Annotated in this window: 54 protein-coding genes (1 of these 54 cut by a window edge); 26 read left to right on the forward strand and 28 right to left on the reverse strand. The window is 68.5% G+C overall.

Translation table 11 applies throughout. From position 1 onward, the window contains the following. The first annotated feature begins 5 nt into the window (after positions 1–5). The gene (locus IU449_RS02545) at positions 6–671 is read left to right on the forward strand and encodes a class I SAM-dependent methyltransferase (RefSeq protein WP_195000347.1); all 666 of its coding nucleotides are present in this window, start codon (positions 6–8) and stop codon (positions 669–671) included. A gap of 121 nt (positions 672–792) precedes the next feature. Here IU449_RS02545 and IU449_RS02550 read toward each other — a convergent pair whose 3' ends face one another. The 6 genes from IU449_RS02550 to IU449_RS02575 all read right to left on the reverse strand — a co-directional run bounded on the left by IU449_RS02550 (position 793) and on the right by IU449_RS02575 (position 6,877). Beyond that, positions 793–1,836 carry a prenyltransferase gene (locus IU449_RS02550; RefSeq protein WP_195000348.1) on the reverse strand — a complete coding sequence of 348 codons (1,044 nt, stop codon included), beginning with the start codon at positions 1,834–1,836 and terminating at the stop codon, positions 793–795. Beyond that, positions 1,823–2,554 carry a class I SAM-dependent methyltransferase gene (locus IU449_RS02555; protein ID WP_195000349.1) on the reverse strand — a complete coding sequence of 244 codons (732 nt, stop codon included), beginning with the start codon at positions 2,552–2,554 and terminating at the stop codon, positions 1,823–1,825. Before IU449_RS02555 ends, IU449_RS02550 begins: the two co-directional genes overlap by 14 nt. Beyond that, positions 2,541–3,848 (reverse strand): glycosyltransferase family 4 protein, encoded by a 1,308-nt coding sequence (locus IU449_RS02560; protein WP_195000350.1) that lies wholly within the window; start codon positions 3,846–3,848, stop codon positions 2,541–2,543. The genes IU449_RS02555 and IU449_RS02560 overlap by 14 nt, the downstream gene beginning before the upstream one ends. Before the next feature lie 3 nt (positions 3,849–3,851). Beyond that, entirely contained in the window at positions 3,852–4,712 is an 861-nt protein-coding gene (locus tag IU449_RS02565) for a TIGR03619 family F420-dependent LLM class oxidoreductase (protein ID WP_195000351.1), read from the reverse strand. A gap of 86 nt (positions 4,713–4,798) precedes the next feature. Next, entirely contained in the window at positions 4,799–5,173 is a 375-nt protein-coding gene (locus IU449_RS02570) for a carboxymuconolactone decarboxylase family protein (RefSeq protein WP_195000352.1), read from the reverse strand. A gap of 240 nt (positions 5,174–5,413) precedes the next feature. Beyond that, positions 5,414–6,877: a dihydrolipoyl dehydrogenase family protein gene (locus IU449_RS02575; protein ID WP_195000353.1), complete on the reverse strand. Its 1,464-nt coding sequence runs from the start codon at positions 6,875–6,877 to the stop codon at positions 5,414–5,416. A 376-nt stretch (positions 6,878–7,253) separates the two neighbouring features. On the opposite strand from IU449_RS02575, the gene IU449_RS02580 reads away from it, so the two are divergent. From IU449_RS02580 to IU449_RS02605, 6 genes are read left to right on the forward strand one after another with little or no spacing between them, the layout of a single operon-like run. Continuing rightward, positions 7,254–8,459, forward strand: coding sequence for a cytochrome P450 (locus tag IU449_RS02580; RefSeq protein ID WP_195000354.1), 1,206 nt, complete (start codon positions 7,254–7,256; stop codon positions 8,457–8,459). Beyond that, positions 8,460–9,263 (forward strand): SDR family oxidoreductase, encoded by an 804-nt coding sequence (locus tag IU449_RS02585; protein ID WP_195000355.1) that lies wholly within the window; start codon positions 8,460–8,462, stop codon positions 9,261–9,263. Beyond that, positions 9,260–9,484 (forward strand): ferredoxin, encoded by a 225-nt coding sequence (locus IU449_RS02590; protein ID WP_195000356.1) that lies wholly within the window; start codon positions 9,260–9,262, stop codon positions 9,482–9,484. The genes IU449_RS02585 and IU449_RS02590 overlap by 4 nt, the downstream gene beginning before the upstream one ends. Next, complete coding sequence (locus IU449_RS02595; protein ID WP_324188055.1) at positions 9,481–10,716, forward strand: hypothetical protein; 1,236 nt, start codon at positions 9,481–9,483, stop codon at positions 10,714–10,716. Before IU449_RS02590 ends, IU449_RS02595 begins: the two co-directional genes overlap by 4 nt. Positions 10,717–10,750: 34 nt before the next feature. Next, positions 10,751–11,857 (forward strand): dihydrodipicolinate reductase, encoded by a 1,107-nt coding sequence (locus IU449_RS02600; protein WP_195000357.1) that lies wholly within the window; start codon positions 10,751–10,753, stop codon positions 11,855–11,857. An 11-nt stretch (positions 11,858–11,868) separates the two neighbouring features. Next, the gene (locus IU449_RS02605) at positions 11,869–13,095 is read left to right on the forward strand and encodes a cytochrome P450 (protein ID WP_195002260.1); all 1,227 of its coding nucleotides are present in this window, start codon (positions 11,869–11,871) and stop codon (positions 13,093–13,095) included. Positions 13,096–13,448: 353 nt separating this feature from the next. Here IU449_RS02605 and IU449_RS02610 read toward each other — a convergent pair whose 3' ends face one another. Then, positions 13,449–14,807, reverse strand: coding sequence for a cytochrome P450 (locus tag IU449_RS02610; protein WP_195000358.1), 1,359 nt, complete (start codon positions 14,805–14,807; stop codon positions 13,449–13,451). A gap of 172 nt (positions 14,808–14,979) precedes the next feature. Here IU449_RS02610 and IU449_RS02615 point away from each other — a divergent pair, with 172 nt between their 5' ends. Continuing rightward, complete coding sequence (locus IU449_RS02615) at positions 14,980–16,158, forward strand: MCE family protein (protein ID WP_195002261.1); 1,179 nt, start codon at positions 14,980–14,982, stop codon at positions 16,156–16,158. 133 nt (positions 16,159–16,291) lie between these two features. On the opposite strand, the gene IU449_RS02620 is transcribed toward IU449_RS02615, so the two are convergent. Both IU449_RS02620 and IU449_RS02625 read right to left on the reverse strand, forming a co-directional pair. Then, the gene (locus IU449_RS02620) at positions 16,292–18,079 is read right to left on the reverse strand and encodes a hydroxysqualene dehydroxylase (protein ID WP_195000359.1); all 1,788 of its coding nucleotides are present in this window, start codon (positions 18,077–18,079) and stop codon (positions 16,292–16,294) included. Between the two features lie 37 nt (positions 18,080–18,116). After that, positions 18,117–19,523, reverse strand: a complete 1,407-nt coding sequence (locus tag IU449_RS02625; RefSeq protein WP_324188057.1) for an NAD(P)/FAD-dependent oxidoreductase — start codon at positions 19,521–19,523, stop codon at positions 18,117–18,119. 141 nt (positions 19,524–19,664) lie between these two features. Between IU449_RS02625 and IU449_RS02630 the strand changes: the two genes are divergently transcribed. Further along, on the forward strand, positions 19,665–20,309 hold the full coding sequence (locus IU449_RS02630; protein WP_195000360.1) for a TetR/AcrR family transcriptional regulator: 645 nt from the start codon (positions 19,665–19,667) through the stop codon (positions 20,307–20,309). Between the two features lie 45 nt (positions 20,310–20,354). On the opposite strand, the gene IU449_RS02635 is transcribed toward IU449_RS02630, so the two are convergent. Continuing rightward, the gene (locus IU449_RS02635; RefSeq protein ID WP_195000361.1) at positions 20,355–20,918 is read right to left on the reverse strand and encodes a TetR family transcriptional regulator; all 564 of its coding nucleotides are present in this window, start codon (positions 20,916–20,918) and stop codon (positions 20,355–20,357) included. Positions 20,919–21,043: 125 nt separating this feature from the next. Between IU449_RS02635 and IU449_RS02640 the strand changes: the two genes are divergently transcribed. Next, a complete protein-coding gene (locus tag IU449_RS02640) occupies positions 21,044–21,532 on the forward strand; it encodes a DUF4334 domain-containing protein (RefSeq protein ID WP_195000362.1) in 489 nt (162 codons plus the stop codon). Next, complete coding sequence (locus IU449_RS02645) at positions 21,529–22,623, forward strand: NAD(P)-dependent alcohol dehydrogenase (protein ID WP_195000363.1); 1,095 nt, start codon at positions 21,529–21,531, stop codon at positions 22,621–22,623. Before IU449_RS02640 ends, IU449_RS02645 begins: the two co-directional genes overlap by 4 nt. 52 nt (positions 22,624–22,675) lie before the next feature. On the opposite strand, the gene IU449_RS02650 is transcribed toward IU449_RS02645, so the two are convergent. Together IU449_RS02650 and IU449_RS02655 are read right to left on the reverse strand one after the other, a co-directional pair. Further along, the gene (locus IU449_RS02650) at positions 22,676–22,939 is read right to left on the reverse strand and encodes a hypothetical protein (RefSeq protein WP_195002576.1); all 264 of its coding nucleotides are present in this window, start codon (positions 22,937–22,939) and stop codon (positions 22,676–22,678) included. Positions 22,940–23,189: 250 nt separating this feature from the next. Continuing rightward, on the reverse strand, positions 23,190–23,987 hold the full coding sequence (locus IU449_RS02655; RefSeq protein WP_195000364.1) for an SAM-dependent methyltransferase: 798 nt from the start codon (positions 23,985–23,987) through the stop codon (positions 23,190–23,192). Between the two features lie 376 nt (positions 23,988–24,363). On the opposite strand from IU449_RS02655, the gene IU449_RS02660 reads away from it, so the two are divergent. Together IU449_RS02660 and IU449_RS02665 are read left to right on the forward strand one after the other, a co-directional pair. After that, complete coding sequence (locus IU449_RS02660; RefSeq protein ID WP_067860704.1) at positions 24,364–24,588, forward strand: DUF397 domain-containing protein; 225 nt, start codon at positions 24,364–24,366, stop codon at positions 24,586–24,588. Between the two features lie 146 nt (positions 24,589–24,734). Beyond that, positions 24,735–25,634, forward strand: a complete 900-nt coding sequence (locus IU449_RS02665) for a helix-turn-helix domain-containing protein (protein ID WP_195000365.1) — start codon at positions 24,735–24,737, stop codon at positions 25,632–25,634. 60 nt (positions 25,635–25,694) lie between these two features. On the opposite strand, the gene IU449_RS02670 is transcribed toward IU449_RS02665, so the two are convergent. From IU449_RS02670 to IU449_RS02680, 3 genes are all read right to left on the reverse strand, one after another. Next, a complete protein-coding gene (locus tag IU449_RS02670; RefSeq protein ID WP_228803652.1) occupies positions 25,695–25,922 on the reverse strand; it encodes a hypothetical protein in 228 nt (75 codons plus the stop codon). Positions 25,923–26,596: 674 nt separating this feature from the next. Then, entirely contained in the window at positions 26,597–27,256 is a 660-nt protein-coding gene (locus IU449_RS02675) for an NAD(P)H-binding protein (RefSeq protein ID WP_195000367.1), read from the reverse strand. Between the two features lie 62 nt (positions 27,257–27,318). Further along, positions 27,319–27,837 (reverse strand): DUF2599 domain-containing protein, encoded by a 519-nt coding sequence (locus tag IU449_RS02680; RefSeq protein ID WP_228803653.1) that lies wholly within the window; start codon positions 27,835–27,837, stop codon positions 27,319–27,321. 271 nt (positions 27,838–28,108) lie between these two features. Here IU449_RS02680 and IU449_RS02685 point away from each other — a divergent pair, with 271 nt between their 5' ends. Then, the gene (locus tag IU449_RS02685; protein WP_195002264.1) at positions 28,109–28,963 is read left to right on the forward strand and encodes a helix-turn-helix domain-containing protein; all 855 of its coding nucleotides are present in this window, start codon (positions 28,109–28,111) and stop codon (positions 28,961–28,963) included. Positions 28,964–28,980: 17 nt separating this feature from the next. Here IU449_RS02685 and IU449_RS02690 read toward each other — a convergent pair whose 3' ends face one another. Continuing rightward, the gene (locus IU449_RS02690; RefSeq protein WP_324188058.1) at positions 28,981–31,083 is read right to left on the reverse strand and encodes an AMP-binding protein; all 2,103 of its coding nucleotides are present in this window, start codon (positions 31,081–31,083) and stop codon (positions 28,981–28,983) included. Between the two features lie 309 nt (positions 31,084–31,392). After that, positions 31,393–32,943, reverse strand: a complete 1,551-nt coding sequence (locus tag IU449_RS02695) for an acyl-CoA carboxylase subunit beta (protein WP_195000368.1) — start codon at positions 32,941–32,943, stop codon at positions 31,393–31,395. Between the two features lie 252 nt (positions 32,944–33,195). On the opposite strand from IU449_RS02695, the gene IU449_RS02700 reads away from it, so the two are divergent. Next, positions 33,196–33,672 carry an HAD-IIIC family phosphatase gene (locus tag IU449_RS02700; RefSeq protein WP_195000369.1) on the forward strand — a complete coding sequence of 159 codons (477 nt, stop codon included), beginning with the start codon at positions 33,196–33,198 and terminating at the stop codon, positions 33,670–33,672. Positions 33,673–33,727: 55 nt separating this feature from the next. Here the strand turns inward: IU449_RS02700 and IU449_RS02705 are convergent, their stop codons facing one another. Continuing rightward, entirely contained in the window at positions 33,728–35,299 is a 1,572-nt protein-coding gene (locus tag IU449_RS02705) for a GMC family oxidoreductase (protein ID WP_195002266.1), read from the reverse strand. Positions 35,300–35,418: 119 nt separating this feature from the next. After that, a complete protein-coding gene (locus IU449_RS02710; RefSeq protein WP_195000370.1) occupies positions 35,419–37,152 on the reverse strand; it encodes a GMC family oxidoreductase in 1,734 nt (577 codons plus the stop codon). Positions 37,153–37,238: 86 nt separating this feature from the next. Between IU449_RS02710 and IU449_RS02715 the strand changes: the two genes are divergently transcribed. Beyond that, positions 37,239–37,934, forward strand: a complete 696-nt coding sequence (locus IU449_RS02715; RefSeq protein ID WP_195000371.1) for a MerR family transcriptional regulator — start codon at positions 37,239–37,241, stop codon at positions 37,932–37,934. Between the two features lie 396 nt (positions 37,935–38,330). Further along, complete coding sequence (locus IU449_RS02720; RefSeq protein ID WP_195000372.1) at positions 38,331–39,320, forward strand: AurF N-oxygenase family protein; 990 nt, start codon at positions 38,331–38,333, stop codon at positions 39,318–39,320. A 15-nt stretch (positions 39,321–39,335) separates the two neighbouring features. Here IU449_RS02720 and IU449_RS02725 read toward each other — a convergent pair whose 3' ends face one another. Then, a complete protein-coding gene (locus IU449_RS02725) occupies positions 39,336–40,067 on the reverse strand; it encodes a TetR/AcrR family transcriptional regulator (RefSeq protein WP_195000373.1) in 732 nt (243 codons plus the stop codon). Positions 40,068–40,229: 162 nt separating this feature from the next. Between IU449_RS02725 and IU449_RS02730 the strand changes: the two genes are divergently transcribed. Next, entirely contained in the window at positions 40,230–41,507 is a 1,278-nt protein-coding gene (locus IU449_RS02730; protein WP_195000374.1) for a PucR family transcriptional regulator, read from the forward strand. 15 nt (positions 41,508–41,522) lie between these two features. On the opposite strand, the gene IU449_RS02735 is transcribed toward IU449_RS02730, so the two are convergent. Together IU449_RS02735 and IU449_RS02740 are read right to left on the reverse strand one after the other, a co-directional pair. Continuing rightward, positions 41,523–42,842 (reverse strand): family 1 glycosylhydrolase, encoded by a 1,320-nt coding sequence (locus IU449_RS02735; protein WP_195000375.1) that lies wholly within the window; start codon positions 42,840–42,842, stop codon positions 41,523–41,525. A gap of 400 nt (positions 42,843–43,242) precedes the next feature. Beyond that, positions 43,243–43,965, reverse strand: coding sequence for an endonuclease/exonuclease/phosphatase family protein (locus tag IU449_RS02740; RefSeq protein WP_195000376.1), 723 nt, complete (start codon positions 43,963–43,965; stop codon positions 43,243–43,245). Between the two features lie 144 nt (positions 43,966–44,109). Here IU449_RS02740 and IU449_RS02745 point away from each other — a divergent pair, with 144 nt between their 5' ends. Both IU449_RS02745 and IU449_RS29765 read left to right on the forward strand, forming a co-directional pair. After that, positions 44,110–44,538: a nitroreductase family deazaflavin-dependent oxidoreductase gene (locus IU449_RS02745; protein WP_195000377.1), complete on the forward strand. Its 429-nt coding sequence runs from the start codon at positions 44,110–44,112 to the stop codon at positions 44,536–44,538. A gap of 211 nt (positions 44,539–44,749) precedes the next feature. Next, positions 44,750–44,896 (forward strand): phosphotransferase, encoded by a 147-nt coding sequence (locus IU449_RS29765; RefSeq protein ID WP_416382148.1) that lies wholly within the window; start codon positions 44,750–44,752, stop codon positions 44,894–44,896. Between the two features lie 154 nt (positions 44,897–45,050). Here the strand turns inward: IU449_RS29765 and IU449_RS02755 are convergent, their stop codons facing one another. The 3 genes from IU449_RS02755 to aac(3) form a co-directional block, all read right to left on the reverse strand. Beyond that, on the reverse strand, positions 45,051–46,256 hold the full coding sequence (locus tag IU449_RS02755) for a site-specific integrase (protein ID WP_324188059.1): 1,206 nt from the start codon (positions 46,254–46,256) through the stop codon (positions 45,051–45,053). A 104-nt stretch (positions 46,257–46,360) separates the two neighbouring features. Continuing rightward, entirely contained in the window at positions 46,361–47,272 is a 912-nt protein-coding gene (locus IU449_RS02760) for an LLM class F420-dependent oxidoreductase (RefSeq protein ID WP_195000378.1), read from the reverse strand. A 126-nt stretch (positions 47,273–47,398) separates the two neighbouring features. Next, positions 47,399–48,241 (reverse strand): aminoglycoside 3-N-acetyltransferase, encoded by an 843-nt coding sequence (gene aac(3), locus IU449_RS02765; RefSeq protein ID WP_195002268.1) that lies wholly within the window; start codon positions 48,239–48,241, stop codon positions 47,399–47,401. A gap of 518 nt (positions 48,242–48,759) precedes the next feature. On the opposite strand from aac(3), the gene IU449_RS02770 reads away from it, so the two are divergent. Then, positions 48,760–49,716 (forward strand): hypothetical protein, encoded by a 957-nt coding sequence (locus IU449_RS02770; protein ID WP_195000379.1) that lies wholly within the window; start codon positions 48,760–48,762, stop codon positions 49,714–49,716. Positions 49,717–49,812: 96 nt separating this feature from the next. On the opposite strand, the gene IU449_RS02775 is transcribed toward IU449_RS02770, so the two are convergent. Both IU449_RS02775 and IU449_RS02780 read right to left on the reverse strand, forming a co-directional pair. After that, positions 49,813–50,730, reverse strand: coding sequence for an NADP-dependent oxidoreductase (locus IU449_RS02775; RefSeq protein WP_195000380.1), 918 nt, complete (start codon positions 50,728–50,730; stop codon positions 49,813–49,815). Positions 50,731–50,953: 223 nt separating this feature from the next. Beyond that, the gene (locus tag IU449_RS02780) at positions 50,954–51,523 is read right to left on the reverse strand and encodes a GNAT family N-acetyltransferase (RefSeq protein ID WP_195000381.1); all 570 of its coding nucleotides are present in this window, start codon (positions 51,521–51,523) and stop codon (positions 50,954–50,956) included. Positions 51,524–51,676: 153 nt separating this feature from the next. Between IU449_RS02780 and IU449_RS02785 the strand changes: the two genes are divergently transcribed. After that, positions 51,677–52,291: an HdeD family acid-resistance protein gene (locus tag IU449_RS02785; RefSeq protein WP_195000382.1), complete on the forward strand. Its 615-nt coding sequence runs from the start codon at positions 51,677–51,679 to the stop codon at positions 52,289–52,291. Positions 52,292–52,308: 17 nt separating this feature from the next. Here IU449_RS02785 and IU449_RS02790 read toward each other — a convergent pair whose 3' ends face one another. After that, complete coding sequence (locus IU449_RS02790; protein ID WP_195000383.1) at positions 52,309–53,805, reverse strand: sugar transferase; 1,497 nt, start codon at positions 53,803–53,805, stop codon at positions 52,309–52,311. A gap of 452 nt (positions 53,806–54,257) precedes the next feature. Here IU449_RS02790 and IU449_RS02795 point away from each other — a divergent pair, with 452 nt between their 5' ends. The 4 genes in view from IU449_RS02795 to IU449_RS02810 are tightly spaced (at most 4 nt apart) and all read left to right on the forward strand, a layout consistent with a single transcriptional unit that may run on beyond the window. Next, positions 54,258–55,499, forward strand: coding sequence for a class I SAM-dependent methyltransferase (locus IU449_RS02795; RefSeq protein ID WP_195002269.1), 1,242 nt, complete (start codon positions 54,258–54,260; stop codon positions 55,497–55,499). Beyond that, positions 55,496–56,278 carry a glucose-1-phosphate cytidylyltransferase gene (locus IU449_RS02800; RefSeq protein WP_195000384.1) on the forward strand — a complete coding sequence of 261 codons (783 nt, stop codon included), beginning with the start codon at positions 55,496–55,498 and terminating at the stop codon, positions 56,276–56,278. The genes IU449_RS02795 and IU449_RS02800 overlap by 4 nt, the downstream gene beginning before the upstream one ends. Further along, positions 56,275–56,925: a PIG-L deacetylase family protein gene (locus IU449_RS02805; protein WP_324188060.1), complete on the forward strand. Its 651-nt coding sequence runs from the start codon at positions 56,275–56,277 to the stop codon at positions 56,923–56,925. The genes IU449_RS02800 and IU449_RS02805 overlap by 4 nt, the downstream gene beginning before the upstream one ends. A 4-nt stretch (positions 56,926–56,929) precedes the next feature. Then, positions 56,930–57,225: the start of an NAD-dependent epimerase/dehydratase family protein gene (locus IU449_RS02810; RefSeq protein ID WP_195000385.1), read on the forward strand. 733 nt of this gene lie beyond the right edge of the window; only the first 296 of its 1,029 coding nucleotides appear in the window; it begins with the start codon at positions 56,930–56,932; the stop codon falls past the right edge of the window.

Consider the following 57,225-nt stretch of genomic DNA (forward strand, 5'->3'; position numbering starts at 1 on the left):
GGTTCATGACGCAGCAGTCCCCCTCGCGGCTCGGCGCCGCGTCCGCGAAGTCGGACGAGGAATTGTTCCAGATCTCCCGCGAGGTCAAAGGATTTCTCCCCGAGGACGAGGGGCAGGAGTTGCACGACGCGATACTGCGCTATGCCTCCGGTGGTCCCGTCGTCGAAATCGGTACCTACTGCGGCAAATCCACGATTCTGGTGGGCGCGGCGGCGCGGGCCCGCGGTTCGGTCGTCTACACCGTCGATCACCACCGCGGTTCCGAAGAACACCAGCCCGGCTGGGAATACCACGACACCAGCCTCGTGGACCCGGAGACCGGCTGTTTCGACACGCTGCCGGAATTCCGCCGCGCGATACTGCGCGCCGGACTCGGCGAGACGGTCGTCGCGCTGGTCGGGTCCTCGCGGCAATTGTCCTCGGTGTGGGGCGCGCCGCTGGATGTACTGTTCATCGACGGTGGCCATACCGAAGAAGCCGCCCAGAACGATTATTCGGGCTGGGCGAAGTTCGTGGCCGTGGGCAAAGCGCTGGCCATCCACGACGTGTTCCCGGACCCGGCCGACGGCGGCAGGCCCCCGTACAACATCTATCGCCGTGCGCTCGACAGCGGAGAGTTCCGTGAGGTGGGCGCGACGGGGTCGCTGCGGATCCTCGAACGCATCCACTGAGCGATCAGCGGTCCACCGGCCGCTGTCCCCGGCCGGCCGCGCCGTCCTGCCGCTGTCCCCGGCAGGACGGCGGTCGGGGGCTCGGCCGGGATCACCGGCGGTCCGATCAGCCGGAGTCCGATCAGACTCCGACGCCGACGGGGACCGGCAGCGTGAGGGCGCGGAAGAGTCCGTTGGCGGGCGTGGTCCGGGACAGCGCGTCCGCCGCCAACACGACCGCGGCGGCCGTCCACGTGGTCCGCTCCTCAGGCCAGCGCTTCCCATCGGCGAAAACCAATCCGGTCCAGTACGATCCGTCACCCTCACGCAGATGCTGCATGGCCGCGAACAGCCGGTGCGCCCGATCGGCGTCGCCGATGGCGTCCAAAGCCAGTACCAGCTCGCAGGTTTCGGCACCGGTCACCCACGGCCGGTCCGCCACACAGCGGATGCCGATATTGCCGACCACGAACTCGTGCCAGCGCGCATCGATGCGGGCCACCGCGGCGGGACCGCGTAGCGCACCGCCGAGGACCGGGTAGTACCAGTCCATCGAGTAGCGGTCTTTCGGCGTGAAGAGTTCCGGCCGCGACCGCAGTGCCGCCCCCAGCCGGGCCTGCGCGCTCGCCCACTCCGGGCGTGGATCGTTCATCGCCTCGGCGAGCGCGACGGCGCAGCCGAGACTGTGGTGGATGCTCGCGCATCCGGTCACCAGCGCCTCGGCCATCGGACCGTTTTCGCTTCCCGCCCAGGGGATCTGACCGTCCGGGCCGCGTAGCGCGAGTACATGCTCGATGCCCGCGCGTACCGTCGGCCACATCTCGGCGGCGAAACCCAGATCGCCGGTGCACAGGGTGTGGTGCCAGACCCCTGTCGCGAGGTAGGCGCAGAAGTTGGTCTCGGAATTGGCGTCCTCGATCACCCCGTCCCGGAACTGCCGCGGCCACGACCCGTCCGGCCGCTGGGTCGAGGCCGACCACCGGTAGGCCGCCACGGCCTCGTCCCGGAACCCGGTGATCGACAGCGCCATCGCCGATTCCACGTGGTCCCACGGATCGGTGTGGCCGCCGGGAAACCAGGGGATCGCGCCCGAGGGTTCCTGTGCGGCCGCGATCGACTCCCCGGTCCGCAGACACTGTTTACGCGTCAGTGCCAGCGGGACGCTCGGGAGTTCAGACGACCGCACGTTGCACCGCCGGCTTGGCGAAGTACAGCGCGACGCTCTTGCCGATGAGCGGATCCAGCAGGGTCTCGGCCACCCGGGTCACCGCGGGCCGCGACATCATGTCCCACACCAGCATCTTGTGATAGGCCCGCACCAGCGGGTTGTTCTCGTTGTTCACTCCGACCGCGCACTTGAGCCACCAGTAGGGCGCGTGCAGCGCGTGCACGTGGCTGCTGCGGACGAAACGCAGTCCGCGCCCGGCGATCTTGTCGCGCAACTCGTCGGCACGGTAGATCCGCACGTGCCCGCCCTCGTTGCTGTGGTATTCGGTCGACAGCGCCCAGCACACCCGCTCGGGCAGCCATCGCGGCACCGTCACCACGAGATCGCCGCCCGGCTTCAGCACGCGGGCCAGCTCGGCGATGGCCTGATCATCGGCCGGGACGTGTTCGAGGATCTCCGAGGCGATGACGATGTCGAAGTGGTTGTCGGAGTATGGAAGTGCCAGCGCGTCGCCGCACACGGTGCGCGCCGTCGCGCCCGCGGGCGCCTCCCCGACCGTGGCCATCGCCTCGAACATCGTCTGCACTCCGGCCAGATCCTCGGCATTCTGATCGAAGGCGATGATGTCGGCGCCGCGCCGGTAGGCCTCGAACGAATGCCTGCCCGCACCACAACCGACGTCGATCACCCGGGTGCCCGGGGCGATGCGGAGTCGGTCGAAGTCAACGGTCAGCACGGTGATCCTCCTGTGTGCGCTGCGGTGTGATGTGGCCTGGATCTGCGATCGACGATTCCGGCGCGCCGTTCGCGCGGGCGATGGCACGCTGGTAGATCCGGGTGGTCTGCGCTGCGACCGACGCCCAGCTGAACACCGCCACCGCCCGCTCGCGCCCCGCCCGAGACATCTCCGCGCGGCGCAGCGGCGCGTCGAACAGCGCGCCGAGCGCGGCGGTCAGCTCCTCCGCGTCGCCGGGGGTGATCAGGTCGGCGCACACGCCGGGCTCGCCCACGACCTCGGGCAGCGCGCCCGCCCGGCTCACCACCAGCGGCGTCCCGCTGGCCATCGCTTCCACGGCGGGCAGCGAGAAACCCTCGTACAGCGAGGGGATGCAAACGATCTCGGCCGAGGCCAGCAGCTCGGCGAGCTCGTCGTCGCTGAGCCCGGGACGTACCGTGACGATGTCGGACAGGCCCAGTTCGGCGATCAGTTTCTCGGTCGGGCCCTCTGGATCCAGCTTGGCGACCAGCTGCAGCTCGATCCTGTGGGTCACCCGCAGGCGCGCGCAGGCGCGCAGCAGGTGCGAGACGCCCTTGAGCGGCTTGTCGGCGCTGGCGACCGCGACGATGCGGCCGGGCACCCGCGGTTGCGGACGGGGCGCGAACAGTTCGGTGTCGACGCCGAGCGGCACCACGCTCAGCTGCCGCGGATCGACATCGAAATCGGCCACGATATCGGTGGCCGAGGAACTGGAGACGGTGACCAGTTCGGGGATACGCCGTGCCACCCGCTTCTGCATGCCGAGGAAGCCGTACCAGCGGCGCACCAGCGGTTTGCGGCGCAGCGGCGCGGCCGCCAGATCGACGGCGAGGTCGCGGGTGATGGGGTGGTGCACGGTCGCCACCACCGGCAGGAACTCGGCGATGTCGAGCAGTCCGCTGCCCAGGCACTGATTGTCGTGCACCACGTCGAACTCGTTCGCGCGCTCGGCCAGCAACCGTGCGGCGCGCAGGCTGAAGGTGCGCGGTTCGGGGAAGCCCGCGGTCCACATGGTGGCGACCTCGAGCACGTCGATGCGGTCGCGGATCTCCGAGAGCCGGGGTGTGCGGAACGGGTCCGGTTCGCGGTAGAGATCGAGGCTGGGCACTTCGGTCAGCCGAACGCGCGGATCGAGGTCCTCCGGATACGGTTGTCCGGAAAAGACTTCCACCTCATGACCGAGCTCGGCCAGTCCGGCGCTGAGTTTGCGGACGTAGACGCCCTGTCCGCCGCAGTGCGTTTTGCTCCGGTAGGACAGCAGGGCGATGCGCACGGTTCAGTGTCCTTCCCCGGCCGGTACGGCCAGCTTGGCGGCGAGACGCTCGAGGTAGGCCCGTACCTGGTCCTCGGGCTTATCGGGCAAACCGTACAGTACGTCGGTCACGCCCGCAGCGGCCCAATCCGCGAGGCGCCCTGCGTCCGGCTTGATGTCGAGCGCCACGACTCTCGGCGCGCCCGGGCGACCGGCTTCGGCCCAGATCTGTTGCAGCAGTGCGAGTCTGTCGGTGATGTCGGTTTCGCCCGGTGTGGTGATCCACCCGTCGGCGGATTTCGCGATCCACCGGAAGGTCTTCTCCGTGCCGCCCGCGCCGATCAGTACCGGTACGTTCCGGTGCACCGGTTTCGGCCACGCCCAGCTCGGCCCGAAGGACAGGAACTCGCCGGTGTACTCGGCCTCGTCGTCGCGCCACAGCGCGCGCATGCCCTCCAGATACTCGCGCAGCACGGTCCGGCGCTTGCCCGCCGGCACCCCGTGATCGGTGAGTTCGTCGGTGTTCCAGCCGAATCCGGCGCCGAGCAGCACGCGCCCACCGGACAGGTGATCCAGCGACGCGATCGTCTTGGCCAGTGTGATCGGATCGCTCTCGGTGGGCAGCGCCACCGCCGTCGCGAGTTCGATCCGTTCGGTGACCGCGGCGGCCGTCGCCAGCGCCACCCAGGGATCCAGGGTGCGCATGTAGCGGTCGTCGGGCAGTGTGGCATCGCCGGTGCCCGGATGCGCGGCCTCGCGCTTGACCGGGATATGGGTGTGCTCGGGGACGTAGAAGGAGTGGAAGCCGTTGTCCTCGGCGGCCCGCGCCGCCGCGGCGGGGGTGATGCCGCGGTCGCTGGTGAAGAGAACGATGCCGTAGCGCATGATCGCTGCCTTGTCTGTGCGGTGTACCGGCCGAGCGGTGCCGGGTCGAGCGGTGCCGGGTCGAGCGGGGCCGGGGAGGGAGTGGGTCAGGCGTCGTCGAGTGCGGCGGTGACGACCGCGTCGAGCCCCTCGCCGGGCGCGGAGCCGAGATGATCACCGAGGAACCGGGCGGCCTCGCGCAACTGCTCGGCACTCAGTTCCTCGTTGTGCAGGGCGGCGCCCACCTGGATGCCCGCCACATCGAACATGTCGCCTGCCGCGAGCGCGCCGAGCAGTAGCAGCCTGCGATCGCGCAGGGTGAGCCCGGGACGCGACCAGATGCCCGCGAAGAGGTGGTCGGCGGTGATCGCGAACAGCTCGTCCTGACCGTCGGCGAAGTCGAAACCGTAGACCTCGCCCATCTTCGCCAGTCCGCGCGCCCGTGTCCGCGACTGCTGCTCGGCCGGTTGCGTCCCGCTCATGACCGTGTGTCCGGCCCGACGCCGGGGCTGGGGGAAGAACGCCGCATGCGTGGCTCCTCGAACTCGATCGTGCGAACGGTCTGCCGCGGCGGCGCGGCGGGCCCCTCCGAACTGTCTGGACAGGTGTTCGGAATATAGTCCGATTCGATCATGGATCGCAAGAACGTGTTCCTGTTTTCGGTGTTCACAGTACCGGGTCGGGCCGTCGGCCGTATGTCGAGGCGTCGAGCTCCGCCGGGGTCAGGCGCCGCCGCGGGAACGATGCTCGTCGCGATGGGTCTCCAGCAGCCGCAGCCAGATCTCGCTGATGGTCGGGAACGACGGAACCGCGTGCCAGAGCCGGTCGAGGGGGACCTCCCCCGCGATCGCGATGGTCGCCGAATGCAACAGTTCGGTGACGCCGGGTCCGGCGAAGGTCGCGCCCACGACGACGCGGCGACGCGGGTCGACCAGCATTCGGGCGGAGCCGCGGTAGGCGGGGTCGTACTGGACCGAGCCGGAGACCCGGCCGAGGTCGTAATCGACCACGTCGACCTCGAGTCCGGCGCGTGCGGCGTCAGCGGTGGTGAGGCCGACGGCGGCGATCTCCGGGTCGGTGACCACGACCTGCGGCACGGCCAGCCGGTCGGCGGTGCCGGCATGGCGTCCCCACTCGGCGGTGTCGAGCGCGTTCCCGCGCGCCCGGTCGGCGATGGCCGCGCCCGCGATACGTGCCTGGTACTTGCCCTGATGGGTGAGCAGCGCACGGTGATTGACGTCGCCCACCGCGTAGAGCCAGGCGCCCTCGACCCCGGTGGCGGTGCAGGTGTCGTCGGTCTCGATCCACTCGCCCGGGGTCAGCCCGACGGTGTCGAGGCCGATGTCGTCGGTCCGCGGTGCGCGGCCGGTCGCGAAGAGAATTTCGTCGGTGACGAGGTGGGTGCCGTCGCCGAGCGTGACATCGATGCGATCGCCTGGACCGCCCGAGCGTTCGACGGAGGTGACGGTGGCACCGAATCGCAGATCGACGCCGCGCTCTTTCAGCCGCTCGACGACCAGGTCCGCGGCGAAGGCCTCCATGCGGGGCAGCAGGCGCTCGCCGCGGACGACGACGGTGACCCGCGAACCCAGCGCCCGCCACGCGGTCGCCATCTCGGTGGCGACCACGCCACCACCGACCACGATCAATCGGCTCGGCACCCGGCGGGCGCCGGTGGCCTCCCTGCTGGTCCAGATCCGCACGCCGTCCGAGCCGGGCAGAGCGGGCACGGCCGCGCGAGAGCCGGTGCACACGGCCACCGCGTGCCGCGCGGTCAGCAGCACCTCACCCTGGGAGGTCTCGACCCGCACCTGCCGCGGCCCGGCGATCCGGCCGACGCCGCGGATGAGCGCGATGCCCGCGGATTCGAGCCAGTCGGCCTGCCCGTGGTCGTCCCAGCCGGCGACCATGGCGTCGCGGTGCGCCAGGACGGCCGGGGTGTCGAGCGGGCCGGTGACGATCGTGTCGACGCCGGGCATACGGGCGGCCTCGGCGCGCAGCAGCGCCGGGCGCAGCAGCGCTTTGCTGGGAACGCAGGCCCAGTACGAGCATTCACCGCCGATCAGTTCGGACTCCACGACGACGGTGCGGAGGCCGGCGGCCGCGGTCCGATCGGCGACGTTCTCGCCCGCCGGGCCGGCGCCGAGGACGATGACGTCATAGGTCCGAGCGTTCTCGTCTGTCATGACCGCGCTTTCGGTGACGGAGGTCAGCGGCCGGCTGTGCGCCGGGGCGTGCGGGACCGGCCGCTGCTGACGGGAAGTGCAGACAGCGAGACACACCGTAGTCCGCGTTCCTGCCGCGGTGCCGGGTGACGCGCGGTGGACCGGCCGACTGCCCTCGATCGCAGGAACGTGTTCCGGTTCGGGTGCTGGTGGCCGGTTGCCGCGAATGTCGTGCGGGCGGACCGGGCGAGGGGTTTCATGGAAGTGTTCGCGGTGCCCATTGTTATGGAATGGTGTCGATGGTACTGTCCAGACACATGTCCAGCTATCTGTCTTCGCGGTGCGTCATGGGGATGCCCGGCGGGAAGAACCTGTTATCGAAATGGGGGACGGTGCGATGACCGCGGCGTCGGTGGAACCGTTGACATTCGATCCGTACGACTACGCGTTCCACGAGAACCCGTACCCGATCTACGCCCGGCTGCGCGCCGAGGCGCCGCTGTACCACAATCCGGACCTGGACTTCTGGGCGTTGTCCCGGCACGCGGACGTCATCGCGGCCTTCCGCGACGCGGGCCGGTTCTCCAGCGCCAACGGCGTCTCGCTCGACCCCGCCGCCTGGGGCCCGCACGCGCATCGCACCATGTCGTTCCTGGCGATGGACGATCCGCGGCACATGCGCATGCGCAAGCTCGTCTACAAGGGCTTCACCCCGCGCCGCGTCGCCGAGATGGAGGCGCGGATCAGGGAGATCACCCTGGAGTACCTCGGTCCCGCCCTGGAGCGCGGCAGTCTCGACTGGATCGACGACTTCGCGGGCAAGCTGCCGATGGATGTGATCTCGGAGCTGATGGGCGTGCCCGAATCCGATCGCGCCGAGGTCCGGCGGCTGGCCGATCTGGTGGTGCACCGCGAAGACGGGGTGCTCGACGTGCCCGACGCCGCGATCGACGCCTCGCTGCGCCTGGTCGGCTACTACGCCGACATGGTGAAGGACCGGCGTGTGCGGCGCACCGACGATCTGACCTCGGCATTGCTGGACGCCGAGATCGACGGCGACTCGCTGTCCGACGACGAGATCATCGGCTTCATGTTCCTGATGGTGGTGGCCGGCAACGAGACCACCACCAAGCTGCTCGGCAACGCGGTGTACTGGGCGGGGCGCAACCCGGCCGAGTTCGCCAAGGTCGCCGCCGATCCGGAGCGGGTGCCGGACTGGGTGGAGGAGACGCTGCGCTACGACACCTCGAGCCAGATGGTGGCGCGCTGCCCGACGGTCGACATCGAGATGCACGGCGGCGTCATCCCGGCAGGCTCGAAGGTGCTGCTGCTCATCGGCTCGGCCAACCGCGATTCGGCGGCCTTCGACGACGCCGACACCTACCGGCTGGACCGGACCCACACCAGCGCCCTGGCCAGCTTCGGCGCGGGCGTGCATTTCTGCCTCGGCGCGCACCTGGCGCGACTGGAGGCCGATGTCGCGCTGCGTGAATTCCTCACGCGGGTGCGCGATTACGAAGTCGTGACCGAGGGCGTCGAGCGCGTGCACTCGACCAACGTGCGCGGCTTCGCCCATCTGCCGATCACCGTGGAGGTGCGCTGAATGCCTCGTTTCGAACCCCATCCGACGATCCGCCCCGCGGTGATCGCGGGAGCGTCCTCGGGCATCGGCGCGGCCACCGCGGTGGCCTTGGCCCGGCTCGGCCATCCGGTGGCCCTGGGTGCGCGCCGGGTGGAGCTGTGTGCGGAATTGGCCGAGAAGATCAGGGCCGACGGCGGCACCGCCATGGCGCATCGACTGGACGTGCTCGACGGCGATTCGGTCGATGCTTTCGTGACCGCCGCCGAGGCCGCTCACGGACCCACCGAGATGCTGGTCTCCGGCGCGGGCGACATCGAATTCGGTCCGGTCGGCGAAATGCCCACCGAGGACTTCCTGCGGCAGGTGCAGGTGCACCTGGTGGGCGCGCACCGGATGGTGCACCGGGTGCTGCCGGGAATGCTGGAGCGGCAGCGCGGCGACATCGTGCTCATCAGCTCCGACTGCGCCGAGCTCCCGCGCCCGCAGACCGGCGCCTACAGCGCGGCCAAGGCGGGCGTCGAGGCGATGGTGAACCAGATGCGCATGGAATTGGAGGGCACCGGAATCCGCGCGTCGCTGGTGCGTCCCGGCCCGACCCAGACCGGCATGGGACTGACCTCGCCCGCCGAACGAGTCGGGCCGATGCTCGAAGCCTGGCAGAAGTGGGGCTTCGCCCGGCATCCGTACTTCCTGCGTGCCTCGCAGCTGGCATCCGCGGTGGTCGCGGTGGTCAGTGCCCCGCGCGGGGCGCATCTGGTGCTGGTGGAGGTGCAGCCGGAAGCGCCGCTCGAGGCGCGCCCCGCCGCGACCGGGGACGCGCCGTGAGGATCGTCGTCGACCTTGATCTGTGCCAGGGCCACGCCGCCTGCCAGGCCGAAGCGCCCGGCATCTTCTCCGTGCCCAAGCGCGGTCAGGTCGAGATTCTCGATCCCAGACCCGGCCCGGACCGGCGCGAGGATGTCGCGAACGCGATCCGCTACTGCCCGACACAAGCGCTGTCGCTCGTCGACGACGAGCCCGATACCCGATCGGAGGGTGCGAAGTGACGGCCTTCCGATCGCTGTCGCGCGACACACTGGCCGCGCTGGTGCCCGAACTGTTGCTGTGCGGACACCTCATCGACCGCTGCGGTATGGCCTACACCATCGCCGCCTTCGGTCGGGAAGGCATGGCGGGCGTGGCGATCGAGGAATGGCAGACCGCCAGCCCGGTCTACACCCGCCGCATGCAGCGCGCACTGGGCTTCGTCGGCGACAGCGTCGAAACCATCTTCAAGGGCCTGCAGCTCGATATCGGCGCCCCGCCGCAGTTCATGGATTTCCGGTTCCGAATCCACGACCGCGACCACGGGGAATTCTGGCTCGACCACTGCGGTGCGCTGGCCGACGTGGAGCCGATGGGGGAGGAGTTCGTCGTGTCGATGTGCCACGACATCGAGGACCCCACCTTCGACGCCACCGCGCTGGCGACCAACCCGCGCGCGCAGGTCCGTCCGATCCACCGGCCACCTCGGATGCCCGCGGACCGGAAACCGATGTGCGCGTGGACGGTCATCATCGACGCCGCGCACGAGCCGCCGCCGATCCCGCCGAATTCCGATCTGCTGGCCGATTCCGCCGCGGCGCACGTCGTCCTCGATCCCATCGACCCGGACGACGACGGTCGGGGCGACTACTCCGGACCGCTGCTGAGCGATCTGCGCTTCGGCGACTTCTCCCACTCGGCGTTGGCGCGCATCGCGGGCGAGGTGTGCCTGCAACAGCACCTGCTGACCCTGGGCTTCCGCATCGCGGTGCGCGCCAGGACCGGGGAGGACGAGGCGCGCGATATCGTGCGCAAGCAGTTCACCGGGATCGCGGGACTGACAGCGGAGCGACTGCGGCGCTGCCTGGGAGCCGGCGACGACGGTGCGGGTCTGGCCGCGGTCCTGTCGGTCCACCCGGCGCTGAACCCGTTGTCCTACACCGGCATCGAGGTGTCCCACGAGGGCGAGGGCGTGCGTCTGCACGTACCCGCCGACAGCGGCGCCCGGACCGACGGCACCTGGCCCTCCGTGCTCGATGTGGATCATCTCGCCCCGCTGAACGCACTGGCGCGCGGCGTGAATCCGCGCTATGTCGCGAGCGCCGTCCGGGAGCCCGACGGTCTCACGGTCGAATTCACGCTGGCCGATCAGCCGTTCAGGGAGGCATCGGAGGTCGCTGTCACCCGCTTCAGCACCGGCGCCGAGTTCGCCTTCGCCGATCGCGGGAAGCCGCTGCCGCTCACCGTGCTGTGAAGCGGCAGGTCTACGAGTATCGAGGCGTGTGACCATGAAAGACAACAGGATTCGCGTCATCCAATGGGCTGCCGGGGGAGTCGGGCGGGCCGCAGTCGAGGGCGTGCTCGACCATCCCGGCCTGGAGTTGGTCGGCGTATGGGTGCACAGCGAGGACAAGAACGGTGTGGACGTCGGTGCACTGGTCGGCCGCGCCGACACCGGGGTGCGCGCCACCACCGACGCCGAGGCGCTGCTGGCCCTGGCCGCAGACTGCGTGATCTACAGCCCGCTACAGGCCGACACCACGGTCATGCGGGCGATCCTGGCCTCGGGCAAGAACCTGGTCACCCCGCTCGGCTGGTTCCATCCGCCCGGCCCGCAGCGCGCGAAGTTCGAGGCGGTGTGCCGGGACGCCGGAGTCAGTCTGCACGGCACCGGCATCCACCCCGGCGGCATGACCGACAAACTGCCGATCGTGCTCTCGGCCTTCTCCGGCTCGATCACCGAGGTCCACGCGCACGAGTACTCCGACATCCGCACCTACGGCGCGCCGGAAGTCGTGCGCGACTGGATGCGCTTCGGTGCCACACCGGAGGAGGCGACCGGCGGATTCATGGCGGGCATGCTCGCCGGAGGGTACGGGCAGTCGGTACGACTGGTCGGCGAGACGCTCGGCATCGACCTCGACGACGACCTGCGCACCGTGCACGAGGTCGCTGTCGCCACCGCACCCATCGACTCCCCGATCGGGCCCATCCAGCCCGGACGGGTGGCCGCGCAACGTATCCGTTGGCAGGGCACTGTCGACGGGAACCCGGTGGTGACCGTCGGGGTGAACTGGCTGATGGGCGAACAGAACCTCGAGCCGGCCTGGGAGTTCGGTCCCGCGGGCGAACGCTACGACATCCGCATCGTCGGCGATCCCGGTGCGCACGCGGTGATCACCGGCATGCACGCCGAGAAACCCCGCCTGGCCGCGGAGGACGGAGCCACGGCGCTGACCCGCCACCCCGGCATCGTGGCCACCGCCCTGCACTGCGTGAACTCGGTGCCCGCGGTGGTCGCCGCGGAACCGGGCGTACGCACCTACCGCGACCTGCCCCTGCTGGGCGGATTCGCGCACCTCGGCATCGCCACACACTCCAGGAGACAGAATTGAGCGAGGAACACGTGAGCTCACCGTCGTTGCCTGTGGGGTTCGACTTCACCGACCCGGCGCTGTGGGCCGACCGCAGACCGGTGGAGGAGTTCGCCCTGCTGCGCCGCACCGCGCCGGTGTGGTGGAACGCCCAATCCGATGCGGACTCCGGCGGATTCCACGACGGCGGCTACTGGGTGGTGAGCAAACTCGACGACATCAAGGAGATCTCGCGGAATCCCGAGGACTTCTCCTCCCAGCGCAAGGGCTCGATCATCCGGCTGCCCGGCGATATCACCCCCGCGCAGATGAACGAGACCGGCGCGCTGCTGCTGAACATGGATCCGCCCAAGCACTCCAAGATCCGCCGCATCATCTCCAAGGGCTTCACCCCGCGCGCGGTCGAGAGCCTGCGCGCCGCGCTCACCGAACGCGCCGCGCGGATCGTGCACCGGGCGAAGAAGGAGGGCAGCGGCGATTTCGTCGAGCAGGTCGCCTGTGAGCTGCCGCTGCAAGCGATCGCGGAACTGCTCGGCGTGCCGCAGGAAGATCGGCGCAAGGTCTTCGACTGGTCGAACCAGATGCTCAACTACGACGACCCGGAATTCGGCGATCCGGCGATGGCCTCGGCCGAAGTCCTCGGCTACGCCTGGAACATGGCCGAGCAGCGCCGGGCCTGTCCCGCCGACGACATCGTCACCGAGCTGATCCAGGCCGACATCGACGGCGAAGCGCTGGCGTCGGAGGAATTCGGCTTCTTCGTCATCCTGCTGTCGGTGGCGGGCAACGAGACCACCCGCAACGCCATCACCCACGGCATGAAGGCGTTCGTGGATTTCCCCGAGCAGTGGGAACGATTCAAGGCCGAGCGCCCCCGTACCGCACCCGATGAAATCGTGCGCTGGGCGACGCCGGTGACGGTCTTCCAACGCGCCGCGACCCGCGACGTCGAACTCGGCGGACAGCTCATCCGCGAGGGGCAGCGGGTCGGATTGTTCTATGGCTCGGCCAATTTCGACGAGGACGGCTTCGACGAACCGTTCACCTTCGACATCGGCCGCAACCCGAATCCGCATGTCGGCTTCGGCGGCACCGGCACGCATTACTGCGTCGGCGCCAATCTCGCCCGGCTCGAGATCGACCTGATGTTCAACGCCATCGCCGACGCCATGCCGAATCTGCGCGAGCTGTCCGCGCCGGTGCGGTTGCGCAACGGGTGGATCCACGGGATCAAGAGCTGGCAGGTCGCCTACGAATAGGTCCGCGCGGCGTCGGCGCATACCTCGTCGCCATCGATGGTGACGAGGTATGCGTGGGCCGTCACGAACGACCCGTCCGCCCCGTGGAGCGTGGTCGTGATGGTCGGGACCGTCGACTCCCGTCGAGCGCACCGGCCGAGTACCCCGGCCGCCCTCGTCGCGTCCCCCAGCGGAGGCGACGCCTGTGCGTCGACGCCGGACCACCCGCGAATACCGGGCAGGTCGTCGCCGGGGAAGCCGGACGCGGTGGCCGACGGCACACACGTCGGCCACCGCGCTGGTCTGCCCGTGGCCGGTTCATGCTGTGGCGCAGCAGTTCCGACGGTGCCGGGCATGGTGATGACGACGTGGGCTCAGGCCCTCCCGGTGCGACGCCGGTAGCGGACCCGGCACGGCTGCGCCAATTGCACGACCATCTTGGAGTGGTCGTTGCGGTAGCTCTCCGACGGCTGCGTCATCTCGAACTCCCAGTCCCGCAACAGGATGGAGAAGATCGCCTTGAGCTGCATGAGGGCGAACGCCGCGCCGACGCAGCGGTGCCTGCCCGCGCCGAAGGGGATCCAGGTCCAGCGGTTGACCAGATCGGCCTGGTTGGGGTCGATGTATCGGCCCGGATCGAAGGCGTCCGGATCGGGGAAGTCCTCGGGCAGCCGGTTGGAGATCGCCGGTGTCGCGGCCACGTGATCGCCCTTGGTGATGTGGTGCCCGCACACCTCGAAATCGCCCTGCGCCACCCGCATCAGGATGATCAGCGGCGGATGCAGCCGCAGGGTCTCCTTGAGCGTCGCCTCCAACAGCGGGATCTGGCGCAACGCGTGGAAGCTCACGTCCTGGCCGTCGGTGTAGATCTCGTCGAGTTCGGCGGTCACCCTGCTCAGCAGATCGGGGTGGCGCAGCAGTTCGATGACGGTCCATGCCGCGGTGCCCGAGGTGGTGTGGTGGCCGGCGAACATCATCGAGATGAAGATGCCGGTGATCTCGCTTGCCGAGAATCGCGGCCCGCCGTCGTCGCCGGGCACCGAGACCAGCACGTCGAGCAGGTCGCGCTCGGCTTTGTCGGTGGGTGGGGCGGCGGCGCGCTGGTCCATGATCTGCTGCACCAACTCCACCAGGGCGGCGCGCGCTTCGTCGCGCTTGCGGAAGCTCTCGATCGGAGCGTAGGGATCGACATAGGCCAACGCGTCGGTGCCGCGCTCGAGTTCGTGATAGAGCTTGGCGAACCGGTCGTCGAGCTCGTTGCGGAACTTCACGCCGATCAGGCACGACGAGGACGTGTAGATGGTGAGTTCGGCGAAGAACTCGAGCAGGTCGATCTCACCCTCGTCGCCCCAGGTCGCCAGCATGCGTTCGACCTCGGCGGAGATAGTGCTCGCGTGCCCGCGCATCTGCTCCGCGCGCAGGGCCGAATTGTGCAGCATCTCCTTGCGGCGTTCCGGGCTGGCGTCGAACACCACGCCGTCGCCGAAGATCGGCTTCATGAACGGGTAAGCCGCGGCCTGATCCATGTCCTCGTCGCCCGCGCGGAAGAAGAACTCGTTGGCCTCGGCGCCGCTGAGCAGGATGACCTGCTTGCCCGCCAGCTCGAACGCGCCGACGTCGCCGCATTCGGCTCGTACGCGCCGCATCAGGGCGATCGGGTCGGTGCGGAACTCCTCGAGGTGCCCGTGTTCGTGCTCCCCGCCGGAGACCCGCTGTGGTTTCACCAGAGTCATCGGAATCCTTCCGCAGATACCTGTCCAATTCACATGATGGACACGTGTCTGGACAGTACTATGACGAACGGGAACCGGGCAAGAGAGCCGCGGTGGACCGCGCACCCGGCACCCTCGCGAGAGGTGAACAGTGGACCCACGTCAGCACATCCCCCGGAATCGGCACTCTCACCTGCGTAGAGTCTGGGAGGCGCTACGCCTGAAAGCGGCGGGTCTGGTGTTCGTGGCGGCGGGAGTCGTGGTGATCCTGCTGGCCTTGGCCGCCTTCGCCGGGCGTTTCCAGGACACCGCCGTGGTCACCGTGGACGCTCCGCGCAGCGGCCTGGTGCTCGACCCCGACGCCGAGGTCCGCATGCGCGGCGTGGAGATCGGCCGGGTGGCCGCCGTCGAGCCCCATTCCGACCGGGTGCGCCTGACCCTGGAACTCGATCCGGCACTGATGCCGATGGTGCCGGAGAACGCCTTGGTCGACATCCGCTCGACCACCGTGTTCGGCGCGAAGTACATCAATTTCGTCGATCCGCCGCAGCCGTCGGCGGCATCGCTGAGCGACGGCGCGCTGATCCGCGCCGACGCCGTGACCGTCGAGTTCAACACGCTCTTCCAGCGGCTGTCGACGATTCTCGCGCGAATCGAACCCTCGAAACTGAACGCGACGCTGGCCGCGCTCGGTCAGGCGCTGCGCGGCCGTGGCGCCACGCTCGGCGAATTGCTGGAACGCGCCGACACCTATCTGCGGGAGATGAATCCGACACTGCCCACCTTGCGCGCCGACATGGCCGCCACCGCCCAGGTCGCCGGGATCTATGCCGACACCACACCGGACCTGCTGCGCACGGTCGACAACGCCACTGTCACCTCGGCCACCCTCGCCGATCACAGCGCCGACTTCGACGAGGTGCTGATGAACGTCACCGGCCTGGCACAGACCGTGGGCACGGTGCTCTCCGAGAACGAACAGAACCTCGCCGACTCCCTCGCCCTGCTCGCCCCGGCCACCGCGCTGCTGCACCGGTACAGCCCGGCGGTGAACTGCGTGGTGAACGCCGTCGTCACAGTACTGCCGCAAGGCGAGGCGATCTTCGGCGGCAACCAACCCGGCGCGGCCTTCAACGCCCACTTCATGTTCGGTGCGGAGCCGTACCGGTACCCCGAGGACCTGCCGAAGGTGAACGCCACCGGCGGGCCGGACTGTACGGGCCTGGTCGACCCGGCGCCGGGCTCGCATTCGAACTACGTCGTCACCGACACCAACGAGGGCATGCCGTTCGTGCCGTCCACGTCGAGTCGGTGGATCCACGACCCGCGAACGGTCTTCGAGGTGTTCTTCGGCGAATTGCTCGGCCGGTGAGTGCCGACGACCCGGACGGCGGACAGCGGCGCACGACCGCAGCCGACAGTCGCTCCTGCATGTCCGCGCTCGACGCCGAGCCCGCCTGACCCATCACCCCGCGGGCGCGTACAACCGCACCGGATCCCCCGGGCTAGACCAGATCCAGCACGTGTGGCAACCCCGCCCGATACCGATCGGCGTCCACCGCCTTGGCTGCCTCGAAGATCGGCAGCCGCACCAGCGGGAACACCGGCGCCCGCGGACCGGGATCGTCCGCGGCGTCCATGATCGCGTTGGCCGCGGTGCGTCCGGACTCGTTGGCACCCTCCATGGTCGCCAGATCGATGTGGTTGCGCACGTGGTCGCCGCCGAAGAACAAGTTGGGGACGGCGCAGTACGAGTGCGGTCGGTGGGCGTAGGAGCCGACCGTATTGACCAGCAGCGGGGTGGCGTTGTCGATCGCGCCGCCGTTCCAGGTGATGCCGGGATCCAGATGCCAGGAGTGCACATCCTCGTCGCGCAGCCAGCCGGTACCGGTATTGAGCCATTCCTTCAGCTGGGCCCAGGTCTCGGCCGCGATCTCGGTCTTGGTGCACTGCTTGGCGGTCTTGCCGTAGAGGATGCCGGGTGTGTCCCAGTCGGAGATGTCGACCGAAAGGCATTCGCGCACCGTACCGTCGCCGTACCTGCTCGCGAAGTCGTCCACCCACATGGGCGCCTGCCTCAGCGCGGTCAGCGCCCAGGGGGTGCCGAGCGCGGCGACGTGGCCCTCGGGCAGTTCGGTCGAGGTGCGCAGGAAGTACTGGATGCCGACCATCCAGTCCACGATCAGCTGCCGCATTCCCGCCAGGCTCGGATCGGCGTCGAGGAGGGCCTCGTTCAGCAGCGGGACGGTACGGTCGACCGGTGCGGCGCACAGGTACCAGTCGGCGGTCACCGTGTTCGATCCGGCCGAGCCCGCCGTGCGCACCGCGCTGACCAGCCCGCCGCGCATCTCGAAGTGGGTCGCGCCCTGACCCATCACGAATCGCACGCCGCGTGCGCGCAGATACTCCACCCATGGGTCGATCCACGCCTCGTTGGTCGGCCGGTTGAGGATGCGGTCGATGCCGCCGGAGTACTGCGGGATCAATCCTGTGCCCGCGAGCACGAGCGCCTCGCCGATGGTGCCGATGGTGCGTGCCGAACTCATGTGCGGCTTGGCGGCGACGGTGATCCTGGTCAGCGCGGAGACCAGATAGTCGCGATAGGCCGGGGACTTGCCGTCGGCGCGCAATGCCTGTTCCCAGGTCATGTGCTCCCACTGCCCGAACCGGCGCTCGTCGCAGGAGGTGAACCACATCATCATCTGCTTGCCGAAGAAGGCCAGCTCCGTCGGCGGCAGTTCGGGGATGAAGCTCAATCCGCCGATGATGCTGTTCTGCAACCGCTGCGGCGTGAGCTGGTCGACCGCGCCGAGTTCGACCGGCACGAAGATCGGCGGTTTGCCCCGGAAGCCCGCCACCGTGCCCTCGACCCGGATCAAGTTGTCCGCCACACCGTTCGGGTTGCCGGGGAACGGGATTCGGCTCATCAGCTCCGGGATGTTCTGGTAGCACCCCGGAAAGAAGCGAAATCCGTGCTCACCTGGCAGATCGAGCCGTCCGTCGCGCCCGGTGCCGGGGACCGGCATACTGCGCGCCTTGCCGCCCAGATAGGACGGTTCGTACACGGTCACCTGGTAGCCGCGTTCGATCAGCTCGTGCGCGGCCGACAGTCCGGCGACGCCGCCGCCGAACACAGCGACCGTGCGGCCGCCGCCGGTGCGTAGCCACGGCGTGCGCCTGGAGCCGGTCGCGTCGGCCATCGGCGCGGTGGCGGCCAGGCCGATGCCCGCGGCCAGCGCGCCACGCAGTACGTCGCGGCGGGTGGGTCCGGTGGCGGGTCGCTTGTCATCCATGTCGCTCTCCTGAACAGACGGCGGTCGGAGGGGGTGATCACACGAGTGGCCGAATGTCACGGCGGGGGGAGGACGGCGGCAGGTGCCCGGCGGCGGTGACGCCGCGGGCCTGCCACCAATCGGAGACCAGATCGCGCGCCTCACCGGCGAGATCGGCGAGCACCGGGGTGAGGGCGGGAAAGGAACGGCGCAGCGCGCGGGCGGTGAGTTCGACGCTGCGGGTCGGTCCGAGGATGTCGGAGGGGCGCTTGGTGCGGGAGAAGATCTCGGTGACCTGCGAGGCGAGGCCGCGGTCGGTGGCGGCCTTGCGGTACAGCTCGATCTCGAGCGAATTCATCGCCGTGCCGCGCGCGAGCCGATTGGTCCACTGGAATATCTCGAGACAATCGGCCACTCGCCTGCGCTCCCAATCCCGGAGCAGCGCATCGAGTTCGGCGCGGTCGTCGAGGACCGGTGCCGCCATCTCGCCCAGCAGCCGCCCGTAGCGCAGCGCGTCGCGAATGCCCTGCGCGGTGACCGGATCCTTGAAATGGCCGGCGTCCCCGGCCAGCGCCCAGCCGGGGCCCGCCGCGTGCCGGAAATAGGACTCGATGCCGGTCGCCGAGCGCACGCGGCCGACCCGCTCACAGCCGGACAGCCGCTCGGTCAGTCCGGGAAGTCGTTGCAGCGCTTGGGTATAGCTGCGCTCGGCGACACCGGGGCGCAGCTTCCCCTCGGCGACGGCCGGCTGCACCAGGCTGAGCACCAAGCCCTCCTCACACGGGAAGGCGGTGCCGAGATCGGTGCCCTCGCGCCATTGCGCGGCGATGTGCCGCCACGAGTCCGCGGCATCGCGCCAGTACGCGAAGAAGCAGTCCCGCCCGCTGGGAACAGCCAGCCACGGTGTCGTAGCCCCGGTCAGCCGGGCGACCGTGCTGCGCCTGCCATCCGCGCCGACCACCAGGGCGGCTCGCAGCTCGTGTGTCCCCGCTGCGTCGGTGTACCGGACACCGACGCAGCGCCGCCCGTCCCAGAGCAGTTCCGCCACGCGCGACCCCTCGCGCACCTGCGCGCCCGCCGCCCGGGCGGTCTCCACGAGCGCGGCATCCAAGCCGGTGCGCCGCACGCAGAGTGCGTAGTCGATGCCCTCGGCCGGGGTGAAGTCCGAGGTGACGTCCACGCCGGATCCCGCCGCGAAGGCGGATCGCAATTCGGGCGCGCCGATCGCTCGCACTCGGGCCAACGCGCCCGCACGTCGCAGTTCGGCGACTGTCGCAGGCCACAGCAGGTGGGTGGACAACGTGTCGGAAGGAAATTTCGCGGCGTCGAGGACCACCACGGAGCGTCCGGCGCGCGCGAAGGCGACCGCGGCCGCGGACCCGGCACAACGCGCTCCCACGATGATGACCTCGGTTTCTTCGCCCTGCGCAGCGGGTGAGCCGTCCATCCGAACCGCCTCGGTCACCTAGTCTCGGACACACTGTCCGATTATGGTGAGGTCGGTCCGCGCGATTGTCAACAACCGCACATGTGTGGGCAGAATGGGCGGCATGCAGTCATGCAGCCGCTCGGGGCGGCGTCACGCCGTGGACGCGACGGGCGCCGGATGGCGTCACTGACCCGGGTCCGCAAGACCGCGCGCAAAGCGGACGACGATCGGCGCGCCGAATTCGAGCAGCGCGTCCTGGTGGCGGTCGAGGAGCTGCTCGCCGACGGAACGCCGTTCACCGAGATCGCGGTGCAACGGATCGCCGCGGCGTCCGGGGCGGCGCGCTCGACGTTCTACCGCTACTTCCCGGACAAGAGCAGGCTGCTGGTCCGCATGGCCGAACTGGCGACCGCGGATCTGTTCCGCGCCGCCGAGTACTGGTGGCAGGCCGAACATGCCGACGAACAGGCCGGGGTCGTCGCCGCGATCAGCGCCATGATCGCCGGCTTCCGTGAGCACCGCTTCCTGTTGCTGGCCTTGGCCGAGGTCGCCTCCTACGACCGCGACGTCGGCCACTACTGGCGCAGCCGGGTGGCGGCCTTCGTCGAGATCGTGCGCGCCCGGTTGGCATCCGAGCGGGACGCGGGCCGTGTCGACCCCGGCGTCGACCCGGCTGCGACCGCGGTGGTGCTGACCTCGATGGTGGAACGTTCCATCGCGACGGCCTTCGCGCGGGATTCCGGTCCTGACGACGAGGCGATGGCCAAAGCGCTCGGTCGCGCGATCTGGCTGATCGTCTACGGCGACGCGCCGGACCGCTGAGCGGGTAGGGCGCTGAAAAGCCTGTCCGCCAGACGATCTCGCCGATCAGGTGTGCGGTTCAACCAATCGCCGTGCCGCGAGCACGACGGCCTCGCGCTGAGCCGCCCGGCTCGCCTCGTCGGCAGCCTGCACGGCGTGGGTGGCCGAGGTGCGGGCCATGTCGGTGAGAATGCGCAGCAGCGCGATCGGATGGAACTCCTCGGTCACCGTGCCCGCGGCCTGACCGCGCCTGACCTCGGCGAGCTTCGGCGCGACCTCGGCTCGCAGTATCTCGACGACGGCTTCGTGCACGGCCGGCTCCAGATCGGCCCAGGCCTGTAGCCGGGCGTTGTCCGGGTTGGCCACGAAGTGGTCGAACAGCCGCCCGACATAGCCGGGCAGATCGTCGGCCGACAGCGCTGTCTCCGTGGTCGTCTGTGCCGCCCAGCGCTGGATCACCGCCGCGTACAACTCGTCCTTGCCGGGAAAGTAGGCGTACAGACGGTCCTTGCTGGCCCGCGCCGCCGCGGCGATGCGGTTGATGCGCGCGCCCGCCACCCCGAACTCGGCGAACTCCGCTTTCGCCGCGGCGAGTATTCGCTCTCTGGTCGCCTCTCCTGCTGCCCGCATGGCGTTGATCCTAGCTTGCCGAACCATTTGGTTCGGATATATCGTCGGGTTCGGAGGCCCCGGACGACCGTCGCGCCATCCGGAGTCGGCGGCAGCGGAGCCGATACTGTGCGGAGGTAGGGACTGTGACGACCGATCGGATCGACTGGCGGGTGCTGCGCGAGGTGGGCGAGGGCGTCTCGCCCCGCGATCTGGACCAGCTCTGGTCCCAGCTGCCCACCGCGCGCGCCGAGGACATCCTCGGGCCGTGGCGCGGCGCCGCATTCCAGACCGGCCATCCGCTGTGCAAGGCGCTGGCCGCGAGCCGCTGGCACGGCAAGCATTTCCTGGCCCTCGACGACGCCAAGCCGCTCATCTGCCGTGACGAGCAGGGGAATCTGTTCTCGAACATCGAGCTGGGCCAAGGTGAGGCGACGCTGTGGAACATCGAGTTCCGCGGCGAGGTCACCGCGACCATGGTCTACGACGGCCGTGCGGTCTTCGACCACTTCAAGTGGCTCGACGAGAACACCCTCATGGGCATCATGAACGGCAGGCGCGAGCTGGTGCTCAGTCGCGACGAACACTTCTACTTCCTGCTGGAGCGGGATCCCGAGGCGGGCGCGGTCCGATGACCACCGTCACGACCGCCGCGCTGTCCCGCGATCCGGGGGAGCCGTTCAGCCTGGAACAGGTGACCCTGGACGGGCCCCGTGCCGACGAGATCCTGGTGCGCATCGTGGCGTCCGGCATCTGCCACACCGATCTGGTCAGCCGCGCCGCCGGTTCGTCCCAGCGGCCGGTACTGCTCGGGCACGAGGGGGCGGGCATCGTCGAGGAAGTCGGTGCCCAGGTCGCCTCGGTGCGTCCGGGGGACCACGTGGTGCTCACGTTCCGGCACTGCGGCGACTGCCGGAACTGTGCCGCGGGCCGTCCGGCCTACTGTCTGAAGGCCAACGCGCTGAACACTTTCGGAGCTCGCGCAGACCGAACGTCGCGTGTCACCGTCGACGGCGCGCGCGTGCTCGACGGCTTCTTCGGCCAATCCAGTCTCGCGGGCTACGCGCTGTCCACCGAGGACAACACCGTCGTCGTCGACCCGTCGATCGATCTCGCGCTCGCGGCGCCGTTGGGCTGCGGCTTCCAGACCGGTGCCGGTGCGGTGCTCAACGTTCTCGCCCCGGAGGGAGACTCCTGGCTGGCGTTGTTCGGCGCGGGCGCGGTCGGGATGGCGGCGCTGCTGGCGGCCGCCACGGTCGACGGGTTGCGTACGGTCGTGGTGGAGACCTCGCCGCAGCGCCGTGATCTCGCCATCGAGCTCGGCGCGGCCGAAGTGATCGATCCCGCCGGGGGCGGCACAGCGGAGCGTATTCGCGAACTCACCGGAACCGGGGCGGCGCACGCCGTGGACACCACCGGCATTCCGGCGGTGCTCGGCGACGCGGTTCGCGCCCTCGCGGTCGGTGGAACGGTCGTCGCGTTGGGGCTCGGCTCGGGCACGCCCCCGGTGGATGTGCGCGATATGGTGATGAACGGCAAGAGTATTCGTGGCTGCCTGGAGGGTGACTCCGTGCCGTCGGTGTTCATCCCGCAGCTGCTGGAGCTGCACCGTGCCGGTCGGTTCCCGCTGGAGCGGCTGGTGTCGGTCTATCCCGGCCCCGAGATCGATGTCGCGCTGAACGACCAGCGTGCGGGAAAGATCGTGAAGCCCGTGCTGCGCTGGTGAATCGCCGTCGTGCTCGATGACGAGGGGCGTCGGTGATACCGGCGCCCCGCTCTCATTCGTCGTCCAGACCCGCCGATAGATAGGCCGCCGCTGCCAGCCATTGCCTGCACCGGGGTCCGTGCACCTCGTGCACCTGGAGGATGTCGCGGGCACGACGATATGTCAGCCCACCGGGCTCGGTCGTGCAGTCCGCCGCGGCGATCTCGGTGAACATCCTGGCGCGCAAGGTATCCGCGCGAGCGGGCAGCATGTCGGTTCCCCTACCGGTCGCGGCACCGATGCCGGCCGGGTACGGGGTTCGCAATGGTTGGCTCATCGGACCGCCCCTCGCCTCTCGCGATGGGGAGGCGATTTCTCGTGCATCGGCATCGTGGCGGACACCGAAATCGAAGTCGCGCCTACGGGTTCGACGCACCTCCCCGGTTGATGTTTGCCGGAAGTTTATGCGTCTGTCGCTTACAGATGCAAGTACATCCGAAAGGATTCCGGGCGGTCTGGAAACGGCCAGGCCGTCGTCCGGCGGGACGACGGCCTGGTGTGTGCCACAACGACTTTCGGCTGATACCTCAGGGCTTGCGTGCGACGCCGCCGTACGCCGAGATGGGCCGGATCTCGCCCACCTGGGTGGCATCCGGGCGCCACTCGGTGATGGAGCTGAATCCGGGCTCGACGAACTCGAGGCCGTCGAAGACGGCGCGAATCTCGTCCTGTGTACGGGCGGTGTACGGAACGCCACCGGTCTCGGCATAGTTCTTGCACAGCGCAACATAGTTGGGGTTGTCGATGGTGCCGTCCCACATGACGAGGTAGCTGCCGGAGGGCACTGCGGCGAGCACGGTGTCCACGATGCGGCGCAGTTCGTCGTAGGTTTTGGCGTGGCCGAGCACTCCCATGAACATCACGGCGACCGGCTCGTTGAAATTGAGCACGTTGCGCGCGTCGGACACGATCTGGTCGGCGTCGTGGAAGTCGCAGTCCACGTAGGTGGTCACGCCCTCGGGGGTGGTGCTGGTCAGCAGCGCGCGCGCGTGGGTCAGCACCAGGGGATCGTTGTCGACGTAGACCACCTTGGTCTCGGGAGCGATGCTCTGGGCGACCTCGTGGGTGTTCTGCATGGTCGGCAGGCCGGTGCCGATGTCGAGGAACTGACGGATCCCCACCTCGCCGGCCAGATAACTCACGGCGCGGATGAGGAACTGTCGTGACTGGACCGCCATGGTGGTGATGTCGGGATCGACCTCGATGCCCGCGTCGCCCGCTACCCGATCGATTTCGTAGTAGTCCTTGCCGCCCATCCAGTAATTCCAGATACGCGCGGAATGCGGGATATCGGTCCGGATCAAGGGTGCGTTGGTTTCGGACATGGTGTGCGGCTCCTCGGACTAGCTCGGACGAGCGATGTACTTCGTGGTGGTGGACGCACCATCCCGCTGCGGCGCGCCGAGGAAATCGGCGTGGGGCGTGTCGCGAATGTCGGTACATCCGATGTTGCTCAGTGACAGTACAAGATTCGTGCTCCGGGAGCGGGGTGGATGCGATAGCTGAGTGGACCCTCTTCGGGCGGTTCTCGACCGGCTTAACAAAGCCGACCGTTAGGTTCGAAAAAGATTGTCGCACAACGCCACACGCGGTGAACTCCGTGCTATCGTTCGCGCGGCGGTGCAGATGCAAGAACGTTTGACTTTGCATCTGCACAACCGACTCGTACGAATCTTCCGCACTGCGCACAGAGGAGTGGATATGTCGGAGAACAAGGCGCACCGTGTCACCGGTGCTTGGCGCAAGAGCTCGTTCAGCGGTCCCAGCGGCGGGAATTGCGTCGAACTGGCCGAGGCGACCGATGGTCGTGTAGCCCTGCGTAACTCGCGCGACCCCGAAGGTCCGGTCGTCTTCTACACCCGTCCGGAGATCGACGCGTTCGTCCGCGGCGCGAAGGCTGGGGAATTCGACGATTTGACTAACTGAAAGGTAACATTGCGATCGATGCGGTGTGTCCTACGGCGCCGGGCGGATGCCGAAGGGTTCGCCATGGCTGTAACGCTGAGCTGCGTATGGCGCGACGACGTATGTGACACACTGGTGGGCAAACTCGAGTATCGGAGACGAGCTCAATGATCGCAGATCCCAATGCGCAACCTCACGATGACGGCCGTGCGTCGCGACCCGCCGCGGAACGTGGTCCGACCGTGTTGCGGATCGCGCTCGGCGGTCAGCTACGGAAGCTACGGGAGAGCTGCAACATCACCCGCGAGGCAGCGGGGGACGCGATCCGCGGCTCGCATGCCAAGATAAGCCGTCTCGAGTTGGGGCGCACGGGTTTCAAGGAACGTGACATCCGGGATCTTCTCACTCTCTACGGTGTCACGGATCCCGCCGAGCGTGAGGCATTCCTCGATCTCGCGCGGCGGGCGAACGAACCGGGGTGGTGGCATCGCTACAGCGATTTGCTGCCGCAGTGGTTCGGCACGTATCTGGGGCTGGAACAGGCGGCCAGCAAGATCCGCACCTACGAGGCGCACTTGGTGCCCGGCCTGTTGCAGACACCGGATTACGCGAGGGCGGTTCTCGCGTTGGGAAGCGACAACGCGGACACCGACCGACGGGTAGCCGTCCGTCGGCGCAGGCAGGACATTCTGCTCCGCGCCGATCCACCGATCGTGTGGGCCGTTATCGACGAGGCGGCGCTGCATCGGCCGGTCGGCGGCTCGCGGGTGCATCTCGAACAGATCGAGCATCTGATCGAGTACTCCGATCTGCCCAATGTGACCGTGCAGGTCCTGCCGTATTCGGCGGGCGAGCACGCCGCCGCGGGAAGTTCGTTCAGCATCCTGCGTTTCGCGGAGGCGGAACTGCCCGACGTGGTGTACCTGGAGCACCTGACCAGTGCGCTGTACCTGGAACGCAGCCAGGATCTGGCGCTGTACCGCTCGGTGATGGATCGCCTGAGTGTGCAGGCGATGGCCCCGGATACCTCGCGTGAGTGGCTGAAGGATTTCGCCGGTCGCCTGTGATCCGCTGACGACAGACAACTGTGGCCTGCCCGGAACGATCCCGGGCAGGCCACAGTGATGTCAGGGCCTGATGCAGGTGGATGCGATCCGCCAGAACGTCTCCGGCTGCAGCGAGTTCAGATCCCAGTCCTCGGCCAGCTCGTGTGCGGTGCTGACGATCCGATCGATGTCGAAGTCGTTGCGCGTCGCCGCGCCCGTGGACTCCACAGCATCGATGACGAAAGCGACCGCTGTTTCCCGCGTGTACCTGGATTGCGCGTGCCCGGTGCGGGCCGGCGGTGTGCTCATTGTCCTACCGTTCGGTGGCTGAACGACCGGCGTGGGTTCGACGAGACCGACGTGGCCGTCAATGAGTGAATGATTCATCTGAACGCCCCTGACTTTTGGCGGCGGCTAATCTCTGGCGACATAGCCATCGATTCGCCGTAACAGCCGCCACTGGTTGTCCCCTGATCAGCTATGCGATTCCGAGTCTAGGACCGTGCCTCTTGCAAATGCAAGTACATCTGCAAGGTCCATTTGTATTCACACAGTGGGATTTTCGCGTATTCGCGGCATGCTCCGATCGTGTCGGCCGGGGGTATCGCTATGGATGACTGCATCCCGTCATCCCCGGGTGAATACCGAGCGCTGCCCGTGGCGCGGCGGTGTTGTCGCCGCTCATGGCCTGTCGGATCGGGTCTCGACGGACCGGCCGGGCGTGGGGTGAAGCTGTCGATGAGGGCCGGCGTGGTCCGTGCCGGTACTCACCTTCGTGTCCGGAGAACGACTTGCGCGGTGCGGTCGGACTGCTCCGCGCTGTGTCGCCCGCCTTGCCCTCTTGGTCTACCGCTTCTGTCAATGGAAGGGGAGCAGGCACGCGCAATCGTGATGAAAACGAATCCACCGGGGCGATCGCAGACGAAACCCGACCGGTTGTTAGGTTCTGATCCCTTTGTCACGCAGTTCAGTTGGGCAATTTTTCAGCTAACGATCGCGGCGACGGCGTCGCCGATCGGGGTCGTGCCTTGGACCAGCTCGAGCGTGGTGTGCACGGTATTCGCGGCGGGCAGCAGCGCGGCGACGACCGCGGCCACGTCCGCGCGGGCGATACTGTCGCGACCCACCCGCCCGGTGTCGAGGGTGACCGACCCGACCGGTGCGGAATCGACCAGTCGTCCCGGCCGAAGGATGGTCCAGTCCAGGTCCCTTGACCGGAGATCGTCCTCCGCCTGGGTCTTGGCTTCCACATAGGCGGTCCAGGCCTCGTCACCGCCCGGCGCGGGCGGCTCGCCCGCGCCCATGGCCGAAATCTGCACGAAGCGCCGGACCCCCGCGCGCTGCGCGGCGTCGGCGAGCAGGATCGAACCGTTCCGGTCGACGGTGTACTTGCGCGCCACGCCGCTGCCCGGGCCCGCACCCGCCGCGAACACCGCCGCGTCGGCGCCGGCGATGGCCTCGGCCAGCTCGTCGGCGCTCGCCTGCTCCAAGTCGAGGATCACCGGGACCGCTCCCGCGGCGGCGACGTCGTCGGCGTGCTCGGGATTGCGGATCAGTGCGCGCACACGATGCCCCTGCCCGCTCAACTGCTCGGCCAAGCGCAAGGCGATCTTGCCGTGTCCCCCCGCGATCGCCACATCCATGGTCGAATCCTTCCTGTCGCGCTCGTGGGAGGGCCGGATCTCGCGCGCGTGCCGCCCGAGGGTCAGCGCTCCGGGCCGCCGGGATTGCAGGAGGCCGCTACGGTTCCTTCATACCCGACGGCGGGGCGCCACGGCTCGAGGTTCCAGCTGGGCTTGTCCGGCTGGACCAGCCGGGCCCAGTGCCAATGGCAGATGAACTGGTCGTACATGCCCGGCGACTCGGCGGCGGGGGAGTGGGCGCGGATCTCCGCCCAGGCGCGCTCCTCGGCGCCGGGAAAGGTGGTGTCGCGGCCCGCACGGGTGGGGAAGACCAACAGTCTGGCCCCGTCCTGGCCCTCGGTCCACGCGACGCGCTCGATCAACGGCTGTCCGGCGTAGGGGTCCACGGTCGGTGGCGCCAAGGCCGAAGTGGAGCGGGGCGCCGTCGTGGCGGTGATCGACAGCGGCAAGGTTGTGGGCGCCGAAGTCATGGGAGCAGGGGCCTCGGAACCGCATGCGGTGATCCCGGGGGCGGCGCACAGGACGAGGGCCGCTATCCAGGTCCGTGGCCGCTCGAGGCGGATCCGCTCCTGGAGTGTCATCGCGTGTCCCTCCTCGCGCCGCGCCGGACGCGGCCGTGTCTGCCGCGTCCGCACCAGCGTAGCCAACACGGAAAACGGCTGAGGGGAACGGTGTTCGCGGGTGAAGAATATGACGGAAGACACTCCGGTTTAGTTGTGGAGTCATACCTCTCGCGCATGGCAGACTCTATGGATGCGTTCTACGGAAGGCCGGCTGTTCGACGTGTCCCGTCATGAATCTTCCTCTTCGGCAAGACGATCCGCGCACGAAGGTGGTCCCACCGTGCTTCGAATGATCCTCGGCGGCAAGCTGCGGCGACTGCGCGAGGGGCGCGGCATCACGCGAGAGGAAGCCGGCGAGGCGATCCGCGGATCGCATTCGAAGATCAGCCGACTCGAGCTGGGACGCACCGGCTTCCGTGAGCGTGACCTGGTCGACCTGCTGGCGCTGTACGGCGTGTCCGACGAGGCCGAGCGTGACGAGTTCCTGGAGTTGGCTCGTCGTGCGAACGCCTCGGGCTGGTGGCACCGCGATTCGGACTGGCTACCCAAGTGGTTCGACACCTACCTGGGACTGGAACAGGGTGCTCGGCTGATCCGCTGCTACGAGCCCAGGGCGGTGCCCGAACTGCTCCAGACCGCCGACTACGCCCGCGCCCTGCTGACGCTGGCCCACCCGGACAAGCCCGCCGACGCCATCGAACGCCGGGTCGCACTGCGCATGCGCAGGCAGCACATCCTCGATCGCGCCGACCCACCGCAGGTGTGGCTGATCGTCGAGGAGGCGGCGCTGCGCAGGCCGATCGGCGGATCCACGGTCTGGCGGCAGCAATTGGACCGGTTGATCGAGGCGGTCTCGCGGCCCAACATCACCCTGCAGGTGCTCGCCGATCACGTGGGCGGACCGGCCTTGACCGACGGCGGCTTCACCATGCTGCGCTTCACCGAGTCCGACCTGCCCGACATCGTCTACCTGCAACAGCTGACCGGCGCGTTGTACCTGGACAAGGAATCCGACCTGTCGGCCTACCGGTCGGTGGCCAACATGCTCTCGGTGCACGCCTCGCCGCCGCAGTACACCAGAGGGCTGCTCGATGCGCTGCGGCACCGCAGGCCCGAGACCGTGGACGAGCCCCGCGCGCGTTGACGGAGATGCCGGTGGGGTCAGGGGCTGGGCGCGATGGTGCCGATGATCGGGTGCTGTGCGGGCTCGCCGCCGGGTCCGGCGAGCAGTCGCTTGAGGATCTTGCCGGTGTCACCGCGCGGTAGTGCGCTCAGGAAGGTGACATCGCGCGGCACCGAGAAGCGGCTGAGCCGATTGCGGATGTAGGTGCGCACCATGTCCGAGTCCAGTCCGGCGCCTTCCCTTTTCACCACGAAGGCGGCCAGCCGCTGACCGTACTCGCGGTCGGGGACGCCGACCACGGCGACTTCCCGGACCTGGGGCAGGAACGACAGCGCTTCCTCGACCGGCCGGGGGAAGACGTTCTCGCCGCCGGAGATGATCATCTCGTCGTCGCGGCCGGCGATGCACAGCCGGCCGGAGGCGTCGAGATAGCCGAGATCGCCGGTGTCGAGCATGCCGTCGGCCTCCTCGGGCGGCGCGGCGTTGACGTAGCCGTCGAAGAGCATGTGGTTGCCGACGAACACGTGCCCGGTGGCACCCACCGGGACCGGCTTGTGATCGGGACCGAGCACGGCGATCCTGGTACCCAGCGGCGGGCGGCCCGCGGTGGCGGGCGAGGCGAGCAGATCGGCCGGGCAGGCGACGGTGGCCCAGGAGACCTCGGTCGAACCGTAGACGTTGTACAGGATCTCGCCGTAGGCGTCCATGAAGTCCAGCACGGTGCCCGCCGCGAGCGGCGCGCCGCAACTGGCGACGACCCGCAGGCTGGAAGTGTCGTAGCGGGATCGCACATGCTTGGGCAGTTCCAGGATGCGGTGCACCATGATCGGCACCACGATCAGCGTGTGCACCCGGTGTTCGGCGACGAGACGCAGGCATTCCTCCGCGTCGAACCGATCGGTCAGCACCACCCGCGCGCGCAGCGCGGTGCTCAGCTGCAGCGCCGCCAGCCCCCAGGTGTGGAACAGGGGAGCGGGGATCAGCATGGTCTCGCCCATCGCGAGCGGAATGCGCGACAGCAGTGCCGCGATGGTGCCGAAACCCTTGGGCTGAGGCCTGCGTGCCCCCTTGGGCGTGCCCGAGGTGCCCGAGGTCAGCACGATGAACTTGCCGGGGTTGGCGGGTCTGCGGAAGCGGGTGTGGCCCATGCCCGCCAGGTCGCCGAGGGTGAGCCTGCCGGGGAAGGCGGTGGTCTCGCCGGTGCTGTAGCGCGGCAGGTCGGAATGCAGATACCGGACCAGTGGGTCGAATTCGTCGTCGACGAACAGCGCCGAGAGCTTGTCGCGTTGGACGACGTCCTCGATCTGGCGAGCGGGCAGACCGGTGTTGATCAGCGCGATGTCGATGCCGAGTTTGCCCGCGGCGACCATGGTCTCGACCATGCCGCGATGGTTGCGCGACAGCAGGCCGACCGAGTCGCCCGCGCGCATGCCCAGTTCCGCCAGCGCGGCCGCGATCGCGGTGGTGCGGCGGTGCATCTCGCCGAAAGTCAGCTCGCCGTGCGCGTCGATGAGCGCGGTGCGCCCGGGCTCGGCGATCGCGCCCGCCGCGTATCCGCCCGCGAGGTTGAAACCCCACGCCGTGAGGGTGCGCAGCTGCTTGAGGCCGATGTCGGGACGCGTGGAGGGAACCATTCCGGCGCCGATCACGTGACGGAGGATCTCCGCTCGTCTGCGCAGCGGCGTGTTCTCCCCGTTGACGATCACCGAGGTGGGCGCACCGCGCACCAGGTCCGACAGCCGGCGCAGTCCGCGCTCGGTCCATGCGACGATCACCGCGTTGGTGGCCTGCTCGACGGCCGGATGCATGCGACCGGGGGCGAAGAGGGTGACCACCACCCGGGTGTGCCGCTCGTCGCCGAGCAGCCGCACCGAGGCGAAGCTGCCCTGTGCCGGACACACCAGCTCGAGACTCTCGTACCACCGCCGGATGCGCAGCTGCACGATGTGTACCCGGATCCCGCTGTGCGCGGTGCCCACCCGGATCCGGAGCATGGCGTGTCCGCCGACCGGCTCCATCGGATCGCACGCGCCGATGCCGGAGAAGACGCGCTGATAGGTCTGCGGTTCGCGGAGCAGATCCCAGACCGACTGGCGGGGGATGGGAAGGTCCGCGGTCACATCGAAGACATCGGTAACCACTGGCGTGCAATTCTCGTCGGCCGGTTCGAACGGCTCGGGTCGGCGGGAAATCTATTTGTAACCGGCCGTCCGATTCCGGTCAAGCACTTTGGGTTATTCCCGCGCACACCTTGTCCGCCGATCCATCCGAATCCCGGAAAACGCTGTGCGAGAACACAACGCGGCTGGTCAGCGGGATGCGGTCCGGTCGGTCGGGCATGGTGTGACCGACCGACCGACCGCCGTGGGCGACTTCCCGGGAAATTTGTGAAAATTCATAGTCTCCCGGGAATCACCCGCTCGCGCGATTACTCCCGCACAGTTTTTCTCCTACACAGGGAACAGGCTGTGCTTGCGCGGGTTGGCGCGCGGGCGCGGGTTCTTGTCGCGCAGCATCCGCAGCGCCTTGCGGATCTCCAGCCGGGTCTGCGACGGCTCGATCACCCCGTCGATGTACCCGCGCTCGGCGGCGATCCACGGGGTTGCCATTGTCGCGTTGTAGAAGTCGATCATCTGCTGGCGCACCACCGGGCGCTGCTCTTCGGGGGTCTCGGCCAGGCGCTTGCGGCCGATGATACCGACCATGCTCTCCGCGCCCATGACCGCGATGCGCGCGGTAGGCCAGGCGAAGCTGATGTCGGCGCCGAGCGGCTTGCAGCCCATGACCGCGTATCCGCCGCCGTAGGCCTTGCGGGTCACGATGGTCACGATCGGCACCGTGGCTTCGATCACCGCGCGGAAGAAGCGACCGCCGCGCTTGATGACGCCGTTGCGCTCCTCCTCGATGCCAGGCAGCACGCCCGGAGTGTCCACCACGAACACCAGGGGCAGACCGAAGGCGTCGCAGAGCCGGATGAAGTGGGTGGCCTTGTCCGAGCACTGGGCGTCGAGCGCGCCGCCGAGCACCTGCGGCTGGTTGGCGATCACGCCGATGCTGCGGCCGTCGACCCGGGCGAAGGCGGTGATGAGGTTCGGGGCGGTGCCCGCGGCCACCTCGTGCAACTGCCCGTCGTCGAAGATGCGCAGCAGGACCTCGTGCATGTCGTAGCCGGCCTTGTCCGAGTCCGGGATGATCGAGTCGAGTTCGCGATCGTGCTCGGTCAGCTCCGGCTCGAGGCCAGGATTGACCACCGGCGGCTGCTCGAGGCAACTCGACGGCAGATAGCCGAGGTAGTCGCGGACCCATTCGAAGGCCGCCTGCTCGCTGGGGGCCACGTGGTGCACGGTGCCGTTCTGGGCCTGCACCGCCGCACCGCCGAGTTCCTCGGCGCTGACCGTCTCACCGGTGACCGCTTTGATCACCTCGGGCCCGGTCACGAACATGTAGGACTTCTCCGTCGCGACCAGCACGTCCATGTTCACCGGTCCGTACACCGACCCGGCCGCGCACTTGCCGAGCATGATCGCGACCTGCGGCACGAAACCCGACAGATCCTCCTGCCTGCGGCACATCATCGCGTACCAGGCCAGCGAGGTCACCGCGTCCTGGATGCGGGCGCCGCCGGAGTCGTTGATGGCGACGACCGGGCAGGCGTTCTGGTAGGCGAACTCCATGGCGGCGGCCACTTTACGGCCGAACATCTCGCCGACCGATCCGCCGTGCACGGTCTGGTCGTGGGCGATCACCACCACCGGCCTGCCGTTGATCTCGCCGCGCCCGGTGACCACGCCGTCGCCGTACATGGCGTTGCCGCCGCCGGGCTGGCGCACCAGCTTGCCGATCTCGACGAAGGTGCCCTTGTCCAAGAGCAGGCGCACGCGTTCGCGAGCGCTGGGTATCTCCTTGGCTTTGCGCTTCGCGATGCCTGCCTCGCCGGCGGGTTCCTCGGCGAGCTCCAGGATCCCCATCAGCTGATCCAGCTTGTCTCGCGTACCGCTCATATGTTGTCGTGTCCTTCGATTTGGCCGTGGCGCTCGATCCGTCGAGGAAGTCGAACGGAGGTGCGGCGCTCGACTCTATCGGTGATGAGACGCTTCGCACACCCCGGGATCGATTACATAGGGGGGCGTCACAACGAGCCAGGGCGTGGCGTGCGGACTTCGGGGCACTCCGGTCCGCTCATCGGGACCGGTATCATCGTCGGCACCCGCCACGGCAGGTGCTGCAGTGTTCACGACGGATGGGGGCAGGCGATGCGACCGGCTCTGAGATGCCTGGTCTGGGAACTGGACAACACGCTGTGGGATGGCGTGGTCACCGACGGGACGAATACCGCGCCACGGCCCGCGGCCGTGCGCACCTTGCGGACGTTGAGCGACCGCGGGATCTGGCACGCCGCGGCCAGCCGCAGCGACCGCGGTATGACACTCGAACAGCTCTACCGGCACGGTGTCTACGAGATGTTCTCCGCGCTGGAGATCGGCTGGGGCCGCAAATCGGCGTCCATCGTGCGCATCGCCCGCACGCTGGGCCTGAGCTTGGACACCATCGGCTTCATCGACGACGAACCGGTGGAGCGCGCGGAGGTGTCGCGCGCCCTGCCCCAGGTGCGCTGCTATGCCGCGCGCAATGTCGACGTGCTCGCCGCGTTGCCCGACTTCCGTCCGGTGGGCCGCTCGGGCCCGCACCCGACGCCGCCGTTGGGCTTCGACCGCATCCCGGCCATCTAGCCACACGCCGGGACACGGTTCATGTCCCGGCGTGTGGCCTTCCGGGTGTGGCGTTCTAGCTCGCGGAGCGCAGGAGGCGAGCCGCCTGCTCGCCGATGAAGACGCTCGGTGCGTGGGTGTGCCCGCGCACCAGCAGCGGCATCACCGAGGCATCGGCCACGCGCAGGTTCTGCACGCCGCGCACCCGCAGGTCCGGATCGACCACGCTGACCGCGTCGGTGCCCATCCGGCAGGTGCCGATCGGATGGTAGAGGGTGTGAGCGTACCCGGTGAGCGTGTGCTCGAGGATCGCCTCGAGGTCGGCCGGTGCGTTCGGCGGGTAGATCAGGTCACCGAGGATCGTCTTCATCGCGGGGGTCTCGGCGATCCGCGCGCAGGTGCGCAGTCCGGACAGGATGGCCGCGCGGTCGATGCCGCCGCTGTCGGACAGGTAGCGTGGATCGATGATCGGCTTGGCCAGCGGGTCGGCCGAGGCCGGCCCGACCCGGCCCCGGCTGTGCGGACGCAGCAGCACCGTGGCGAGAATGTTGCCGTGTTCGGCCGGCTCGATCAGGCCCTCGTTGTAGAACGGCGCGGGGGCGTAGACCAGTTCCAGATCGGGCTGTTCGAGTTCGGGCCTGCTCTTCACGAACCCGTAGGCCTCGCCGACATTCGAGGTGAGCATGCCGCGGTGGCGCAGCAGGTAGTTCACCAACTCCAGCGGCTTCTCGGCGGCGAAGAGCGAATCCTCGCAGGAGTAGCCGATGCCGGCCACCAGATGGTCCTGCAGGTTCGCGCCGACCTCGGGGGCGTGGTGGACGACCGGGATGCCGTGGCGCGTCAGCTCGTCCGCATCGCCGATACCGGAGAGCATGAGCAGGTGCGGACTGTTGATCGCGCCGCCGCACAGCACGACCTCACGCCGGGCGGTCAGTGTGAAAGTCTCGCCACCGCGACGATATTCGACGCCGACGGCCTTGGTTCCCTCGAACAGTACCTTGGTGACCTGCGACTCGCTGAGCACGGTCAGATTCCGCCGGCGCATCGCGGGCCGAAGGTAGCCGTCCGCGGTGCTCCAGCGTCTGCCGTTGCGCTGGGTGACCATGGTCTGGCTGAAACCGTTGGGCTGTGGGCGATTCGGCGGCTCGACGGAGAACCCCGCCTCCTGGACCGCGGTCAGGAAAGCCGCGGTCGACGAGCGTGGGCTGCGCTGACGCTGGATGTGCAACGGTCCGCCGGTACCCTCGTCGGGGTACTGGGCGTCCTGCACGTTCTCGATGCGCCGGAACTGCTCGACGGCGGCGGCGAAGCCCCACTGTTCTCCGGCCAGCAGCGCCCACTCGTCGTAGTCGGCGCGGAACCCGCGCACCCACATCATCGCGTTCATCGACGAGGAGCCGCCGAACATCCGTCCGCGTGGCCAGTAGATCTGGCGATCGCCGAGGTGGGGCTGCGGCTCGGTCAGGTAATCCCAGTCCAGCTCGGTGCGGAACAGCTTCGAGAACCCGGCCGGAATATGGACGAACTTGTTCTTGTCCGCAGGTCCGGCCTCGAGGGCGACCACGTCCACGCCGGGGTCTTCGCTGAGCCGACCGGCGACCACCGCACCCGCGGATCCGGTTCCGACGACGACGTAGTCGGCGGTCATCTTGTCTGTGGCCACTTCTCCCACTCCGATCTTCTGCTTCGAGGCAAAGATACGAGGATGCGGGTTACCCCGGTGGGGTTTCGCCGCAGCCTGTCTTCCGGCCGGGTCGCGGTGAGTCCTCAGGCGGGTCTGGGGGTGTCCTGTTCGGCGCGGTTCACCGGGAAGATGGGCAGTACCAGTGCGGCGGGCGCACTCTCGGGTACCACGGGCCGTGCGGGTGGGACCGGTGCGATGCGACGATACGGCTGGTCCTGCGGCGGGCGGAGGTCCTGCTCGCCCTTGTTCGGCCAGTAGGCGGCGGCGCGTTCGGCCTGCGCGGTGATGGTCAGTGAGGGATTCACGCCCAGGTTGGCCGAGACCGCCGCACCGTCGACGATGCTCATGGTCGGGTAGCCGTAGACGCGGTGGTAGGCGTCGATGACACCGTGCTCGGCGTCGGCGCCGATGGCCGCGCCGCCCAGGAAGTGCGCCGTGAGCGGGATGTTGAAGATCTCGCCCCAGCTGCCACCCGCGATGCCGCCGATCTCCTCGGCGACCTTGCGTGTCACCTGGTTGCCGACCGGGATCCAGGTCGGGTTCGGTTCCCCGTGACCTTGCTTGGAGGTCAATCGACGCCCGAACAGGCCGCGCTTGGTGTAGGTGGTGATGGAGTTGTCGAGGTTCTGCATCACCAGCGAGATGATGGTGCGCTCGCTCCAGTTCTTGGTGCTCAGGAAGCTGAGGGTGTCCAGCGGCCTGCGCAGCACCAGCAGCACGAACTTCAGCCAGCGCGGCAGCTTGCCGCCGCCGTCGACCATCAGGGTCTGCAACAGGGCCATGAAGTTGGAGCCCTTGCCGTAGCGCACCGGCTCGATGTGGGTGTCGGGCGTGGGGTGGATCGAGGACGTGATCGCGACGCCCTGGGTGAAGTCCTGGCCGGGCTTCAGCTTCTTGGTCGCCGCGCCGACGATCGCCTCGGAGTTGGTGCGGGTGAGCACGCCGAGACGGTTCGAGAGCTTGGGCAGCACGCCCCTGTCGCGCATCTTGAACAGCAGTTGCTGGGTGCCGCGGGTGCCCGCGGCCAAGACCACATGGCGCGCGGTGTAGCTCTTCGGCTGCGTGCCGATGATCTTGCCCGTGCGCTTGGTCTCGACGGTCCAGGTGCCGTCCGGCTGCGGGAGCACCGCGGTGACCGTCGTCATCGGCAGGACCCGCGCGCCCGCCTGTTCGGCGAGGTAGAGGTAGTTCTTGACCAGGGTGTTCTTGGCGCCGTACTTGCAGCCGACCATGCAGTCGCCGCATTCGATGCAGCCGGTGCGCTCGGGGCCGACGCCGCCGAAGTACGGGTCGGGCGCTTTCTCGCCCGGCTCGCCGAAGAACACGCCCACCGGGGTCTGCACGAAGGTGTCGCCGCAGCCCAGATCGTCGGCGACCTTCTTGAAGATCACGTCGGCCTGGGTCATGTGCGGGTTCTGGACCACGCCGAGCATCTTCTTCGCCTGCTCGTAGTACGGGGTGAGCTCCTCGCGCCAATCGGTGATGTCGCGCCACTGCGCGTCGCGGAAGAACGGCTCCGGCGGCACGTAGAGGGTGTTGGCGTAGTTGAGCGAGCCGCCGCCGACGCCCGCGCCACCGAGGATCAGGACGTCGCGTAGCAGGTGGATGCGCTGGATGCCGAAGCAGCCGAGCGCGGGCGCCCAGAGGAATCTGCGGATGTCCCAGCTGGTCTTGGGCAGTTCGTCATCGGCGTAGCGCGCGCCCGCCTCGAGGACGCCGACCTTGTAGCCCTTCTCCACCAGGCGCAGCGCGGTGACGCTGCCACCGAATCCGGACCCGACGATGAGCACGTCGAAGTCGGTCTCTCGCTGGGGCATGGGCACTCCTCGGTGGGGTCGACAGTGACCCGGGTTACGCTAACGCCGACAGCTGTGACTGTCAACGAAAGTTGCTCGCTGCCTCTATGCTGACCAACGTGTCCCGCTACAACCGCTCGCAGCTCGCTGACCTCAGCGGTGTTCCGGCGCGGACGATCCGCTATTACCACTCCCTCGGTGTGCTGCCCAGGCCCGGTCGCGCGGGCAAGGAAGTCGTCTACGACGACGAACATCTGACCCGGCTGCGCGAGATCGCCGAGATGCAGACGCGTGGCCTGCGGCTGGGAGCGATTCGCGAGGTGTTCGACGCGCAGAGTCAGCAGGGTGCTCCGGCCGACTGGCGCGCGGTCCTCGATCCCCGTTACCCGGGCGCGAGCGACCAGTCGGTGGTGCTCGACGACGAGCAGCTCTCGGCGCTGCTCGGCGATCGCCGCACCGAGGTCCTCGACGAACTCGTCGCGGCCCAGTACATCGCCCCGTGCGAGGCGGGCTGGCGCATCCCCGACCAGCCCATGCTCAAGGGCGCCCTCATTCTCTACGACCTCGGCACCGACATCGCCCTGAGCGGCGCGCTACGCAAACTCATCCGGACCAGGCTCGCCGAACTCGCCGACGAGATCGTCGCCACGTTCCGCGACGCCCTGCCGACCGGCTACGGGGGAGAGGGGATCGGTGCCGACCATCACCGGTTCCGGGAACGCTTCCGCGCCGCCGCCCGGGAAGTGGCGGGCGCGACCCTGGCCGACGAGATCGATCGCGCTGTCCGCGAATCCGAAGCCTGACCTTCGGAACGTCCGGGCTTTCCGGGGAAATCGGTTCATCGGTGGGCCGGGTGCTGTCCTCTCGACTTCGTGACACCGCCACACCTACCAGGGCCATGGCGGTCCATCCCTCGGGCGGCGAGGCTACCCCGGCTCGGCGCGCGTAGCGCTTCCTGCGGTGAATGGGGATCGGCCTGTCCGCGTCCGGCAGTGCCGCTCGGATGACCAGCTCGGCCAACTGGGCGGCAGGGCCGACAGATGTGACTCGCGGGGGCGCGGCTCTGCACTCGTACGGAGCGTCGTCCGATTCGCTGGAAGTGTTGTGTGGGACCGTCGGTCCCATATACTCTGAAACCACCACGCGCCCCGCGTGCGAACGACCGGCGTCGCACCGTCGGCGGGAACGAGGAGGCATCGATGACGCTGTCCGAATCGGCGAGCACAGGATTGTTCGACCAGGCATACCGGGAAGCGCTGACGACGCTCTCGGAAGGTTCGGTGCATCGCAAGTTCGACCCGTATCTCGACATCGATTGGGATGCGCCGGAATTCGCGATCGACCCGGACGACCCGAGATGGGTCCTCTCACCGGAGCACGATCCACTCGGGGCCACCAGGTGGTACCGCGAGCTCCCGATCGACCGGCAGATCGAGATCGGCCGGTGGCGCACCGCCAACGCGATCAAGGTCGGCGCCGCTTTCGAGAGCGTGCTGATCCGCGGGGTGATGCAGTACATCATGAAGCTGCCGAACGGCTCGCCGGAGTTCCGCTACTGCTTGCACGAGATGACCGAAGAGTGCAACCACATCCAGATGTTCCAGGAGTTGGTCAACCGCATCGGTGTCGATGTGCCCGGCATGCGGCCGATCTTCCGGGCGCTCTCGCCCTTCATCGGCGTCGCGGGCGGCTTCGCCCCGGCGATCCTGTTCATCGGGATCCTGGGCGGCGAGGAACCGATCGACCACTATCAGAAGGCCTTGCTGCGCGACGGCGCGAACATTCCGCCCGCGGTCCGGCGCACGATGCAGATCCACATCGCCGAGGAAGCGCGCCACATCAGCTTCGCCAACAAGTTCCTCGAAGCGCACCTGGCGCACATGTCCGCGGCCGGGCGTGCGGCGGCCGCGGTCGCCTTCCCGGTGGTGATGCGCTGGCTGGCCGGCGAGATCATGGTGCCGCCGCGGTCGTTCGCGAAGGAGTTCGGTATTCCGCGTGAGGTATTCGCCGAAGCCTTCTGGCGCGCGCCGCACTCCCGGCGGATCCTGTCCGGCTACTTCGGGGACGTACGCCGACTGGCTGCCGACCTCGGCCTGATGACGCCGGTCAGCACGAAGCTGTGGGCACTGCTGCACGTCGACGGCGAGCCGTCGCGGCACCGCGGGGAGCCCGTCCGGCGGATCGTGTGACCCGCTGTGCGCGGCTCAGTGCGGCGCCCGGACAGCGGAGAGGCGGGTGAGCACGGCGAGCAGCGGCTCGTCCGGGTCCAGGTCGAGGCCCTGTGCGCGCCCCACGCCGTCGAGGACGTTCCACGCGTAACCCGCGAGCTCGCCGATCAGTCGCTCCCTGCTCAACATGCGTTCCCGGCTGCGCACCCAGCGAGTCACGGTGGCCTCGGTCATCGACACGATGGCGAAGGTCATCGTGTCGACCACCGGCTCGTCCACGACACCGACCACCCCGGCCAGGCCCGACACCAGCGCGCGGGTGTCGGCCGCGATCCGGTCCTTCAGGCTGCTGATGCCGTCCACGTCGTCGGGATCGCCGTACAGCGGCCCGCGACGCAGGAATTCGTAGAGCCCGGCGTGCTGGTCGATCCAGTCCACCACCACGGCGATGGTGCGGTGCAGGATCTCGTTGATGGAGCCGGTCGAGACGTCCAGCGCCGCGCCCAGGGCGTCGGCGAACTGGTCGGCTATGGCGCTCCTGGTCCGTCGGTCCAGCTCGTCGCGTCCGGAGAACTGGCGGTACACCACCGATTTCGCGAGCCCGGCCCGTTCGGTGATCCGCTGCATCGGCACCTCGGCGCCGGGCGCGGTCTCTTCGAGCAGTTCGACGAGCGCGGCGACGATCCGATCGCGCCGCCCCTCGTTGTGCGGCTGCCAGCGCGCCTGTCTGCCGCCGGGAGGCGGATCCGAGGGCGGGAGGGTCGGCACGCACCGAGTCTAGAGCAGACCTGACCTGACACAACCTGGGCGCGATCACAAGGGGTGGCGAGAGAGTTCGTCGGGTATCACAAACACTGCCGGTACCTGGCCGGTGTGCACGCGAGGGCCGTTAGGTTGAATCGCTGCGATACTCGGGCGGAAGGAATCTCCATGACCCCACCACCCACTGCGGATCCGGATCTGATCGTCTCCGGTAGGCCCGCGTCCACACATCTGAGGGATGTTCGCACGATTTCGCGCCGAATGGTCGGTCACTTCGTCGAGAACGTCGCGCCGTGTGGGACTCTACCGGGCGAAGCGCTCAGCGGTGACGTGACAGCCGTGACCAGGGTCTGCCTGCAACTGGCGATGCGGATGCTGGACGGTGACGAGATCGGCGAGGACATCGACAGCGTCGCCGGCGCCGCGGCGGGCTGGGCGCGCGAAGGCATCCCGATCGACACCATCCAGCACGCGATCCACGAGGGCTTCAAGCTCAGCTTCGAGGTGATCCAATCGCATGCGGGCGCACAGGATTACCAGAGCCTGGTGAATGTGGCACGCCGCTTCATGGAAATCCTGGACACCATCACCGCGGCCGTCTCCGCGGCCTATGTGCGTGAACTGCGCGCGGTGGTCAGCGAGCACCACACGGCCGCGCACACCCTCACCTCGGCGTTGCTCGCGGGCAACAGCACCTCGACCATGGTGCGCGAGTGCGGCATCCCGCTCTCGGAGGAATATCACGTACTGGCGCTGGCGATTCCGCCGCACCGCGACGAACACAACCCGGCACTGGACGCGGGCGTCGTGGCCAGGCGCAAGTTGCGCAGGCTGCAGGCCGAACTCGCCACCAGATGCGGCGAGACGGCGCTGTCGTTGCTGAGCGTGGACGGCGGCACCGTCCTTATTCCGGTGCCCACCTGCGCCGACGAGGACCTCGACGACCTCGTCGCCGGATTGTCGACGGCCGCGCAGGTGCCGGTCCGCGCGACTGTCGTGTCGGCGGCACCCGCCGAGATCCCGCAAGCGGCCGACCAGGCGCACGAACTGCTGGACATGGTGCATCGGATGCACTGCGAATCCGGCCTGTACCGGTTCACCGATCTGGCGCTGGAGTACCAGCTCACCCGCCCCGGCCCGGCGCTGGAATTCCTCGGCTCACTGCTCGATCCGCTCGAGGAGTATCCGGAGCTGCTGGAGACACTACGGGTGCACATCGCCACCAACCTGAATCGGCAACGCACCGCGCGGCTGTTGCACGTGCACACCAACACCGTCGACTACCGGCTCAGACGGATCGGTCAGCTCATCGCCTTCGACCCGACCAAGCCGGCCGGCCTCTGGTATCTGCGGTCGGCGCTGGTCGCCCGCACACATCACGTCAACGAACGACCCGCGGCGCACGACTTCACCGACTCGACGGTGCGGTTCGGTAGGCGTGCCTGAGCTGGGCCGGTCACCTCATCGAGGGACGGTGACCGGTTCCAGGCAGCTGGCGACGCCGTCGACCAGCGAGCACAGGTGCGGGGCGCGGGTGGGCCGGTAATCCGCGGGCACGCCACCGGCCCGGGTGATCTCCTGGTAGGCCGCCACGGCATCGGTCGGCCTGCGGGTCAGCGTCGGGTCGGTGCGCACATCGACCGTGTAGAGGCCGAAACGCGCGCGATAGGAACCCCATTCGAAGTTGTCGGTCAGGGTCCAGTAGTTGTAACCCATCACATCGATGCCGTCGGCTTCGGCGCGTTGCAGCCAGTAGACGGTGTCACGCAGATGATCGGCGCGGCCGTAGCCGTCGGCGCGAGGCTGCCCGTCGTCGGTCGGCATCCCGTTCTCCACGATGTAGAGCGGCTTGCCGGGGAAAGCGCGGGCGTAGTGCCGAAGGGCGTAGTAGATGCCCTCCGCGTGCAACGGGTTCTTCCACAGCTCGGCGATGCTCCACTCGGAGGCCAGCGCGTCCGGTGAGACGCCGTAGTAGTAGTCGATCCCGATGTAGTCGAGCTTGGCGCCGATCTTGTCCAGCAGCGGCTTGTTCACCAGATCTTCGACAGCGGGGACGTAGGGAACATTGCTGGTGACCATCGCGCCGGGCTGCACGGCATGGATGTGGTCGTAGATCGCATTGTGCGCCTGTGCGATCCGGTCGTGCATGGCGGGCGCGTCGCCTGCCGAGAGGCCGCCGTAGGTCACCTCCCTGACCTGGTAGACCATCGGTTCGTTGAATGTCACCCACAGCGGGTCGGCGTGCGCGTAACGGTCGACCACTCGGCGCGCGTTGGCCACCCAGGCCTCGACCATCCCCGGATCACCCCAGCCGCCGCGATCGGCCTGCCATCCCGGATACACCCAGTGGTCCAGCGTGATCATCGGCCGCATGCCCGCGGCCCGGATCGCCGCGACCACGCTGTCGTAGAACCGGAACCCGTGCTCGTCCCACTCACCCGGCGCGGGCTGCACCCGAGCCCATTCGATGCCGATGCGATACACCTTCACCCCCAGCTCGGCCGCGAGCGCGATGTCGGATCGGTATCTGCCGTGGAAATCGACGGAGTCGAGGTAGGGATCCTCGGTTCTGCCCTGGGCGACGTAGCGCGACCAGTTGCTGTCGGGCGCGTCGCCCTCGGATTGGAATCCGGAAGACGCTACGCCCCAGAGGAAATCGTCACTCATGGGTGCGACCGTGTCCGGGGCGGGCATGCTGTTCGCGAGCCCCGGATTCCCGGCGGCGACGAGGGCGAGGGCAGTGATCAGGCCGAGAAGAGTCGGCCGACGGCGAGAGGGCATCGTGCTCCTGTTCCGGTGCGGGGGAGTGCGGCGAACGGCCTCGGACTCCGCTCCGGCGGGGTAGTGCGGTCACTGCAGGGGAGTATCCCGCTCGGGGAGATGCGGCAACATCCGGTTCGGCAATTCGGTTGACAAATAACAACTTCGAGCAGTCGGGGGATCGCACCAAGCATCTGAGAACAGGTCGGAATCTACATCAAGATACGTAGATATGCGCATCTAACCATGAGTTTTTCCCTCACTCGAATACTCACCAACCAACAATCCTCACCACAAAAACCAGCAAAGACACCGGGACCTCTCGAACCGGCCTGTTCTATTGCGTCCGGACTTCCGACACACGCGGTGACCACTCCCGCCGTATTCGACGTCGCCTGTGTCGGAGACAGAGGGAGAGCGTTTACGGGGTCGCGTCGCGGGTCACCGTGGCGTGGACGTAGTTGTGGTCGGAGCGGTCGCCGCTGTTGTCGACATCGGCATCGACGACGGTGAGTCCGCGGACGACGATGTGGTCGATATCGCGCGAGCGGTGGGGCATCGGCCTGGGACGGGTCGGTGGCGCGGAGTCGGGGAATTCGGCGATGGTGAATTCGGTGAGGTGCGTGGCGACCGTTTCGCGGGAGGTGTTGAAGTCGCCGAGAATCACCATGGGCGATCCGCTGTGGTCGCGGGCGAAGCGGGCCAGGCGGTCGAGCTGGCCACGATTGCGTCCGGCGCCGCTGAGATGTGTTGCCACCACGGTGAGCTCGCCGACCTGTACCGCGAGGATGCCCTTGCCTGGATCGTCGCGGAACGCATCGGCGGCGATCTCCTTGGCGGGTTTGTCGAGGATCAGTGCCAGGTACTCCGCGGGCTCGGTCAGTTCGGCGGCCACCCGCCGCGGCGTGGGTACGCGGGGATAGCGGAAGAACAGGACGGTGCGGTCGGGCAGCGCGATCCGCAGGCTGTTGAGCAGATCGCCGCTCACCTCCTGCAACGCGATGATCTGCTCGGTCCGGCCTGCGATCCATTCGGTAACCGCGGTGATGCGCGCGGCTTCATCGGGCCACTGCCGCGGCGCCTCCTCGCCCCAGTTGTCGGCGTGGATGCGGTGCAGGACGTTCCAGGTGGCGACCGTGATCATCGTGAGTCGATGCTACCCATTCCTGTGCGGCTTCCACGGTTGGCGGGTGGGGGCCCGGCGGTGTTGTGATCGTGCCAAGATGGCGAAATGTTCGCGAACCCATTGCCCAGGATCGCCCGGCGTCTCGCTCAGTGGCGGTGGGTAATGCGCACTGCGCCGCTGATCATGCGGTTGGAACGTCTGCTCAGGCGGGTGAGCGGCGGCCGGATGGGGGTGCTCGACCTGGCCGGCCTGCCTGCACTGGAGCTCACTGTGCCCGGCCGCAAGACCGGCATGCCGCGCACGACGGCGCTGCTGTACGTGCCCCTGGGCGCGGACTTTCTGGTCATCGGGTCGAATTGGGGAAAGCCGGCTCATCCGATGTGGTCGGCGAACCTGCGCGCCGCCGAGACCGCTGTCGTGCACCGGGGTGGTGAGCGATTCCGGGTGCGGGTCGTCGAGGTGACGGGTCCGCGTCGGAAGGAACTGTGGGAGCATGCGGTGAGCGTCTGGCCCGGGTACGCGATGGAGTGCGAGCGGTCGGGTGGGCGGGAGTTCCGCATGTTCGAACTCCGCCGCGCAGAAGAGACCTGAGCGGCTGCCGACACCGATTCCTGTGCGTACCCGCGAACCTTCGGCCTTGTTCGCGCACACCCGGACGATCGCGCGCTGGGTGCGGCGTGAACCGGCCGATCACGCGCCGACGAACCCTGCGCGGCATCCCGCTGTCCGGATTGCAGCAGGTGGCTGATCGCGGGTTCGAGATCATTGCCCGTCATGGGAGCGCTGACAGTGCGCGCGAGATCTGGAGAAGGCCGTCGAGGCGCCCATCTGGGAGGACGCGCCGCTGTGGCCGCATGGTGACTTGCATCCGGCGAATGTGGTCGTCCGCGACGGCATGCTCGCCGGGGTGGTCGACTTCGGCGAGATGTGCACCCGGGCTCGTGGATGAGCTGTGCTGCGCGGCCTGGGCCTGATTGCGATCGGACAGAATGGCAGGAGTGGCCTGCCCGGCGGGCAACTGACCGCGTGGCCGCGCGACGGACCGGATCTGCGTCGCGGCAATGCACGGGTTGCCTCGAATGCAGTTCGGTCCGACGAGACGCTCAGAGGCCGAGTTTGGTGACGGCGTTGTCCTGCAGCGGGTCGGCGGTGCGGATGTAGCCGTGGACGGTCCGGGGGTTGGACCAGCGGCCTTGGCGCATGATTTCGCGGTCGCCTGCGCCGCCGAGCGCGGCCTGGGTGGCGAAGCCTGCGCGGAGGGAGTGACCCGAGAAGAGGGCGGGGTCGAGTCCGGCGCGCGCGGCGTAACGCTTGACGAGTTCGGCGACGGCGCGACCGGACATGGGGCGCTCGCCGATGCCGCCGTGGCGGGTGACAGTCGGGAGCAGGGGACGGTCGTCGCGTTCTGCGGGGAGCCCGGTGAAGCTGTGGCAGCGGTGGATGGCGTCGTCGCCGCGCGGGCGGGTGCAGAACTCCCGAACGGCGAGTGGTCCACCGCGGTAATGGGTTTCTAGGAGCCGTAGCCAGTCGGTGTAGGCGCAGACCGGGCAGGTGCGCGGGTGGCGGCCGCGGGGCAGGGCGACGCGGTGTTCGGCCGTGCCGGTGGGGTCGGTCTTGGTGGTGGGAAGGTGGATGAGCAGCAACGGTTCGCCGGTGGTGTGGTCGGTGCGTACGTCGATGTCGCCGATGCGCAGCCCGGCGAGTTCGCTGCGGCGGAGCGCGCCTGCGAAGCCGACGAGCAGCGCCAGGGCATCGCGGCGGCGGGCGGGTTCGGTGGGCCAACCCGGCTCGGGCAGGCAGTCGAGAAGCTGTTCGAGGGTGTGCAGGAGGACGGGGCGTTTCCTGGTGGGGGTGGTGCGCCTGGTGCGTCGGATGCCGCGCAGGGTCAGGCGCACGACGTCGGAGCGGGTGGGGGAGGCGAGGCCGTTGGCTGCGTGCACGGCGGCGATGGCGGCGGCCTTGCGTTCGAGGGTGGCGGGGCTGAAGGCCCAGCCACCCGCTTCGCGTTCGGCGTCGGCGGCGGCGGCGAGGTAGACGGCGACGTCGAGTGGTTCGGCCGGCAGCGCCTGGCGGCCTTCGCGCGCGCACCACGCGGCCCATGCGATCCAGTCGCTTCGGTAGGCCCGCAGAGTATTCGGTGATTGGGAGGCTTCGAGGTAGCGGCCCAGCGCGCCGGCCTGGCCGTCGTCGAATCGTTCTCGCACCTGGCGCAACGCGGCCGCGTCGACGAGGACGCTGCCGACGCCACGCCGCAGTTCGCCGCGTACGGATTCCGGCATCGCGACGACGACGGTCGCCTCTGTCGTCACCCGCTCTCCTTCACCGATCACCCTCGTACGCACTGGGATCGAGTGTAGGGGGCGCGGGGCTCGCATCCCGAGTGTGTCCCGGACCGGCGTGGTGGATGCGGATCTCAGGACTTCATGCTGGTGAGCAGCTTGCGGGTACGTCCTGCGGATTCGCCGCCGTCGAAGACGATGCCGACGAATTCGGTGGCGCCCGCGTCGAATACTCCGCGAATGCGTTCGGCGACCTGGTCCTCGGTGCCGACGATGGCCATGTCGGCGGGGCCGGTGACGCCTTCGCGGTCCATCATGGCCCGGTAGGACGGCAGCGTGCCGTACATCTTGAACACCTTGCCCGCGCGTTCGCGGGCAGCCTCGGGTTCGTCGGTGACCAGGACCGGGAGAGCGCAGACGATGCGCGGGGCGGGGCGGTCCGCGGCGGTGGCGGCTTCGGTGATGGTGGGGGCGATGTGGTCGCGGATGGTGGTGGGGCCGGTCATCCAGAGGATGGTGCCGTCGGTGGCGCGTCCGGCCAGTTTCAGCATCTGTTCGCCCAGTGCGGCGACGAGGACGGGGATGCGGTCGTCGTTCGGCACGGTGAGCGCCAGGTGGGCGGTGACGGTTTCTCCGCTGAACGACACGGGGTTGCCCGCGAGCAGTGGGTTCAGCACCTCGAGATATTCGCGCATGTGCCGGACGGGGCGACTGAAGTCCTGACCGTACATGTTCTCGATGACGATCTTGTGGGACAGGCCGATACCCAGGGTCAGGCGGTCGGCGCCGACGGCGAGGGCGGTGCTGCGCGCCTGCTGGGCGAGCGCGCCGGGGTGGCGCGGGTAGGTGGGGACGACGGCGGTGCCGATGGGGATCTCGGGGACCCGGCTGCCCGCGATGGCGAGGGCGGTGAGCGCGTCGACGCCGAAGACGTGCGGCAGCCATGCCGAGTCGAAGCCTTCGTCGGCGGCTCGGCGCAGTTCGTCGGTGAACAGGCGCAAGCTGTCGGGTCCGGCGTGTTCGTTCAGCAGGATTCCGATCCGCACAGCGTCTCCTTGTCGTCGTCCCGGTGGGAGCTGATCTCGGTGTCGTCCGAAGCCTACGCGGGAGGGGCGTATCGGCGCGGCGCGGTCGGCTGATGGTTTCGGAGGCCACGCTTCTCTGCCGCGTGCCTACAGTTTGTTCTCGATCCAGGTGATGGCGTAGTCGACGACTTGCGCGGCCTCGAACAGATAGCTGTCGGCGGCGCCGACTCTGCCCTGCCGACCGATTCCCGCGGCGAGCATGTCTCGGGCGATGGCTTCGAAGGGCTCTTCGCCTTCGGGGACGACGGCCGAGTAGTCGAAGGCTCCGTCTTCGGAGTCGATGTCGTGGAAGCGGCGCCAGACCCGTTGGCCCTGTTCGAGGATGGGCTGTTCGTAGTCGACGAATCGTTTGCCGGGGGCTTGGGCGAGCGCCTCGGCGTGGTGCAGCAGCGTCATGGTGTCCAAGGGAGCGCCGAGCAGCAGGACCCGGCCGTTGCGAGCGACCAGCCGTGCGAGGGGGCTGGCGGGTCCGTGAGGATCGTTCCAGGGGTGGTCGGCCATCAGTGCGGCTGCTGCCGGGCCCAAGGCTGCGAAGCCGGCATCCGGGTGACGGCTGCGGACGGCTCCGGGCCGGCGGCGCAATGCCTCTGGGAGTCGGCCGTTGTTGTGGTCGGCTTCGCTGAGTTCCGGGTCGTAGGCCGGGTGTTCTGCGCGTAGGGCGTCCTGCCAGTCCTGTGGCCAGGTGAGGAAGTCATAGGGGGGCGCGTCGTTCCACCCGCAGGTCACCATGAGGGTTCCCCGCGTTCCGACGACGTCGAGGAGCGCGTCGAGGATGGTCTGCGGTCCGCCGGCCACGTAGCCGATGGCGGACATGCGGGTGTGGAACATGACGATGTCGCCGTCCGCGAGACCGAGCGCGGCCAGGTCACGGCTGATCCGGCTGCGGGTCACGGGACCGCCTGAGCGCTCGAGCAGGTCCATCTCATCCATGGGCATGGAGTTTTCCCCCAGCCACGGCCCTCGGGCAACTGAATTGATGCCTCCCTGTCCTTCGATGGTCGTTCCCCGACCCCGGCTCGGTTCGGTACTGCCGTACCACCGAGCACAGTTTTCGGAGCGGGAAACGTTGACTTACGTTTGGTTGGACCAACGCAACGTAATGCCAACGATTCCGGCCGCCGAGGGTCGTCGGCCAGGCGAGGGTTGTGGCATGCTTCGGCCTGACCCCCGATAACGTTCACTTATCGGCGGTCAGGCGTCGGGGCCGTCGCGGCGAGGCTGTGGGGATTGGTTTCGTCGTAATACGTTGACGCAAACGGAAACAACGCTACGATTCATCGGTGTCCAGCGTGTGTAACTACCCCGGCTGCCATCGACCGATCACTCGTGGCGGCGGGCCCGGTCGGCCATCCGAATACTGCGACCACCCCGACCACACCCGATGGCGGGCATGGCGGGAGCGGCAACGGCTCCAGCAGGAAGCTCAGGCACCCGAGGGAACCGTCACTGTGACGCAACAGGGACCGGTGACGGCGGCGCGGCTGCGCGCCGACGAACTGCTCACCCAGTTCCGCGATCTGGCCGACCAGCTGAACGGCACACTCGGTGCGGCGGTGGCGGAGTTGTCCACGCTCGCTGACCCGTCCGTGGCCGAGGCGCAGGTACAGGCCGTGCAGGCCGATGCGGCCCGGCGGATCGCCGAAGCGGAGATGGCCGCCGCGGCGGCCGAGCAGGCGCGCAGGGCAGCCGAGGAGGAGCGGCGCGGTGCGATGGACGCCGCCGATGATGCGGCGGCCGCTGCCGAGCGAGCCGAAGAACTCGTCGCCGAGGCGAATTCGGCGCGGGAAGAAGCCCTGCGGGAAGTCGAGCAGGTCGTGGCGCGCACCTCCGAAGAGGTCTTCGCCATCCGCAGCGAGTCCGAAGAGCGCATCAGGGCCGCGCGCCAGGACGCCGAGCGGGAGATCGAGCGCGGCAGACAACAAGCCAGGGAGGAGATCGAGGCCACGCGGGCCCAAGCGGCGGCCGAGATCGAACGGGTGCGCCGCGAATCCGCCCAACAGATCACCGCGGCGGCCGCCGAACGCGACCTGGCGGTGCAGCGCGCGGCCGACGCCGACCGCGCCGTCACCCACGCCGAACAGATCGCCGTCGAACGACAACAGCTGCTCGAGGAGAACCGAGCCGACATCACCCGGCTCCGAGGAGAACTCGACCGCGTGCGCGCTGACCTCGATCGAGTCCGCGCCGAAGCGGAACAGGTGCGCCGTGATGCCGAGGCCACGCTGACAGCCCAGCGCGCGGAGGCCGTGGAAGCGCTCGAACGGGCGCGTGCCGAAGCGGCACAGCGGATCACCGCTCTCGACGACGCGCGTGCACAGACTCTCGCCCGTGCCGAACGCGCCGAACGTCAGCTCGACGAGCTGCTGGCACAACGACGCACGGCCACCGCGGCCGAACCTGCGTGACGTGGAGACCTCTCGCGGCGAACCCCGGTCACGCCGGCCTGTAGTGCGTCGGGCTGGATGTCGAGGGCTTGGCCGATCATGACCCGGGGTAGCCGATCAGGGGGTCAGGACGATCCGGCCGGGGAGGCTGCCCGCCGCGAGCCGGGCATGGGCTTCGGCGGCGGCGTGCAGCGGCAGGACGTCGGCCACACGAGTGGTGAGCTTGCTTTCGGCGAGGCGGGCGAGACCTCGTCCTTCGGCGTGAATCCATTCGTGGTGGACAGTGATACCGCGCAACGGGACCGGATCGGCGCCGGCGACGACGGTGACGTACTGGCCGCGATTGCGGACCGCGGCGAGGGCTCGAATCCCGAGTCCGGCGGTGTCGAGTGCGCCGTGCACGCCACCGGGGACCAGTCGGCGAGCCTCGGCGGCCACATCGGCATCGCGAGCGATGGTCCACTCCGCACCGATCGAGCGGAGAAACTCCACGTCGGTCCCCTGGGCCAGTACCCGAAGACCTTGCTGGGCCGCGATCTCCACGGCGAAGCCGCCGACGGCACCGGTCGCGCCCGTCACCAGCAGTGTGTCACCCGGCGACAGCCCGAGCAGGTCCACAGACTGCTCGGCGGTCAGACCGTTGAGCGGCAGCGTCGCCGCCTCGACATCCGACAGTCCGCGCGGGGTCGCGGCCACCGCATCCGCGTCGAGAACCACGTACTCGGCATAGGTGCCGAGTGAGACATCCAGCAGATCGCGCAGGCCGATCACCCTCTGCCCCGACGTCCATGCCGCCACGCCGGGGCCGAGCCGGTCGATCTCGCCGGCGACGTCCCAGCCGATTCCCGTGACCTCCCGCGCTGTCATCAGCCCGGCCTCGACCAGTATGCCCGAGCGAGTGACCAGGTCGACCGGATTGACGGTCGCCGCCCGCACTCGAATCCGGACCTGGCCGGCCCCGGGTTCGGGAACCGCCACATCGGCCAGCTGCAGCACTTCGGGCCCACCATAGCCGCGAGCGACAACGGCTCGCATCGTCTCAACGCTGTTCACGCATCCAACTATTGGAGAGTTGCACTCCGAAGGGAACTGCGCACTTCGAAGTGCCTATCGCACCCGGAGGTTCGCTGTGGCACCTGTAGCGCGGTGCAGCCCGCGTACCGAAACGCGGTGCTACACGGCCCGATACCTTCCCGGCCGCCGGTCCGCGAGGCCGTGGATCGGGCAGCGCATCGACCGGCTTCGCCGCTCGTACGGGTCAGTCTGTGCGCAGGCGGGCGTGCATGTGCATGTCGTGGCGACCGTCGTGGTGTCGGCCCGCCCCGCGCAAGGTTCCTTCCAGGAGGAAGCCGCATTTGCCTGCGACTCGGCAGGACGGTTCGTTGAGCACCGAGTGGGTGAGTTCGAGGCGGTCGAAACCGATGTCGTCGAAGGCCCATCGGGTCAGGAGATGGGTGGCGCGCGGCGCGACGGCTCGGCCACGCCAGGCGGGCATCGTCCAGTAGGCCAGTTCGGTGACGCCTTCGGCGAGATCGGTGCGGCGCAGACCGATCCGGCCGGCAAGCTCACCTCCGACAGTGACGGCCCATTGCCCTCGCCCCAGGGGCCAGGCCGAACGCCACGCCGGAATCCATTGCCGCACCTGCTCGATCGATTCGGCGGTGCGGACATGCCAGCGGCGGATCGCGGTGTCCTGGAACGCTTCGAAGACGGCGGGTGCGTCGGTGTCGGACCAGGGGCGAAGTGTCAGGCCGTCGGCGCTCGTCAGGGTCGGTTGGGTGGCGCTGAACTCTGCGGGATCGATGATTCCGGGCATCAACTCGGGCATGGCGTCATTGTCCGTACCCGGTGTCGACGCCGCAGCCGAGTCGAGCAGCGCGTCCCGCTGGTCGGGAATCGTTGGGGCGTGCGGTGTTCAGGCGACGTGCCCGGCAAGGCGTGGGTGCCGCAGAGTTCGCTCGCGTGCTTCTATCATGGTGTTATGCCCGACAACTATGGTGGAAGGCAGGTCGCGTCGCAGGTCCGCGGTGGGCGGGAGGCGATGCTGGTACTCGGTGCCGCGTCACTGGTGCTGGGGGTCGTGGTCGCGCTGTGGCCTGCCACATCGGTTCCGCTGCTCGAGGCGCTGCTGGGTGGGTATCTGGCGCTGAGCGCGGGAGTGCAGGTGGTCCTCGCGGTGGGGGCGCGGTTCGCGTGGGTGCTGCGGGGGTTGCTGCTGATCAGTGCGGCGCTGACGGTGATGCTCGCGGTGTTGTGTGCGCAGGGCGGTAATTCGGTGCCGATGCTGTCGATGTGGCTGGGGATGGGGTTGACGTTCCGGGGGGTAAGTCAGGCGACGGTGTCGGTGTGGGATGAGCAGTTGTCCGATCCGGGGCGTCACGAATTGTGTGGGGTGTTGACGTCGGTGACGGGTGTGGTGTTGCTGATCGCTCCGCTGGAATCGGCGGTGGCGCTGGGCTGGACGGCGGGGGCGGTGTTGATCGTGCTCGGGGCGGCGGAATTCGCGCTCGCCGGTGTCGGGCGCGGTGAGACCGGGATGGCGTGGGCACGCCGCGGGGCGATGCAGCCCACCGGGTGGCCCGGGCCGGTTCAGTAGGCGCCTTTTCCTTTGGCTCAGTAGGCGCCTTCGCCTTTGGCGACGGTGTGCACGGTGCGGGTGATGATCGACAGATCCAGCGCCATTGACCAGTTCTCGACGTAGGAGATGTCGAGTTCCACCGATTCCTCGGGGGAGAGGTTCGAGCGGCCGCTGACCTGCCACAGGCCGGTGATGCCGGGGCGCACCAGCAATCGGCGGCGCATGATGCCGTCGTAGGAGTGCACTTCGCGGCGTACCTGCGGGCGGGGCCCGACCACGCTCATGTCGCGGCGCAGGACATTGAAGAACTGGGGCAGCTCGTCGAGGCTGTATTTGCGTAGGAATCGGCCGACGGGGGTCACGCGGGGGTCGTTCTTCAGTTTGAAGAACAGCGGATTGCCGCCGTTGGCGCTGATGAGTGAGTCGGCCTTGCGGTCGGCGTGGGCGTACATGCTGCGGAATTTGATCATCCGGAACGGTTTGCCGTCCATACCGATCCGTTCGGACAGGTAGAACACCGGGCCGGGGCTGGTGCATTTGACCGCGACGGCGATGGCCAGCAGCAGCGGGGCGACCAGTGTCACGACCAGTGCGGCGAAACAGAGGTCGAACACCGCTTTGCTCAGCGACAGCGCGCGGTCGTATTGCGGGCGTTCGATGTGCAGCATGGGCATGCCGCCGAGCAGTTGCGCGGACATGCGGGTGCCGGAGATGTCCATGACTCCGGGCGCGACGATCAGCTCCACACCGAAGGAGTCCAGATCCCAGGCCAGGCGGCGGATGTCGCGGGGGCCGAGCCGGTCGGTGGCCATGACCACGACGGTGTCGGCTTCGGTGCGCCGGGCCGCGCGCAGCACCGATCGGTCGTCGCCGGCGACGGGGATCTCACGTCCGGCGACGGTGAGGGTCGCCGGTTCCGCGGGGTCGGCGCCGGTGGAGGTGCACACCCCGACCACGTCGTAGCCGTAGTGGGGGTGGCGGGCCAGCGTGGTGGCGATGGCGGTGGCGGCGTCCGCGCCGCCGACGACCAGCACCGAGCGGCGGTAGCGGCCGAGGGCGCGGTGGCGGGTGGTGTGGCCGCGCCACAGAGCGCGGGTCCCTGCCAGGCCGAGCAGGCCCAGCGGCATGGCCACGAGTATGTAGTCGCGGACGGCGCCGAGATCGACGACGACGGCGATGATGGCGGTGACGCCGAATGCGCGCAGGGTCGCGCCTGCCAGCCTGCGGTTCTCCTCGACGACGCCGGTGCGGTGGGAGCGAGAGTCGTTCCAGCCCAGGCCGAAGGACCAGGCCGAGGCGATCGCCACGGAGAGCGCGGTGTCGGCGACGGTGCGCTCGGGCGACCAGGACAGCAGGTCCGAGGGGCCGGTGCCGACGGTCACGAGCTGGGCCAGCAGTACGGCGGCGATGACGACGAGGGTGTCGGTGGCGATGAGGCGGCGCAGATAGTTCGCGCGCCAGCGGTCGCGCTCACCCGGACGGGAGAAATGCAGATCTACGGCACCGTGGGTGCCGGTGAGATCGAGGACCATCGACAGAAATACCTAGCTTGAACCTTGAACCCTCGTATTCCAACCCCCAAAAAAAATAGGGGCGGAATGCCTGCCTGTGACAGCACGTCCGGCGACGTCATGCGGGGACGATTCGAAGCCGGGCCGATCTGTTGCGAAAGTATTGCCACATAACGGTGTTGGGCACAAGTGGTGGGATCGAGATCACAGTGTAACGGGATCCGGTCGGGGTTACGCGCGTATGTGGGTCGGTGGGGCTGGTCGGGCTCCGGTGGCTGATTCCCGAGGTGGACAGTGGGCCGGATCGATAACTGCCGGTGTGCTGCGTCGGGGCGGGGAAGAGCGTCGATCGATCGGACGACTCGCGGATTCGACGCGCGGGTGCTAGCTTTCCGGAGTCGGCAGAGAAGTCGCTTCTCGGGCTGCGGGGCGCCGCCGACGATTTTGGTTTTGTTTTCGAGTGGAGCCCGGTGTTGCGTTGTCGTTTGTGTGACTCTTCCCGGTTGAGCAGTGTGCTCGACCTGGGAGCCACGCCCCCGTGTGAGAAATTCCTGTCCGCCGATGAGCTGGACCGGCCCGAGCCTACGTATCCGCTGCATCTGCGGGTGTGTGAGGACTGTCTGCTGGCGCAGATCCCGGCGTTGATCACTCCGGAAGAGACGTTCACCGAATACGCCTACTTCTCCTCCTACTCCGATTCCTGGGTGCGGCACGCGCGCGAGTTCGTCGCGGGCGCTCGCGCGCGGCTGGGGCTCGGTGGCGAATCGTTCGTGGTCGAGGTGGCCAGCAACGACGGCTACCTGTTGCGCCACGTGGTCGAGGCGGGCGTGCCCTGCCTGGGCATCGAGCCGTCGGTGAACGTGGGTGCGGCCGCGCGCGAGGCCGGTGTGCCGACGCTGACGCGGTTTCTGGACCCTGAGCTGGCCGGGCAGGTGCGCGCCGAGCACGGTCCCGCGGACCTGGTGGTCGCCAACAATGTCTACGCGCACATCCCGGACCTGCTCGGATTCACCCGTGCGTTGGCGACGTTGGTGGCCGAGGACGGATGGATCTCCATCGAAGTGCATCACGCGCTGAATCTGGTACGACACGGACAGTTCGACACCATCTACCACGAACATTTCCAGTACTACACGCTGGATTCGGCGCAGCGGGCGCTCGCCACGGCCGGTCTGGCCGTGGCCGATGTCGAGGAGCTGAGCACCCACGGCGGATCGCTGCGGATCTGGGCGCGCCCACGGGCGGTCGCCGAGCCGACGGGGCGGGTGGGCAGGGTCCTCGCGGCCGAGGCTGCCGCCGGCCTGCACACCGTCGCGGGATGGGACGCGTTGCGCACCCGCGCCCAGACGGTGCGCCAGGATCTGCTGCGGTTCCTGCTCGATCAGCGAGCGGCCGGCAAACGGGTCGTCGGCTACGGCGCGCCGGGTAAGGGCAACACGTTGCTCAACTACTGCGGTATCCGTCCGGATCTGCTCGAGTACACCGTGGATCGCAATCCCTACAAGCACGGGCGGTTCACCCCGGGCACCCGGATTCCGATTCACGCGCCCGAACGTATCGACGCCGACCGCCCGGATGTGGTGGTGGTGTTGCCGTGGAACCTGGAGGCGGAACTGACCGCGCAATTGGCGCACGTCGGCGCGTGGGGTGGGCGGCTGGTGTTCCCGATGCCCACGGTGCGGGTGGTCGAACCGATGGGGGCCGGTGCGCGGTGAAGGTCGTGCTCTTCTGCGGCGGGTACGGCATGCGGATGCGGTCCGGTGACGGAGACGGCGTGCCCAAGCCGATGCAGCTGGTCGGCCCGCGCCCGCTGATCTGGCATGTGATGCGCTACTACGCGCACTTCGGGCACACCGAGTTCATTCTGTGCCTGGGCTACGGCGCCCACCACATCAAGGACTTCTTCCTCACCTACCGGGAGACGATGTCCAACGACTTCGTCATCCGCGGCGGCGAGGTGCGGTTGCTGGGTTCCGACATCGCCGACTGGACGATCACGTTCGTCGACACCGGGGTGGAATCAGCGATCGGGGAGCGGCTGCGGCGGGTGCGCCCGTATCTCGACGGTGACGAGATGTTCCTGGCGAACTACTCCGATGTGCTGACCGACGCGCCGCTGGATCTCATGATCGAGAAGTTCCGGGGATCGGGTGCCGCGGCGTCGATGATGATCGTGCCGCCGCAGTCGTCGTTCCACTGTGTGGATGTGCTGCCCGGTGGGGAGATCAAGAACATCACCCCGGTGGCGAAGCTGCCGATATGGGAGAACGGCGGGTTCTTCGTCCTCACCCAGGAGATCTTCGATCACCTGCCCGAGAACGGGGACCTGGTGGAGGACGCCTGCGGGGCGCTGGCCGCTCAGGGCAGGTTGTTCGGCTACCAGCATTTCGGGTTCTGGAAACCGGCCGACACGTTCAAGGAACGTGCCGAGCTCGACGCCGGATACGTGCGGGGCGAGCGGCCGTGGATGGTGTGGGAGCGTCCGGCGCGGTGATCACACTGACCTCGTCGCGGCTCACCGAGATCGCGATGCTCGGTGCGCACTGTGACGACATCGCCATCGGCATGGGCGCGACCCTGTTGACTCTCGCCACCGCGAACCCGGGCCTGCGGGTGCGTGTGCTGGTGCTTTCCGGCGGCGGCACCGACCGCGCCGTCGAGGAGCGGCGCGCGCTCGAATCCTGCTGTCCCGGAGCCGATCTGGAACTGACGGTGCTCGACGTGCCGGACGGGCGCGCACCCGCGCACTGGGACCGGATCAAGGACGCGCTCGCGGTGTTCCGGGCGGGGATCGAACCGCAGATGGTGTTCGCGCCGCAGCGCGGTGACGCCCACCAGGATCACCGCCTGCTGGCCGAGCTCGTGCCCACCGAGTTCCGTGATCACGCGGTGTTCGGCTACGAGATCCTCAAGTGGGAGACCGACACCCCGCGTCCGAACGTGCTGCATCCGGTGACCCCCGAGATCGCGCGGCGCAAAGCCGAGCTGCTGGCCCGGTGTTATCCCTCCCAAGCCCACCGGGACTGGTTCGACGACGAGTCGTTCCTCGGTCTGGCGCGGTTGCGGGGCGTGCAGTGCCACGCCCGGTACGCGGAGGGTTTCGTGGTGGACAAACTGATCGTCGATTTCGGAGGTGCGTAGGCAGATGCGTGTTCTGGTCACCGGTTACCAGGGGTACCTGGGAACGGTCATGACCCCGGTGCTGGCCGCGCGCGGGCACGAGGTCGTGGGCTTGGACACCGGGTACTTCGCCGACTGTGTGCTCGGTGGCGAACCCGCCGACCCGCCGGGGCTGGCGCTGGATCTGCGTGATGTCGAGGCCGGGCATCTTGCCGGGTTCGACGCGGTGGTGCATCTGGCGGCGCTGTCGAACGATCCGTTGGGGGCGTTGGTCCCGCAGATCACCCACGACATCAACCATCACGCGTCGGTGCGGCTGGC

The sequence above is a fragment of the Nocardia higoensis genome (assembly GCF_015477835.1).
Classification (GTDB): domain Bacteria; phylum Actinomycetota; class Actinomycetes; order Mycobacteriales; family Mycobacteriaceae; genus Nocardia; species Nocardia higoensis_A.

Coding starts and splice junctions, on each gene's coding strand:
- IU449_RS02545 (WP_195000347.1), top strand. CDS start 6: ATGACGCAGCAGTCCCCCTCGCGGCTCGGCGCCGCGTCCGCGAAGTCG.
- IU449_RS02565 (WP_195000351.1), bottom strand. CDS start 4,712: ATGCGCTACGGCATCGTTCTCTTCACCAGCGACCGCGGCATCACCCCC.
- IU449_RS02570 (WP_195000352.1), bottom strand. CDS start 5,173: ATGAGCGGGACGCAACCGGCCGAGCAGCAGTCGCGGACACGGGCGCGC.
- IU449_RS02575 (WP_195000353.1), bottom strand. CDS start 6,877: ATGACAGACGAGAACGCTCGGACCTATGACGTCATCGTCCTCGGCGCC.
- IU449_RS02580 (WP_195000354.1), top strand. CDS start 7,254: ATGACCGCGGCGTCGGTGGAACCGTTGACATTCGATCCGTACGACTAC.
- IU449_RS02585 (WP_195000355.1), top strand. CDS start 8,460: ATGCCTCGTTTCGAACCCCATCCGACGATCCGCCCCGCGGTGATCGCG.
- IU449_RS02600 (WP_195000357.1), top strand. CDS start 10,751: ATGAAAGACAACAGGATTCGCGTCATCCAATGGGCTGCCGGGGGAGTC.
- IU449_RS02610 (WP_195000358.1), bottom strand. CDS start 14,807: ATGACTCTGGTGAAACCACAGCGGGTCTCCGGCGGGGAGCACGAACAC.
- IU449_RS02620 (WP_195000359.1), bottom strand. CDS start 18,079: ATGGATGACAAGCGACCCGCCACCGGACCCACCCGCCGCGACGTACTG.
- IU449_RS02630 (WP_195000360.1), top strand. CDS start 19,665: ATGGCGTCACTGACCCGGGTCCGCAAGACCGCGCGCAAAGCGGACGAC.
- IU449_RS02635 (WP_195000361.1), bottom strand. CDS start 20,918: ATGCGGGCAGCAGGAGAGGCGACCAGAGAGCGAATACTCGCCGCGGCG.
- IU449_RS02645 (WP_195000363.1), top strand. CDS start 21,529: ATGACCACCGTCACGACCGCCGCGCTGTCCCGCGATCCGGGGGAGCCG.
- IU449_RS02650 (WP_195002576.1), bottom strand. CDS start 22,939: ATGAGCCAACCATTGCGAACCCCGTACCCGGCCGGCATCGGTGCCGCG.
- IU449_RS02655 (WP_195000364.1), bottom strand. CDS start 23,987: ATGTCCGAAACCAACGCACCCTTGATCCGGACCGATATCCCGCATTCC.
- IU449_RS02660 (WP_067860704.1), top strand. CDS start 24,364: ATGTCGGAGAACAAGGCGCACCGTGTCACCGGTGCTTGGCGCAAGAGC.
- IU449_RS02665 (WP_195000365.1), top strand. CDS start 24,735: ATGATCGCAGATCCCAATGCGCAACCTCACGATGACGGCCGTGCGTCG.
- IU449_RS02670 (WP_228803652.1), bottom strand. CDS start 25,922: ATGAGCACACCGCCGGCCCGCACCGGGCACGCGCAATCCAGGTACACG.
- IU449_RS02675 (WP_195000367.1), bottom strand. CDS start 27,256: ATGGATGTGGCGATCGCGGGGGGACACGGCAAGATCGCCTTGCGCTTG.
- IU449_RS02680 (WP_228803653.1), bottom strand. CDS start 27,837: ATGACACTCCAGGAGCGGATCCGCCTCGAGCGGCCACGGACCTGGATA.
- IU449_RS02685 (WP_195002264.1), top strand. CDS start 28,109: ATGATCCTCGGCGGCAAGCTGCGGCGACTGCGCGAGGGGCGCGGCATC.
- IU449_RS02695 (WP_195000368.1), bottom strand. CDS start 32,943: ATGAGCGGTACGCGAGACAAGCTGGATCAGCTGATGGGGATCCTGGAG.
- IU449_RS02700 (WP_195000369.1), top strand. CDS start 33,196: ATGCGACCGGCTCTGAGATGCCTGGTCTGGGAACTGGACAACACGCTG.
- IU449_RS02705 (WP_195002266.1), bottom strand. CDS start 35,299: ATGACCGCCGACTACGTCGTCGTCGGAACCGGATCCGCGGGTGCGGTG.
- IU449_RS02710 (WP_195000370.1), bottom strand. CDS start 37,152: ATGCCCCAGCGAGAGACCGACTTCGACGTGCTCATCGTCGGGTCCGGA.
- IU449_RS02715 (WP_195000371.1), top strand. CDS start 37,239: ATGCTGACCAACGTGTCCCGCTACAACCGCTCGCAGCTCGCTGACCTC.
- IU449_RS02720 (WP_195000372.1), top strand. CDS start 38,331: ATGACGCTGTCCGAATCGGCGAGCACAGGATTGTTCGACCAGGCATAC.
- IU449_RS02730 (WP_195000374.1), top strand. CDS start 40,230: ATGACCCCACCACCCACTGCGGATCCGGATCTGATCGTCTCCGGTAGG.
- IU449_RS02735 (WP_195000375.1), bottom strand. CDS start 42,842: ATGCCCTCTCGCCGTCGGCCGACTCTTCTCGGCCTGATCACTGCCCTC.
- IU449_RS02740 (WP_195000376.1), bottom strand. CDS start 43,965: ATGATCACGGTCGCCACCTGGAACGTCCTGCACCGCATCCACGCCGAC.
- IU449_RS02745 (WP_195000377.1), top strand. CDS start 44,110: ATGCGCACTGCGCCGCTGATCATGCGGTTGGAACGTCTGCTCAGGCGG.
- IU449_RS02775 (WP_195000380.1), bottom strand. CDS start 50,730: ATGCGAGCCGTTGTCGCTCGCGGCTATGGTGGGCCCGAAGTGCTGCAG.
- IU449_RS02780 (WP_195000381.1), bottom strand. CDS start 51,523: ATGCCCGAGTTGATGCCCGGAATCATCGATCCCGCAGAGTTCAGCGCC.
- IU449_RS02785 (WP_195000382.1), top strand. CDS start 51,677: ATGCCCGACAACTATGGTGGAAGGCAGGTCGCGTCGCAGGTCCGCGGT.
- IU449_RS02790 (WP_195000383.1), bottom strand. CDS start 53,805: ATGGTCCTCGATCTCACCGGCACCCACGGTGCCGTAGATCTGCATTTC.